This window comes from Enterobacter sp. ECC-175 (assembly GCF_043968675.1).
Taxonomy (GTDB): domain Bacteria; phylum Pseudomonadota; class Gammaproteobacteria; order Enterobacterales; family Enterobacteriaceae; genus Enterobacter.
Window position 1 is genome coordinate 3,841,058 of the sequence record NZ_CP143776.1, and the last position, 57,161, is coordinate 3,898,218.

General features: G+C 58.5%; 52 protein-coding genes (2 of these 52 running past the window's edge). 24 read left to right on the forward strand and 28 right to left on the reverse strand.

The features are described from left to right. A protein-coding gene (gene zipA, locus V1599_RS18270; protein WP_395300591.1) for a cell division protein ZipA crosses the window boundary here: on the reverse strand, positions 1-713 show its 5' portion. It extends 280 nt beyond the left edge of the window; only the first 713 of its 993 coding nucleotides appear in the window; it begins with the start codon at positions 711-713; its stop codon lies beyond the left edge, outside the window. Positions 714-943: 230 nt separating this feature from the next. Between zipA and cysZ the strand changes: the two genes are divergently transcribed. The 5 genes from cysZ to crr all read left to right on the forward strand — a co-directional run bounded on the left by cysZ (position 944) and on the right by crr (position 5,737). Beyond that, the gene (gene cysZ / locus V1599_RS18275) at positions 944-1,705 is read left to right on the forward strand and encodes a sulfate transporter CysZ (RefSeq protein WP_112010291.1); all 762 of its coding nucleotides are present in this window, start codon (positions 944-946) and stop codon (positions 1,703-1,705) included. A gap of 163 nt (positions 1,706-1,868) precedes the next feature. Next, a complete protein-coding gene (gene cysK, locus V1599_RS18280; RefSeq protein ID WP_112010290.1) occupies positions 1,869-2,840 on the forward strand; it encodes a cysteine synthase A in 972 nt (323 codons plus the stop codon). Positions 2,841-3,157: 317 nt separating this feature from the next. Beyond that, positions 3,158-3,415: a phosphocarrier protein Hpr gene (gene ptsH / locus V1599_RS18285; RefSeq protein ID WP_000487600.1), complete on the forward strand. Its 258-nt coding sequence runs from the start codon at positions 3,158-3,160 to the stop codon at positions 3,413-3,415. A gap of 44 nt (positions 3,416-3,459) precedes the next feature. Then, positions 3,460-5,187, forward strand: a complete 1,728-nt coding sequence (gene ptsI, locus V1599_RS18290; RefSeq protein WP_395300592.1) for a phosphoenolpyruvate-protein phosphotransferase PtsI — start codon at positions 3,460-3,462, stop codon at positions 5,185-5,187. A 40-nt stretch (positions 5,188-5,227) separates the two neighbouring features. Next, the gene (gene crr, locus V1599_RS18295; RefSeq protein WP_003861316.1) at positions 5,228-5,737 is read left to right on the forward strand and encodes a PTS glucose transporter subunit IIA; all 510 of its coding nucleotides are present in this window, start codon (positions 5,228-5,230) and stop codon (positions 5,735-5,737) included. A gap of 44 nt (positions 5,738-5,781) precedes the next feature. On the opposite strand, the gene pdxK is transcribed toward crr, so the two are convergent. From pdxK to V1599_RS18345, 10 genes are all read right to left on the reverse strand, one after another. Beyond that, complete coding sequence (pdxK, locus tag V1599_RS18300; protein WP_297122305.1) at positions 5,782-6,618, reverse strand: pyridoxine/pyridoxal/pyridoxamine kinase; 837 nt, start codon at positions 6,616-6,618, stop codon at positions 5,782-5,784. Positions 6,619-6,623: 5 nt separating this feature from the next. Then, complete coding sequence (cysM, locus tag V1599_RS18305) at positions 6,624-7,535, reverse strand: cysteine synthase CysM (protein ID WP_395300593.1); 912 nt, start codon at positions 7,533-7,535, stop codon at positions 6,624-6,626. 116 nt (positions 7,536-7,651) lie between these two features. Continuing rightward, on the reverse strand, positions 7,652-8,746 hold the full coding sequence (gene cysA, locus V1599_RS18310) for a sulfate/thiosulfate ABC transporter ATP-binding protein CysA (RefSeq protein ID WP_395300594.1): 1,095 nt from the start codon (positions 8,744-8,746) through the stop codon (positions 7,652-7,654). Next, entirely contained in the window at positions 8,736-9,611 is an 876-nt protein-coding gene (gene cysW / locus V1599_RS18315) for a sulfate/thiosulfate ABC transporter permease CysW (RefSeq protein WP_112010284.1), read from the reverse strand. Before cysW ends, cysA begins: the two co-directional genes overlap by 11 nt. Next, complete coding sequence (gene cysT / locus V1599_RS18320; protein WP_112010283.1) at positions 9,611-10,444, reverse strand: sulfate/thiosulfate ABC transporter permease CysT; 834 nt, start codon at positions 10,442-10,444, stop codon at positions 9,611-9,613. The genes cysW and cysT overlap by 1 nt, the downstream gene beginning before the upstream one ends. Beyond that, on the reverse strand, positions 10,444-11,457 hold the full coding sequence (locus V1599_RS18325; protein ID WP_395300595.1) for a sulfate ABC transporter substrate-binding protein: 1,014 nt from the start codon (positions 11,455-11,457) through the stop codon (positions 10,444-10,446). Before V1599_RS18325 ends, cysT begins: the two co-directional genes overlap by 1 nt. Positions 11,458-11,618: 161 nt before the next feature. After that, positions 11,619-12,518 (reverse strand): Dyp-type peroxidase, encoded by a 900-nt coding sequence (locus tag V1599_RS18330; RefSeq protein ID WP_395300596.1) that lies wholly within the window; start codon positions 12,516-12,518, stop codon positions 11,619-11,621. A 92-nt stretch (positions 12,519-12,610) separates the two neighbouring features. Beyond that, entirely contained in the window at positions 12,611-13,186 is a 576-nt protein-coding gene (locus tag V1599_RS18335; RefSeq protein WP_395300597.1) for an RpoE-regulated lipoprotein, read from the reverse strand. 63 nt (positions 13,187-13,249) lie between these two features. Beyond that, complete coding sequence (locus V1599_RS18340; protein ID WP_395300598.1) at positions 13,250-13,699, reverse strand: DUF2919 domain-containing protein; 450 nt, start codon at positions 13,697-13,699, stop codon at positions 13,250-13,252. Continuing rightward, positions 13,686-14,111, reverse strand: a complete 426-nt coding sequence (locus V1599_RS18345; protein ID WP_297122319.1) for a GNAT family acetyltransferase — start codon at positions 14,109-14,111, stop codon at positions 13,686-13,688. The genes V1599_RS18340 and V1599_RS18345 overlap by 14 nt, the downstream gene beginning before the upstream one ends. 212 nt (positions 14,112-14,323) lie before the next feature. Here V1599_RS18345 and amiA point away from each other — a divergent pair, with 212 nt between their 5' ends. Continuing rightward, the gene (gene amiA / locus V1599_RS18350; RefSeq protein WP_395300599.1) at positions 14,324-15,199 is read left to right on the forward strand and encodes an N-acetylmuramoyl-L-alanine amidase AmiA; all 876 of its coding nucleotides are present in this window, start codon (positions 14,324-14,326) and stop codon (positions 15,197-15,199) included. Further along, positions 15,199-16,098 (forward strand): oxygen-dependent coproporphyrinogen oxidase, encoded by a 900-nt coding sequence (gene hemF / locus V1599_RS18355; RefSeq protein ID WP_395300600.1) that lies wholly within the window; start codon positions 15,199-15,201, stop codon positions 16,096-16,098. The genes amiA and hemF overlap by 1 nt, the downstream gene beginning before the upstream one ends. Positions 16,099-16,207: 109 nt before the next feature. Here the strand turns inward: hemF and maeB are convergent, their stop codons facing one another. Further along, the gene (gene maeB, locus V1599_RS18360) at positions 16,208-18,487 is read right to left on the reverse strand and encodes an NADP-dependent oxaloacetate-decarboxylating malate dehydrogenase (RefSeq protein ID WP_297122324.1); all 2,280 of its coding nucleotides are present in this window, start codon (positions 18,485-18,487) and stop codon (positions 16,208-16,210) included. Between the two features lie 291 nt (positions 18,488-18,778). Here maeB and tal point away from each other — a divergent pair, with 291 nt between their 5' ends. Together tal and tkt are read left to right on the forward strand one after the other, a co-directional pair. After that, positions 18,779-19,729 carry a transaldolase gene (gene tal, locus V1599_RS18365; protein WP_112010273.1) on the forward strand — a complete coding sequence of 317 codons (951 nt, stop codon included), beginning with the start codon at positions 18,779-18,781 and terminating at the stop codon, positions 19,727-19,729. 19 nt (positions 19,730-19,748) lie between these two features. Further along, positions 19,749-21,737, forward strand: a complete 1,989-nt coding sequence (tkt, locus tag V1599_RS18370; RefSeq protein WP_395300601.1) for a transketolase — start codon at positions 19,749-19,751, stop codon at positions 21,735-21,737. Positions 21,738-21,784: 47 nt separating this feature from the next. Here the strand turns inward: tkt and V1599_RS18375 are convergent, their stop codons facing one another. The 3 genes from V1599_RS18375 to aegA form a co-directional block, all read right to left on the reverse strand. Beyond that, entirely contained in the window at positions 21,785-22,828 is a 1,044-nt protein-coding gene (locus V1599_RS18375; RefSeq protein ID WP_112010417.1) for a DUF1176 domain-containing protein, read from the reverse strand. Between the two features lie 109 nt (positions 22,829-22,937). Further along, positions 22,938-23,528 (reverse strand): GDP-mannose pyrophosphatase NudK, encoded by a 591-nt coding sequence (gene nudK / locus V1599_RS18380; RefSeq protein WP_112010271.1) that lies wholly within the window; start codon positions 23,526-23,528, stop codon positions 22,938-22,940. Between the two features lie 69 nt (positions 23,529-23,597). After that, positions 23,598-25,574 (reverse strand): formate-dependent uric acid utilization protein AegA, encoded by a 1,977-nt coding sequence (gene aegA / locus V1599_RS18385; RefSeq protein WP_395300602.1) that lies wholly within the window; start codon positions 25,572-25,574, stop codon positions 23,598-23,600. A 151-nt stretch (positions 25,575-25,725) separates the two neighbouring features. Between aegA and narQ the strand changes: the two genes are divergently transcribed. Continuing rightward, positions 25,726-27,423, forward strand: coding sequence for a nitrate/nitrite two-component system sensor histidine kinase NarQ (narQ, locus tag V1599_RS18390; protein WP_395300603.1), 1,698 nt, complete (start codon positions 25,726-25,728; stop codon positions 27,421-27,423). 108 nt (positions 27,424-27,531) lie between these two features. Next, positions 27,532-30,645 carry a multidrug efflux RND transporter permease AcrD gene (gene acrD, locus V1599_RS18395; protein ID WP_395300604.1) on the forward strand — a complete coding sequence of 1,038 codons (3,114 nt, stop codon included), beginning with the start codon at positions 27,532-27,534 and terminating at the stop codon, positions 30,643-30,645. Positions 30,646-30,753: 108 nt separating this feature from the next. On the opposite strand, the gene ypfM is transcribed toward acrD, so the two are convergent. Further along, a complete protein-coding gene (gene ypfM / locus V1599_RS18400; RefSeq protein WP_100780840.1) occupies positions 30,754-30,813 on the reverse strand; it encodes a protein YpfM in 60 nt (19 codons plus the stop codon). Positions 30,814-31,200: 387 nt separating this feature from the next. Here ypfM and V1599_RS18405 point away from each other — a divergent pair, with 387 nt between their 5' ends. Genes V1599_RS18405 through V1599_RS18415 form a run of 3 tightly spaced genes read left to right on the forward strand, consistent with a single transcriptional unit; the run spans position 31,201 to position 32,911 of the window. Next, positions 31,201-31,557 carry an ArsC family reductase gene (locus tag V1599_RS18405; RefSeq protein ID WP_297122337.1) on the forward strand — a complete coding sequence of 119 codons (357 nt, stop codon included), beginning with the start codon at positions 31,201-31,203 and terminating at the stop codon, positions 31,555-31,557. 3 nt (positions 31,558-31,560) lie between these two features. Next, entirely contained in the window at positions 31,561-32,688 is a 1,128-nt protein-coding gene (gene dapE / locus V1599_RS18410) for a succinyl-diaminopimelate desuccinylase (protein ID WP_395300605.1), read from the forward strand. A gap of 25 nt (positions 32,689-32,713) precedes the next feature. Beyond that, on the forward strand, positions 32,714-32,911 hold the full coding sequence (locus V1599_RS18415; protein ID WP_112010265.1) for a hypothetical protein: 198 nt from the start codon (positions 32,714-32,716) through the stop codon (positions 32,909-32,911). A gap of 101 nt (positions 32,912-33,012) precedes the next feature. Here V1599_RS18415 and ypfH read toward each other — a convergent pair whose 3' ends face one another. The 6 genes from ypfH to dapA form a co-directional block, all read right to left on the reverse strand. Beyond that, positions 33,013-33,708: an esterase gene (ypfH, locus tag V1599_RS18420; protein WP_112010264.1), complete on the reverse strand. Its 696-nt coding sequence runs from the start codon at positions 33,706-33,708 to the stop codon at positions 33,013-33,015. A gap of 73 nt (positions 33,709-33,781) precedes the next feature. Beyond that, positions 33,782-35,755: a tRNA(Met) cytidine acetyltransferase TmcA gene (locus V1599_RS18425; RefSeq protein ID WP_395300606.1), complete on the reverse strand. Its 1,974-nt coding sequence runs from the start codon at positions 35,753-35,755 to the stop codon at positions 33,782-33,784. After that, positions 35,755-36,624 (reverse strand): neutral zinc metallopeptidase, encoded by an 870-nt coding sequence (locus V1599_RS18430; protein ID WP_112010262.1) that lies wholly within the window; start codon positions 36,622-36,624, stop codon positions 35,755-35,757. The genes V1599_RS18425 and V1599_RS18430 overlap by 1 nt, the downstream gene beginning before the upstream one ends. Positions 36,625-36,745: 121 nt before the next feature. Continuing rightward, positions 36,746-37,459 (reverse strand): phosphoribosylaminoimidazolesuccinocarboxamide synthase, encoded by a 714-nt coding sequence (gene purC / locus V1599_RS18435; protein WP_395300607.1) that lies wholly within the window; start codon positions 37,457-37,459, stop codon positions 36,746-36,748. A 109-nt stretch (positions 37,460-37,568) separates the two neighbouring features. Further along, positions 37,569-38,603 carry an outer membrane protein assembly factor BamC gene (gene bamC, locus V1599_RS18440; RefSeq protein WP_297122347.1) on the reverse strand — a complete coding sequence of 345 codons (1,035 nt, stop codon included), beginning with the start codon at positions 38,601-38,603 and terminating at the stop codon, positions 37,569-37,571. 16 nt (positions 38,604-38,619) lie between these two features. Beyond that, entirely contained in the window at positions 38,620-39,498 is an 879-nt protein-coding gene (dapA, locus tag V1599_RS18445; RefSeq protein WP_112010259.1) for a 4-hydroxy-tetrahydrodipicolinate synthase, read from the reverse strand. A 145-nt stretch (positions 39,499-39,643) separates the two neighbouring features. Here dapA and V1599_RS18450 point away from each other — a divergent pair, with 145 nt between their 5' ends. Together V1599_RS18450 and bcp are read left to right on the forward strand one after the other, a co-directional pair. Next, positions 39,644-40,213, forward strand: a complete 570-nt coding sequence (locus V1599_RS18450) for a glycine cleavage system transcriptional repressor (protein WP_112010258.1) — start codon at positions 39,644-39,646, stop codon at positions 40,211-40,213. Continuing rightward, positions 40,213-40,683 carry a thioredoxin-dependent thiol peroxidase gene (bcp, locus tag V1599_RS18455; protein WP_014171119.1) on the forward strand — a complete coding sequence of 157 codons (471 nt, stop codon included), beginning with the start codon at positions 40,213-40,215 and terminating at the stop codon, positions 40,681-40,683. Before V1599_RS18450 ends, bcp begins: the two co-directional genes overlap by 1 nt. Positions 40,684-40,780: 97 nt before the next feature. Here bcp and V1599_RS18460 read toward each other — a convergent pair whose 3' ends face one another. After that, on the reverse strand, positions 40,781-41,845 hold the full coding sequence (locus V1599_RS18460) for an AI-2E family transporter (protein WP_112010257.1): 1,065 nt from the start codon (positions 41,843-41,845) through the stop codon (positions 40,781-40,783). Between the two features lie 219 nt (positions 41,846-42,064). Here V1599_RS18460 and bepA point away from each other — a divergent pair, with 219 nt between their 5' ends. Both bepA and arsC read left to right on the forward strand, forming a co-directional pair. Then, a complete protein-coding gene (gene bepA, locus V1599_RS18465; protein WP_112010256.1) occupies positions 42,065-43,528 on the forward strand; it encodes a beta-barrel assembly-enhancing protease in 1,464 nt (487 codons plus the stop codon). An 18-nt stretch (positions 43,529-43,546) separates the two neighbouring features. After that, complete coding sequence (gene arsC / locus V1599_RS18470) at positions 43,547-43,903, forward strand: arsenate reductase (glutaredoxin) (RefSeq protein ID WP_112010255.1); 357 nt, start codon at positions 43,547-43,549, stop codon at positions 43,901-43,903. Here the strand turns inward: arsC and V1599_RS18475 are convergent, their stop codons facing one another. Beyond that, positions 43,904-44,728, reverse strand: a complete 825-nt coding sequence (locus tag V1599_RS18475; RefSeq protein WP_395300608.1) for an XRE family transcriptional regulator — start codon at positions 44,726-44,728, stop codon at positions 43,904-43,906. Between the two features lie 146 nt (positions 44,729-44,874). On the opposite strand from V1599_RS18475, the gene celB reads away from it, so the two are divergent. The 3 genes from celB to V1599_RS18490 are packed head-to-tail and all read left to right on the forward strand — an operon-like array spanning position 44,875 to position 48,575. Continuing rightward, positions 44,875-46,194 (forward strand): PTS cellobiose transporter subunit IIC, encoded by a 1,320-nt coding sequence (celB, locus tag V1599_RS18480; RefSeq protein ID WP_395300609.1) that lies wholly within the window; start codon positions 44,875-44,877, stop codon positions 46,192-46,194. Positions 46,195-46,197: 3 nt separating this feature from the next. Further along, a complete protein-coding gene (locus V1599_RS18485) occupies positions 46,198-47,154 on the forward strand; it encodes a N(4)-(beta-N-acetylglucosaminyl)-L-asparaginase (protein ID WP_395300610.1) in 957 nt (318 codons plus the stop codon). Further along, positions 47,154-48,575 carry a leucyl aminopeptidase family protein gene (locus V1599_RS18490; protein ID WP_395300611.1) on the forward strand — a complete coding sequence of 474 codons (1,422 nt, stop codon included), beginning with the start codon at positions 47,154-47,156 and terminating at the stop codon, positions 48,573-48,575. Before V1599_RS18485 ends, V1599_RS18490 begins: the two co-directional genes overlap by 1 nt. Before the next feature lie 80 nt (positions 48,576-48,655). Here V1599_RS18490 and V1599_RS18495 read toward each other — a convergent pair whose 3' ends face one another. The 4 genes from V1599_RS18495 to V1599_RS18510 all read right to left on the reverse strand — a co-directional run bounded on the left by V1599_RS18495 (position 48,656) and on the right by V1599_RS18510 (position 53,236). Beyond that, a complete protein-coding gene (locus V1599_RS18495; RefSeq protein ID WP_220092922.1) occupies positions 48,656-49,357 on the reverse strand; it encodes a DnaA inactivator Hda in 702 nt (233 codons plus the stop codon). Between the two features lie 220 nt (positions 49,358-49,577). Next, complete coding sequence (gene uraA, locus V1599_RS18500; RefSeq protein WP_112010249.1) at positions 49,578-50,867, reverse strand: uracil permease; 1,290 nt, start codon at positions 50,865-50,867, stop codon at positions 49,578-49,580. A gap of 86 nt (positions 50,868-50,953) precedes the next feature. After that, the gene (upp, locus tag V1599_RS18505; protein ID WP_040074548.1) at positions 50,954-51,580 is read right to left on the reverse strand and encodes a uracil phosphoribosyltransferase; all 627 of its coding nucleotides are present in this window, start codon (positions 51,578-51,580) and stop codon (positions 50,954-50,956) included. A 225-nt stretch (positions 51,581-51,805) separates the two neighbouring features. Beyond that, complete coding sequence (locus V1599_RS18510) at positions 51,806-53,236, reverse strand: 6-phospho-beta-glucosidase (protein ID WP_112010248.1); 1,431 nt, start codon at positions 53,234-53,236, stop codon at positions 51,806-51,808. Positions 53,237-53,502: 266 nt separating this feature from the next. Between V1599_RS18510 and purM the strand changes: the two genes are divergently transcribed. From purM to ppk1, 3 genes are all read left to right on the forward strand, one after another. Continuing rightward, positions 53,503-54,540 carry a phosphoribosylformylglycinamidine cyclo-ligase gene (purM, locus tag V1599_RS18515; RefSeq protein WP_112010247.1) on the forward strand — a complete coding sequence of 346 codons (1,038 nt, stop codon included), beginning with the start codon at positions 53,503-53,505 and terminating at the stop codon, positions 54,538-54,540. After that, positions 54,537-55,178 (forward strand): phosphoribosylglycinamide formyltransferase, encoded by a 642-nt coding sequence (purN, locus tag V1599_RS18520; RefSeq protein WP_395300612.1) that lies wholly within the window; start codon positions 54,537-54,539, stop codon positions 55,176-55,178. Before purM ends, purN begins: the two co-directional genes overlap by 4 nt. Positions 55,179-55,382: 204 nt before the next feature. Beyond that, positions 55,383-57,161 carry the 5' portion of a polyphosphate kinase 1 gene (gene ppk1, locus V1599_RS18525; RefSeq protein WP_112010245.1) on the forward strand. It continues 282 nt past the right edge of the window, so only the first 1,779 of its 2,061 coding nucleotides appear in the window; its start codon is at positions 55,383-55,385; its stop codon lies off the right edge, out of view.

Consider the following 57,161-nt stretch of genomic DNA (forward strand, 5'->3'; position numbering starts at 1 on the left):
CCGTCCGGGCTAAGATGGCGATGGAAAATGTTCATATCGCCAAACTTAAAGCCGGCCTGCTGGATACTGTTAAGCAGCACGTCGCCGTTCAGATGCGTGCCATGATGCGCGGCCACGTTCATGATAATCACCGCTTCTTTGCGCTGCGGTTTTTCGACTACCGGCTCTGGCTCAGCAACGGGCTCTGGCTCAACGCACGGGGCTGGAGCAGGCTCAGGCGCAGGCTGTGCCTGAACGGGCTGTGGCTGCGGCTGATTTACTGTCTGTTCTGGCTGCTGCACAGGCTGGTGTGCCGGCTGCTGAACAGGCTGTTGAACGGGCTGTGGCGCAGCAGGCTGCTGATGCACAGGCTGCTGAGGCGGCTGGCGCACCGGTTCTTCCACTGGCTGAGGCGCTGGCTGGCGCGGCTGGGCGGAAGCATACGGCGGCTGATACTGGTGCTGCGGAGGACGGGGGGCTTCATGCTCCCCATGGCCTGCGACGGGCGCAGTATTGACCCGATGAACACGAACTTCACCCACGCCTTCGTCGTCGTACCCTTCGATGTCATCTTCGCCGTCATCGTCGTCTCGACTGGACTTCATGCGCTTCAGTGGGCGATCGCGAAACATAGAAGAGCGCTCTTTACGGCTGGTCCAGAAACCATGTACCAGTAAAGCGATTATGGCGATCGCGCCAACAATGATTAATATCAGACGCAAATCCTGCATCATTATATTCTCTGTTGTTCTAACACCTTGCCACCACGGCAAACATTTACTCACTAAGAGTATTTGCCGTTGACGTCAAGTGCAAGTGCGTGCAGAGCATTCACAGCATAAAGATGAACGAAATCGTGCTTTTTGCTGTTTTTTCGAACATTTCCTAACTGGTCATTCGCCCGCAACTGGATAATATAGGCGAGCAAATCCACTGGTTGTGTAAAAAGGAGTACAGCCTGGTTATGGTTTCATCCTCTTCATCGGCCCCGCGCAGCGGCGTCTGGTATTTTTCTCAGGGCTGGAAGCTTGTTTCCCTGCCGGGCATCCGTCGCTTTGTCATTCTGCCTCTGCTCATCAATATTCTCCTGATGGGCGGCGCCTTCTGGTGGCTCTTCACCAGGCTGGAAAGCTGGGTTCCTTCCTTAATGAGCCACGTGCCTGACTGGCTGCAGTGGCTAAGCTACCTGCTGTGGCCGATTGCGGTCATTTCTTTGCTGCTGGTCTTTGGCTATTTCTTCTCGACGATCGCCAACTGGATCGCCGCACCGTTTAACGGGCTACTGGCGGAGCAGCTGGAGGCGCGCCTTACCGGGGCGACGCCTCCCGATACCGGTGTGCTGGGCATAATGAAAGATCTCCCTCGCATTATGAAGCGCGAATGGCAGAAGTTTGCCTGGTATTTGCCGCGCGCGATTGTGCTGCTGGTGCTCTACTTTATCCCCGGTATTGGACAAACGGTAGCGCCGGTGCTGTGGTTCCTGTTCAGCGCCTGGATGCTGGCGATTCAGTATTGCGACTACCCTTTCGACAACCATAAGGTGCCGTTTAAAGAGATGCGCACGGCGCTTCGTACGCAGAAGATGGCCAATATGCAGTTCGGTGCGCTGACCAGCCTGTTCACGATGATCCCTTTCCTTAATTTATTCATCATGCCGGTGGCCGTCTGCGGCGCGACGGCAATGTGGGTCGACTGCTACCGTGCTAAGCACGCGTTATGGAAATAATGCAAAAATGTGTAAAGAGGGAGTAGCTTATGCTCTCCCTTATTCCATACTGATCCCCATTATTTCCTTGCAGTATATAGATATGCGAATTCCTTACTTCCCCCTCCCTGCTTAGCAGGTATGCTGGGGCGGTATCCCAATTTCATACAGTTAAGGACAGGCCATGAGTAAGATTTATGAAGACAACTCGCTGACTATCGGTCATACGCCCCTGGTTCGACTGAACCGTATCGGTAATGGACGCATTCTGGCGAAGGTCGAATCCCGTAACCCTAGCTTCAGCGTGAAATGCCGCATCGGTGCAAATATGATTTGGGATGCTGAAAAACGCGGCGTTCTGAAGCCGGGCGTTGAGCTGGTTGAACCTACCAGCGGTAACACCGGTATCGCACTGGCCTATGTGGCCGCCGCACGTGGCTATAAATTGACGCTGACCATGCCTGAAACCATGAGCATCGAACGCCGTAAGCTGCTCAAGGCGCTGGGTGCGAACCTGGTGCTGACCGAAGGTGCGAAGGGCATGAAGGGTGCGATCCAGAAAGCAGAGGAAATTGTCGCCAGCGATCCGGCGAAATACCTGCTCCTTCAGCAATTTAGCAACCCGGCCAACCCGGAAATTCACGAAAAAACCACTGGTCCTGAGATCTGGGAAGATACCGACGGACAGGTTGACGTGTTCATCTCCGGCGTGGGTACCGGCGGTACGCTGACCGGCGTGAGCCGCTACATTAAAGGCACAAAAGGTAAAAAAGACCTGATCACCGTTGCCGTTGAGCCGACCGATTCCCCTGTCATTGCTCAGGCGCTGGCAGGCGAAGAACTTAAGCCTGGCCCGCACAAAATTCAGGGCATCGGCGCAGGCTTCATCCCGGGTAACCTGGATCTGAAGCTGATCGACAAGGTCGTGGCCATTACCAACGAAGAAGCAATTTCCACCGCGCGTCGCCTGATGGACGAAGAGGGTATTTTGGCGGGCATTTCCTCCGGTGCCGCCGTTGCTGCGGCGCTTAAACTGCAGGAAGAAGAGACCTTTACCAATAAGAATATTGTGGTTATCCTACCGTCCTCAGGTGAGCGTTACTTAAGCACTGCGCTGTTTGCCGATCTCTTCACTGAGAAAGAACTGCAACAGTGATGCCAGCATGTTAAAAACGCGTAAAAAAGCACCTTTTCAGGTGCTTTTTTGTGGCCTGCTTCAAAGTTTTACTCCACCTGGCATTGATTCACCCCGTTGGGTCTGGTATTTAAACCAGCAATTATTTTGAAGCGCGAAATTAATCAGATCACGAAATAGCCATGCTGAATCGATTTTATGATTTGGTTCAAGTCTTGCTTTCGCTGCATAATGTTTAATGACGATCGAAACGTCAGCGCTAACAATACAGGCTAAAGTTCAGTCGCCAGGCTAGACTTTAGTTCCACAACACTAAACCTATAAGTTGGGGAAATACAATGTTCCAGCAAGAAGTTACCATTACCGCTCCGAACGGTCTGCACACCCGCCCTGCTGCTCAGTTTGTTAAAGAAGCGAAAGGCTTCACTTCTGAAATCACTGTGACTTCCAACGGCAAAAGCGCGAGCGCGAAAAGCCTGTTCAAACTGCAAACTCTGGGTCTGACTCAGGGTACCGTTGTTACCATCTCTGCAGAAGGTGAAGACGAGCAGAAAGCAGTTGAGCATCTGGTAAAACTGATGGCTGAGCTCGAGTAAGTATCCGGGTTCTTTTCAATATCAGTCACAAGTAAGGTAGGGTTATGATTTCAGGCATTTTAGCATCCCCGGGTATCGCTTTCGGCAAAGCACTTCTGCTGAAGGAAGACGAAATCGTCATTGACCGGAAAAAAATTTCTGCCGACAAGGTTGATCAGGAAGTTGAACGTTTTCTGAGCGGTCGTGCCAAGGCATCTGCGCAACTGGAAGCGATCAAAACTAAAGCTGGCGAAACTTTCGGTGAAGAAAAAGAAGCCATCTTCGAAGGGCACATCATGTTGCTCGAAGATGAGGAGCTGGAGCAGGAAATCATAGCCCTGATTAAAGATAAAGGCATGACGGCCGACGCGGCTGCGCATGAAGTTATCGAAGGTCAGGCAACTGCCCTGGAAGAACTGGATGATGAATACCTGAAGGAACGTGCGGCGGACGTACGCGACATCGGTAAGCGCCTGCTGCGCAACATCCTGGGTCTGGCCATTATTGACCTGAGCGCCATTCAGGACGAAGTTATCCTGGTTGCTGCTGACCTGACCCCATCCGAAACCGCACAGCTGAACCTCAACAAGGTGCTGGGTTTCATCACTGACGCGGGTGGCCGTACCTCCCACACCTCAATCATGGCGCGTTCTCTGGAGCTGCCAGCCATCGTGGGTACCGGTAGCGTTACCTCTCAGGTGAAAAACGACGATTATCTGATTCTGGATGCCGTAAACAACTTGGTTTACGTCAACCCAACTAACGAAGATATCGATCAGCTGCGCGCCGTTCAGGAGCAGGTTGCTTCTGAAAAAGCGGAACTCGCTAAGCTGAAAGACCTGCCGGCCATCACGCTGGACGGTCACCAGGTTGAAGTGTGCGCAAACATCGGTACCGTTCGTGACGTTGAAGGCGCTGAGCGCAACGGCGCGGAAGGTGTAGGTCTGTATCGTACTGAATTCCTGTTCATGGACCGCGACGCGCTGCCAACTGAAGAAGAACAGTTTGCTGCGTACAAAGCCGTTGCTGAGGCCTGCGGCTCTCAGGCGGTTATCGTCCGTACCATGGACATCGGTGGCGACAAAGAGCTGCCTTACATGAACTTCCCGAAAGAAGAGAACCCGTTCCTGGGCTGGCGTGCGGTGCGTATCGCGATGGATCGTAAAGAGATCCTGCGCGACCAGGTACGCGCTATCCTGCGCGCGTCTGCTTTCGGTAAACTGCGCATCATGTTCCCGATGATCATCTCTGTTGAAGAAGTGCGTGCACTGAAGAAAGAGATCGAAATCTACAAACAGGAACTGCGCGACGAAGGGAAAGCGTTTGACGAGTCAATCGAGATCGGCGTGATGGTGGAAACCCCTGCGGCGGCGACAATTGCGCGTCATTTAGCCAAAGAAGTTGATTTCTTTAGTATCGGCACCAATGATTTAACGCAGTACACCCTGGCAGTTGACCGTGGTAATGATATGATTTCACATCTCTACCAGCCAATGTCACCGTCCGTACTGAACTTGATCAAGCAAGTTATTGATGCTTCTCATGCAGAAGGTAAATGGACTGGCATGTGTGGTGAGCTTGCAGGCGACGAACGTGCTACACTTCTGTTGCTGGGTATGGGTCTGGACGAATTCTCTATGAGCGCCATTTCCATCCCTCGCATTAAGAAGATTATCCGTAACACGAACTTCGAAGATGCGAAGGTATTAGCAGAGCAGGCTCTTGCTCAACCGACAACGGACGAGTTAATGACGCTGGTTAACAAGTTCATTGAAGAAAAAACAATCTGCTAATCCACGAGATGCGGCCCAATTTACTGCTTAGGAGAAGATCATGGGTTTGTTCGATAAACTGAAATCTCTGGTTTCTGATGACAAGAAAGACTCCGGAACTATTGAGATTGTTGCTCCGCTCTCCGGCGAGATCGTCAACATCGAAGACGTGCCGGATGTAGTGTTTGCTGAGAAAATCGTTGGTGATGGCATTGCTATCAAACCAACTGGCAACAAAATGGTTGCTCCAGTTGACGGCACCATCGGTAAAATTTTTGAAACCAACCATGCGTTCTCTATCGAATCTGATAGCGGTATCGAGCTGTTCGTTCACTTCGGTATCGATACCGTTGAGCTGAAAGGCGAAGGCTTCAAGCGTATCGCCGAAGAAGGCCAGCGTGTAAAAGTTGGCGACCCGGTGATTGAATTCGATCTGCCACTGCTGGAAGAAAAAGCGAAGTCTACCCTGACTCCGGTTGTTATCTCCAACATGGACGAAATCAAAGAGCTGATCAAACTGTCCGGCAGCGTGACCGTGGGTGAAACTCCGGTTATCCGCATCAAGAAGTAATTCTTGCCGCACGGAAAAATGGCGCCTTCGGGCGCCATTTTTGTTTATGCCGGCAGGATAAGCTCGTCGTAGCCTTTAGACTGGGTATAAAGCATCACGTCAGTCACCCGGTCGCCAGCCATGCGGATCGCATCGGCAACGGTTTTCCCCTCTACAATGCCGCTCACCAGCTCTGAACAGAACAGGTCGCCCGTCCCTTTCAGGTCGGTTTCTACGCGCGGATGCGCGCTGACGGTCACGCCCTCATGCGTCACGAGCACCACGTGGATGTTTTGCGGGTCGTCAGCCACCGGGGCGCTGGTGATCGCCACCCATTTCAGGCTGTCAGAAAGCAATCCCTGTGCCGCCGCGATGGCGCTTTCCGGCGTGCGGCACGGCTTGCCGCTTAACACCTCCAGCTCATAGACGTTCGGCGTAATCCCCTGCGCCAGCGGCAGCAGGTGCTCCCGATACGCTTCGGGGATCTCGGGCTTCACGTACGTTCCGCTGTCGATATCGCCGATAACCGGGTCGACCAGCACCAGCAGATCGGGATGCTGCGCTTTAACCGCCTTCAGCCACTGCGCCAGCAAAGCAATCTGGCTGGCGCTGCCCATATAGCCGGTAGTCACCGCCTTCAGCTCGCGTAAGATCTCGCGCTCTTCCAGCGCCTTCAGGTAGCCGCTAAACCACTCGTCGGGTATAACGCCGCCGTAAAAGGTGTCGTAGTGCGGCGTGTTGCTAAACAGCACCGTCGGCACCGCCGTCACGTTCAGACGGTGCGTTCTGATGTTGGGCACCGCAATGCTGTTTCCCACGCTGCCGTACACCACCTGCGACTGCACCGCGACAATATCGGTTTGCTGCGCTCGGGTTTTATCCCGAAATAAAATCATCTCCATGACGCTTAAATCCCCGCCCCCTGCGAATAGCTCTCTTCACCAAACACGCCGGTAGACAGATAACGATCGCCGCGATCGCAAATTATAGCGACCACTACCGCGCCCGGCGTGGACTGCGCCACCCGAATCGCACCCGCTACGGCACCGCCCGAGCTGACGCCGCAGAAGATGCCTTCGCGTACGGCCAGCTCGCGCATAGTATTCTCCGCCTCGCGCTGATGAATATCCAGCACCTGGTCCACAAGCTGCGCATTAAAGATGCCCGGCATGTATTCAGCAGGCCAGCGGCGAATGCCGGGAATGCTGCTGCCCTCTTCCGGCTGCAGGCCGACAATGGTTACTTTCTTATCCTGCTCGCGCAGAAAACGCGACACGCCGGTAATGGTGCCGGTCGTGCCCATGCTGGAGACAAAATGAGTGATGCGCCCGTTGGTCTGCTGCCAGATTTCCGGGCCGGTGGTGGTGTAGTGTGCGTACGGATTATCCGGATTGTTGAACTGGTCGAGCAGCTTGCCTTCACCGCGTTCGGCCATCTCAAGCGCCAGGTCGCGTGCGCCTTCCATTCCCTGTTCTTTGGTCACCAGAATCAGCTCTGCGCCGTAGGCGCGCATGGCCGCGCGGCGCTCCTGACTCATGTTGTCCGGCATCAGCAGCTTCATGCGGTAGCCCTTCAGGGCGGCAATCATCGCCAGCGCAATGCCCGTGTTGCCGCTGGTCGCTTCAATCAGCACGTCACCGGGCTTAATCTCACCGCGCTTTTCGGCCTCAACAATCATCGACAGCGCCGCCCGATCCTTTACCGAGCCTGCCGGGTTATTGCCCTCAAGCTTGACCCAGATTTCGCTGCCGTTGTCCGGCCCCATGCGCTGCAGTTTGACCAGAGGGGTATTGCCGATGGTGTGTTCGAGTGTATTCACGATTTTTACTCAATAAAAAGCCGGGGGCGCGCAGCGATCCCGGCCTACAAGACGCAGTGATAACTGTAGTCCCGGCAAGCGCTGAGCCGCCGGGCGATAGACATTCTAATAACCTATCAGGCCGACTCCGCCAGAGCAATATCCTCGCGCGTCTCGATGCGCTCGTTGCCATGATAAATACGGGCATGCTGCAGGCCCACAAACAGGCGTTCACCCCGGTGCGGCGGCACGTCATCGCGCATCACCACCGTCAGCGGCTCGGTGTACCAGCCCAGCGGCTGTACCACCATTTGGGTGTAGTGACCTTTAGGGCTAGCCTCAAGAACCTGCACCGGCAGCGGTGAATCCAGGCTGGTACGACGGCTGACGTCCACTTCCCACGGGCGCAGGAACAGATCGACAGGCCCCTGGTGCGCGGAGGTATAGCCCAGCGGCCAGCGGTGCGCGCCGACGTGGAACTGCCCACCGCGAATAGTGCCCTGCAGACGGTTCACCTCGCCCATAAACTCCAGCACGAAGCGGGTCGCCGGTTCGCGCCAAAGCTGCTCCGGCTCGTCAACCTGCTCGATATTCCCCTGGCTCATCACCACCACGCGGTCGGCCACTTCCATTGCCTCTTCCTGGTCGTGAGTCACGAAGACGCTGGTAAACTTCAGCTCTTCGTGCAGCTGGCGCAGCCAGCGGCGAAGCTCTTTACGCACCTGTGCGTCCAGCGCGCCGAACGGTTCGTCCAGCAGCAGAATTTGCGGCTCTACGGCCAGGGCGCGCGCCAGCGCCACGCGCTGCTTCTGACCGCCGGAGAGCTGCGCCGGGAAACGATCCGCCAGATGCGCCAGCTGCACCATCTCCAGCAGTTTCGTCACTTTCGCTTTGATCGCGGCCGCGTTCGGGCGCTCGCGACGCGGCAGCACGGTCAGGCCAAAGGCGATGTTGTCGAATACGGTCATGTGGCGGAACAGCGCGTAGTGCTGGAACACAAAGCCCACCTTGCGGTCGCGGGCGTGCAGGCGGCTGACGTCGGTGCCGTGAAAGCGGATGTGCCCGCTGGTCTGATGCTCAAGCCCGGCGATAATGCGCAGCAGCGTCGTTTTACCGGAGCCAGACGGCCCCAGCAGCGCGACCATCTGCCCGGAAGGGATATCCAGCGAGATATCGTTCAGCACCTGGGTGCGACCAAAAGACTTCTTAATATTGGCAATCTCAATGCTCATGATTTCCCTCCTGATGCTGACGTTTTTCCTGATTCTCTAAACGCCACTGCACCACACTCTTCAAAAACAGGGTCAGAATCGCCATCAGCGTCAGCAGCGCTGCGGCAGTAAAGGAACCGACGGTGTTGTAATCCTGTTCCAGTAATTCAATCTGTAGCGGCAGCGACAGGGTTTCGCCGCGGATCGAGCCGGATACCACCGACACCGCACCGAACTCGCCGATCGCGCGGGCGTTGGTCAGCACCACGCCGTAGAGCAGCGCCCAGCGGATGTTCGGCAGCGTGACGCGGCGGAACATCTGCCAGCCGGAGGCGCCCAGCAGCACCGCCGCTTCGTCCTCGTGGCTGCCCTGGCTTAGCATCACCGGCACCAGTTCACGCACCACGAACGGACACGTTACGAAGACGGTCACCAGCACCATGCCCGGCCAGGCGAACATGATCTGCAGGTTATGCTCGTCCAGCCAGCCGCCGAGCGGGCCGTTGGAGCCGTAAAACAGCAGGTAAACCAGGCCCGCCACCACCGGCGAAACCGCAAAGGGGATATCCAGCAGGGTCAGCAGCAGCTGGCGCCCCGGGAAGTTAAAGCGCGTCACCAGCCAGGCCAGCAGCGTGCCGAACACCAGGTTTACCGGAACGGTAATCAGCGCGATCAGCACGGTCAGCCAGATGGCGTGCAGCATATCCGGGTTCGCCAGGTTTTCCAGCGCCGGCATCAGCCCCTTGCTGAACGCCTGGACGAAAATATAAATCATCGGCACAACGAGAATGAACGCCGAGACCAGCACGCCCGTTCCGATCAGAAACCATTTTCCCCAGTTAATGCGGGGAGCGTCATAGCGTTTCAATTGCGTAATTTCCGCCATCAGTGACCTACCACGCGTCGACCAAAGCGACTTTGCAGGGTGTTAATTGAGAACAGCAGCAGCAGGGACGCCGCCAGGATCACCGACGCAATCGCGCTCGCGGCCGGATAGTCGAACTCCTGCAGACGTACAAAAATCATCAGCGAGGTCACTTCCGTTTTCCACGCAATGTTCCCGGCGATGAAGATCACCGCGCCGAACTCGCCGAGGCTGCGGGTAAACGACAGCGCTACGCCCGCCAGCAGCGCGGGAGACAGCTCCGGCAGCACCACCTTGCGGAAGCTCTGCCAGCGCGTGGCCCCAAGCGTTTCCGCCGCCTCTTCATATTCAGGACCTAGCTCTTCCAGCACCGGCTGCACGGTACGCACCACGAACGGGATGCTGGTAAAGGCCATTGCCACCGCGATCCCGAGCCAGGTATAGGTCACTTTGATATCAAACTTCGCCAGCCATTCGCCGTAAAACCCGTTGACCGAGAAAAGCGACGCCAGCGTCAGGCCGGCAACGGCGGTCGGCAGCGCAAACGGCAGGTCCATCAGCGCGTCGAGCAGCGTGCGGCCTGGGAAACGGTAGCGGGTTAAAATCCACGCCATCAGCAGGCCGAATACGCCGTTAAAAATGGAGGCCACGAACGCCGACAGCAGCGTAACCTTATAGGCCGCCACCACCTGCGGGTTGGTAATCACTTCCCAGTACTGGGACCAGCTCATCTCGGAAAGCTGCATCACCAGCGCGCTGAGCGGCAGCAGTAAAATCAGGCAGACAAACAGCAGGCTGGTGCCGAGGCTCAGGGTAAAGCCCGGCAGCACGCGTCTGGAAGAAACAGCAAACATTACTTACGCCCCGCCGCCAGCAGTTTGTCTAGCTCACCGCCGCTGGCAAAATGGGTTTTCATCACCTCATGCCACGCGCCGAAATGGTCTTCCACGCGGAACAGGTCGGTCTGTGGGAATTTGTCCTTCAGCGCGTTCATCACGTCCGGATTATTCACGCGGTAGTAGTAATCCGTGATGATGGTTTGCGCCTGCGGGCTGTACAGATAGTTGAGGTAGGCTTTCGCCGCCTTCTCGGTACCGTTGGCCTGCACGTTTTTATCGACCCACGCCACCGGGAACTCCGCCAGAATATTGGTTTTCGGGATGACCACCTCAAAGCCCTGCGCGTCGTACTGCTTGCGGATGTTGTTCACTTCCGATTCAAAGCTGATCAGCACATCGCCCAGCCCGCGCTCGGCGAAGGTGGTGGTCGCGCCGCGCCCGCCGGTATCAAACACTTCGACGTTTTTCAGGAACTGGGTCATGAACTGCTCGGTTTTCGCTTTGTCGTTACCGTCAGCTTTATCCGCCGCGCCCCACGCCGCCAGATAGGTATAGCGGGCGTTGCCGGAGGTTTTTGGATTCGGGAAAATCAGCTTTACGTCAGAACGCACGAGGTCGTTCCAGTCGTGGATATTCTTCGGGTTGCCCTTGCGCACCAGGAAGCCCATGGTGGAGTAGAACGGCGAGCTGTTGTTCGGCAGGCGGCTTTGCCAGTCCGCCGGGATCAGCTTGCCCTTGTCGTGCAGTATCTGCACGTCAGTCACCTGGTTGTAGGTCACCACATCCGCCTTCAGCCCCTGCAGGATCGCCAGCGCCTGCTTCGAGGAGCCCGCGTGAGATTGCTTAATGGTCAGCTTGTCGCCGTTATTGTCTTTCGCCCACTGCTGTTCAAACGCCGGGTTAAGCGCGGAAAAAAGCTCGCGGGAAACGTCATAGGAGCTGTTCAGCAGCTCGGTTGCCTGCGCCTGCGCCACCAGCAGTAAGCCTGCCAGCGCCAGCGATCCTTTTTTCAGTACAGTAACGGCCATTGCGCACCCTTATAAATATGATGACTATCTTATGGTCATAATATTTATAACGAGCGTGAAAGGAGTAACGGTTTTATATACCGTTTGGTGATTTAGAAGCAGAAAAGAGAATAAGGCATTAATCCCCTCTCCCCGGTGGGGAGAGGGCCAGGGTGAGGGGGTTACAGCGCCAGCAGGCGCTCCACTGACGGCGCGAAGTAGTAACCGCCGGTCACCGGTTTGGTGAAGCGCAGCATAGCGTCGCGCTTGCCGTCGGTATCGCCAAACATGCTCAGCAGCTGCTGTTCGATGTTGTACAGGCGCGCGCAGTAGGCGCAGAAGTAGAGGCCATGCGTGCCGCTCGCGGTGCCGTACGGCAGGCTCTGACGAACGATTTTCAGCCCCTTGCCGTCCTCTTTAAGGTCAACGCGGCTCAGGTGAGACGTGACCGGACGATCGTCGCCGTCGATCTCTTCGTTAGCCTCTTTGGTACGGCCAATCATCATCTCCTGGTCATGCACGCTCATGCGGTTAAGCTGCTTGAGGTTATGCTCCCAGCGCTGCACGAACACGTAGCTGCCGCCCGCGTCCACGCCGTCTTTGATCACCGCCACGTCGCGACGGATTGCTTCGCCCGCCGGGTTTTCAGTCCCGTCAACAAAGCCGCTCAGATCGCGCTCTTCCACCCAGCGGAAGCCGTGAACCTCTTCCTGCACGTCGATGCTGTCGCCAAACGCCTCAACCGCCGCCTGGGCCACGGAAAAGTTCACGTCATGGCGCAGGGAGAGAATGTGGATCAGCACGTCGTACTGCGTTGCAGGCGCCAGGCCTTTGCCGTAAGGGATAAAGTCCTTCAGCTCTTCAGCGCCTTCGCCGCCGCTCAGCTGGCGCCAGACGGTGTTGCCGAAAGCGACAACCGCGCCGAGGTGCGCGTCCGGGAATTTGTGCTCGAAGGTGGCAAGCTTATCGATAAAAACCTTACTGGCCGCACGCAGGGCATCCACATCCCCTTTAAGATTGGCTTCAATCCAAATCGCCGCGCGGCAATGTTCTGGCAAAATGCCGCTCTGAACCTGAGACATCGCTCCTCCTGAAATAAAGATGCCACGTCAGCGTGGCATTGATGGCGGCTATTATACCCGGATTTCAGCAGGGCAGTTTGTTCAGGCGCAAATTACTGCTGCCAGATAATCTTGCTCACTTTCCAGCTCTTTAACGTGTCGTCAGACGGCATTAGACCTTCCGGCCCGCTCCACTCGCCGGTGAAGAGATAGCGAATATGCTGGCTCCCTTGCGCCTTACACTCCACCGCCACGCTCTCGGCGGAAGGGACGCTGGTGCAGTTCCCGAAGGCCTTTTGATAAAGCTCGCTAAACGGCGTACCGACCTTCACGCCGCTCGCCGTCGGGATCTCTTCATCCATCACCGCCACGCGGTTTACCGTGCCCTTATCGCCGTTAATCACCAGCGCCAGCTTGTCGCCTTTCAGCGCTTCAAAATAGCGCACAATGTTGCCGTTCTCGGTTTTCATGCCGCTGCGCAGGCGGTAGTCGCTGCCCAGAGCTTCCTGAATAGCGTCCTGATCCAGCGCGGTGGCGGCGGTGATGTTGCCCACGCCCTGCTCGGTGACTTCCGTTGAGGAACCAAACCAGTTCCACGGATACGCGGCAGACCAGTTGATAGAGGAAAGAGTGGAACAGCCGGTTAGCGCCAGCGGAAGCGCGCATAAAACTAAACGCAGCGATTTCATTGAAACGTCCTTTCTTGTTAATTCAACGCTTGTTGGAGTGCGGCATCGGCAAAAAGTGCCGGATTAATCATCCTGATGCCTAAAACAGGCGCGGAGACGATGATTCGTCAGCAGCCACAGCAGCGCAACGATATCCGCCACCACCAGCGCGATACCGATGCCCGTAAGCGGTTCACCGTACCACCAAAGCACCGGCTGCCAGATGAGTAGCGCAATCTGGGCAAGGATCAGCAGCCAGCGCAGCGCGGCCCACAGCCGTGGAATGACCTGCCGCCGACCGCTGCAAAGAAATGCCAGCACCGCCGGGACGCCCGGCAGCAGGCCCAGCCAAAACGCGTCATGATCGGGGTAAAACAGATTGAGCAGGGTATCGCCCTGCCCGCGCGACGCGCCGGCCATCACGAACAGCACCCAGGTTCGCGCCTGCAGCAGGAGGACGCACCAGAATAAAAGCGGCAGGCGAAGACGGCCGTGGCCGTCATAATCGCCGGGGTGAAACTCAGTACTCTTCATCTTCGATCAGGCGCTTTCCTAAACTCAGCACGTCAGAATGCTCGTAGCCCAGGCGTTCATACATGCCCAGCACTACGTCGTTATCTTCGCGCACCATGATCTGAATTTTCGGGCAGCCGCGGGCAATCAGCTTCTTCTCCAGACGGTTAAGCAGCGCGTTGGCAATGCCACGCCCGCGAAATTCCGGATGCACGCCCAGATAATAGGCCGATCCGCGATGGCCGTCGTAGCCCCCCATCACCGTCCCCACCACTTCGCCGTTGACCTCGGCGACCAGGAACAGGCTGACGTCGTGGTTCAGCTTGCGCTCAATATCCATCTCCGGATCGTTCCACGGACGCAGCAGATCGCAGCGCTCCCAAAGGGTGATTACCTCTTCGAAATCTTCCTGGCGAAAAACGCGTATCTCCATGGTCTTAACCGCCTTTTCGGGTTTAAAAACAGTGATTATGGCGTGAACGGCGCGTTTCGCCAATATCCGGGGAAAAACTCGCCAAAATTTGGCATAATGTCACTTTGTCACGTATTGAAATGAAAAGTAAAACAATTCTCAATAAGGACTGTCGTAACGCCAAACGCGATACGATATAACACCAGGACCCCAATTTTTACAATTCAGGCCGCATGAGCACATTCAAACCATTAAAAGCACTCACATCGCGTCGTCAGGTTCTCAAAGCGGGGCTGGCGGCCTTAACGTTAACGGGCATCGCACAGCAGGCGCAGGCTAAGGAAGAGGCGACGCTAAAAACCAGCAACGGACACAGCAAGCCCAAAGCCAAAAAAGCGGGCGCAAAGCGGATTGTGATGCTCGATCCGGGCCACGGCGGGATCGATACGGGTGCTATCGGGCGCAACGGCTCAAAAGAAAAACACGTCGTGCTGGCGATTGCAAAAAATGTCCGGTCGATTTTACGCAGCAACGGCATTGACGCGCGCCTGACGCGCTCCGGCGATACGTTCATTCCCCTGTACGACCGCGTAGAAATCGCCCACCAGCACGGCGCGGATATGTTTATGTCGATCCATGCCGACGGCTTTACCAACCCTTCCGCAGCGGGCGCATCGGTGTTTGCGCTCTCCAACCGCGGGGCCAGTAGCGCCATGGCGAAATATCTCTCCGACCGTGAAAACCGCGCGGATGAGGTGGCCGGGAAAAAGACCACCGACAAAGATCATCTGCTGCAGCAGGTGCTGTTCGACCTCGTTCAGACCGACACCATCAAGAATAGCCTCACGCTCGGCTCGCATATCCTGAAGCGCATCAAGCCCGTTCACCGTCTGCACAGTAAAAGCACCGAGCAGGCCGCGTTTGTGGTGCTGAAATCGCCGTCGATTCCGTCGGTACTGGTGGAAACGTCGTTTATCACCAATCCTGAAGAAGAGCGTCTGCTCGGCACGACCGCCTTCCGCCAGAAGATTGCCAACGCGATTGCCTCCGGGGTAATCAGCTATTTCAACTGGTTCGATAACCAAAAAGCGCACTCCAGGAAACGTTAATGAAACCGAATGCACAGCGGGTAAAAGCGTTCTTGCTTCAGCTGCAGGATGAGATTTGCCAAAAGCTGACCGCGCTGGACGGCGGTGAGTTTCAGGAGGACAGCTGGCAGCGCGAAGCGGGCGGCGGCGGGCGCAGCCGCGTGCTGCGCAACGGCGGCGTCTTTGAGCAGGCCGGCGTTAACTTCTCTCACGTTCACGGCGACGCCATGCCCGCGTCGGCGACCGCCCATCGGCCCGAACTTGCGGGCCGCAGCTTCGAGGCGATGGGCGTTTCGCTGGTGGTGCATCCGCACAACCCGTTCGTGCCCACCAGCCACGCCAACGTGCGCTTCTTTATTGCCGAAAAACCAGGGGCCGATCCGGTCTGGTGGTTTGGCGGCGGTTTCGACCTCACGCCCTACTACGGCTTTGAAGAGGACGCGGTGCACTGGCACACCACCGCGCGCGACCTCTGCCTGCCGTTCGGTGAAGACGTTTACCCGAAATACAAAAAGTGGTGCGACGACTATTTCTACCTTAAGCACCGCGACGAGCAGCGCGGCATCGGCGGGCTGTTCTTCGACGATCTGAATACCCCGGATTTTGATACCGCGTTCCGCTTTATGCGGGCGGTAGGTGAAGGTTTTACCGACGCCTACCTGCCAATTGTCGAGCGTCGTAAAAATACCGACTACGGCGTGCGCGAGCGCGAGTTTCAGCTCTATCGCCGCGGGCGCTACGTGGAATTCAACCTGGTGTGGGATCGCGGCACGCTGTTCGGCCTGCAGACAGGCGGGCGCACGGAGTCGATTTTAATGTCGATGCCGCCGCTGGTGCGCTGGGAGTACTGCTACGAGCCAAAAGAAGGCAGCCCGGAGGCTGCCCTGAGTGAGTTTATTAAGGTTCGGGACTGGGTGTAACCCCACCCCTCACCCTAACCCTCTCCCCTGAGGGGAGAGGGGACAGCTCCGAGCCGTCTTTTCACCCTCGCCCCTTTGGGGAGAGGGCCGGGGTGAGGGGTGGGTTTAATTACAGCGGCTGCGTCTGCGCCTCCACCACCGCCAGCGCCACCATGTTCACAATGCGGCGCACGGAGGCAATCGGCGTTAACACATGCACCGGTTTCGCCACGCCCATCAGCACCGGCCCCACGGTCACCCCTTCAGAGCTGGAGACGCGCAGCAGGTTGTAGCTGATACGCGCCGCTTCCACGTTTGGCATAATCAGTATGTTGGCCGACCCCTTCAGCGGGCTGTCCGGCATACGCTCGCTGCGGATGCTCTCCACCAGCGCGGCATCTCCGTGCATCTCGCCGTCAATCATCAGTTCCGGCGCGCGCTCGCGCACCAGCTCCAGCGTCTGGCGCATTTTGCAGGCCGCAGGTGATTTAGACGATCCGAAGTTAGAATGCGACAGCAGCGCCACCTTCGGCTCGATGCCAAAGCGGCGCACGGTTTCCGCCGCCATTACGGTAATCTCCGCCAGCTGTTCCGGCGTCGGGTCGTCGTTAACGTAGGTATCGGCGATAAAGGTGTTGCCGCTCGGTAGCAGCAGGGCATTCATCGCCCCGGCGGTATGCACGCCGTCGCGATAGCCGAAAATCTCCTGCACCACGCTGAAGTGCTCGTGATAGTCACCGATGGTGCCGCAGATCAGCGCATCCGCCTCGCCGCGATGAACCATGATCGCGCCGATCACCGTGGTGTTGCTGATAACCGCCTTCTGCGCCTGCTCCTGGGTGATCCCGCGACGCTTCATGATCGCGTAGTATTCGTTCCAGTACTCTTTGAAGCGCGGATCGGATTCGTTATTCACGATCTCAAAATCAACGCCCGGCTTAATCTGCAGGCCCAGCTTCTGAATACGCATCTCGATCACGCTCGGACGACCGATCAGGATCGGCTTCGCCAGCCCCAGGCTCACCAGCTCCTGGGTCGCATGCAGCACGCGCGCCTCTTCCCCTTCCGCCAGCACCACGCGCTTCGCGTCGGCACGCGCCTGGGAGAAGATCGGCTTCATAAACAGGTTGGTTTTGTAGACGAACTCGGTGAGCTTATCGACGTAGGCGTCGAAATCCTCAATCGGCCTCGTCGCCACGCCGGAGTCCATCGCCGCTTTCGCCACCGCTGGCGCGATCTTCACAATCAGGCGCGGGTCGAACGGTTTTGGAATGATGTAGTCCGGGCCGAAGCTCAGATCCTGATCGCCATACGCGGACGCCACCACTTCGCTCTGCTCGGCGTGGGCCAGTTCCGCAATCGCGTGCACCGCCGCCAGCTTCATCTCTTCGTTGATTGCCGTTGCGCCCACGTCCAGCGCGCCGCGGAAGATGAACGGGAAGCAGAGCACGTTGTTCACCTGGTTCGGGTAGTCCGAACGCCCGGTACAGATGATCGCGTCTTCACGCACCGCTTTCGCCAGCGGCGGCAGAATCTCCGGCTCGGGGTTGGCCAGCGCCAGGATCATCGGCGCGCGCGCCATCTTTTTCACCATCTCCTGGGTCAGCACTTTCGGGCCAGAGCAGCCGAGGAAAATATCCGCACCGTCGATGACGTCCTCAAGCGTGCGTTTGCCATCGTCCTCCACCGCATAGGCCGCTTTGGTTTCCGCCATATTTGGCTCGCGGTCTTTGTAAATAACGCCCTTGGAGTCGCAGACCACAATGTTGTGTTTCTGCATACCGAGCGCCACCAGCAGGTTCATACAGGCGATGGCCGCCGCGCCCGCGCCGGAGACCACCATCCGCACGTCGGAGAGGTTTTTCTCTACCACGCGCAGGCCGTTCAGAATGGCCGCCGTGCTGATGATCGCCGTACCGTGCTGGTCGTCATGGAACACGGGAATGTTCATACGCTCGCGCAGCTTCTGCTCGATGTAGAAACATTCCGGCGCTTTGATGTCTTCCAGGTTGATGCCGCCGAACGTCGGCTCCAGCGCGGCCACCACGTTAATGAATTTATCGGGATCAAGCTCGTCGACTTCGATATCGAACACGTCGATACCGGCGAATTTCTTGAACAGAACGCCCTTTCCTTCCATCACCGGCTTGCCGGCAAGCGCGCCGATGTTGCCCAGGCCCAGCACCGCCGTGCCGTTGGAAATCACGGCCACCAGGTTGCCGCGCGCGGTGTATTTATAGGCCGCCAGCGGATCTTTTTCGATCTCAAGACACGGAGCCGCGACGCCCGGCGAATAGGCCAGCGCCAGGTCGCGCTGGGTTGCCAGCGGTTTGGTCGGGGATACCTGAATTTTGCCCGGGACAGGAAACTCGTGAAAATCGAGGGCACTTTGCTTCAACTGCTCATCCATCTTGTTATTCCTTTCTCGTATCGGTCAAAAAGGGTGAGGTTTGCGATCCTGATGCACACCCTGGAGTGCCGCCTAGTATCGCCGCAGGCGGCCTCCTAAACTTTGAAGGCTGCCAAACTCTCACCATTGCGAAACAAAAATTGTTATCAATTTATAACAAGCATGTTACCCGTCTCAGAAAGCAATGCCTCCCCCGTCTGCTATGCTTTTTTGTTAAGTCCATCATGATTTTTCCAGAAGTGTGAACTAACGCACTCGGCTAACTCTTTTATTTCCAAGGAGTAATGACGTATGAACCAACTTGACGGCATCAAACAATTCACCACCGTGGTCGCAGACAGCGGCGATATCGAGTCGATTCGCCACTATCAGCCTGAAGACGCGACCACCAACCCTTCGCTGCTGCTGAAGGCGGCAGGGCTTTCCCATTTCAGCCACCTGATTGACGACGCCATCGCGTACGGCAAGCAGCGCGGGAAGACGCAGGAGCAGCAGGTCGCCGAGGCGAGCGACAAGCTGGCGGTCAACTTCGGTGCGGAAATTCTGAAAAGCATACCGGGACGCGTCTCAACCGAGGTTGATGCTCGCCTCTCGTTCGACAAGGAAAAAAGCATCGCCAAGGCGCGCCGCCTGGTTGAGCTTTACCAGGAGCAGGGAATCGACAAAGCGCGCATCCTGATCAAGCTCGCCTCCACCTGGGAAGGGATACGCGCCGCCGAGGTGCTGGAGAAAGAGGGCATCAAGTGCAATCTGACCCTGCTGTTCTCCTTTGCTCAGGCGCGCGCCTGCGCCGAAGCGGGCGTGTTCCTCATCTCACCGTTCGTCGGGCGCATCTACGACTGGTATCAGGCGAAGCAGCCGATGGACCCGTACGTGGTGGAGGAAGATCCGGGCGTGAAGTCGGTGCGCAACATCTACGATTATTTCAAACAGCACCGCTACGAAACCATCGTGATGGGCGCCAGCTTCCGCCGCACCGAGCAGATCCTCGCCCTGGCGGGCTGCGACCGACTGACCATCTCACCTGACCTGCTGAAAAAACTGCAGGAGAGCGAAGAAACGGTGATCCGCAAGCTGGTCCCGACCTCAACCGTGTTACCGAAACCCAAAGCCATGACGGAAGCGGAGTTCCGCTGGGAGCACAACCAGGACGCAATGGCCGTCGAGAAGCTGGCGGACGGCATCCGCCAGTTCGCCGTTGACCAGCGCAAACTCGAAGATCTCCTTGCCGCCAAACTTTAACCTTGCCACGGAGTGAACTATGTCCCGTAAAGAGCTCGCCAACGCCATCCGCGCCCTGAGCATGGATGCTGTACAAAAAGCCAATTCCGGCCATCCCGGCGCACCGATGGGCATGGCCGATATTGCCGAAGTGCTGTGGAACGACTTTCTGAAGCACAACCCAAACGACCCGACGTGGTACGACCGCGACCGCTTTATTCTCTCGAACGGCCACGCCTCAATGCTGCTCTACAGCCTGCTGCACCTCTCCGGCTACGACCTGCCGCTTGAGGAGATCAAAAACTTCCGCCAGCTGCACTCAAAAACGCCAGGCCACCCGGAGATTGGCTACACGCCGGGCGTGGAAACCACCACCGGGCCGCTGGGCCAGGGGCTGGCCAACGCCGTCGGCCTGGCGATTGCCGAGCGCACGCTGGGCGCGCAGTTCAACCAGCCGGACCACGATATCGTCGATCACTACACGTACGTGTTTATGGGCGACGGCTGCCTGATGGAGGGGATCTCCCACGAGGTCTGCTCGCTGGCGGGCACGCTGGGGCTCGGCAAGCTGATTGGTTTTTACGATCACAACGGCATTTCCATCGACGGGGAGACCAAGGGCTGGTTTACCGACGACACGGCGAAGCGCTTCGAGGCCTACCGCTGGCACGTGGTTCACGAAATTGACGGCCACGATCCGGAGGCGGTGAAAAAAGCGATTCAGGAAGCGCAGAGCGTGAAGGATAAGCCGTCGCTGATCATCTGCCGCACCACCATCGGCTTTGGCTCGCCGAACAAGGCGGGCAAAGAAGAGGCGCACGGCGCGGCGCTGGGCGAAGAAGAGGTGGCGCTGACCCGCCAGAAGCTGGGCTGGAAATACCCGGCGTTCGAGATCCCGAAAGAGATTTACCGGGCGTGGGACGCGCGCGAAGCGGGTGAAGAAGCCCAGCACGCCTGGAACGAGAAGTTTGCCGCGTATAAAAAAGCGTATCCCGAACTCGCCGCCGAGTTTACCCGCCGCATGAGCGGCGGCCTGCCGGAGGACTGGGAGACGAAAACCCAGGCGCTGATTGAAGAGCTGCAGTCTAACCCGGCGAAGATCGCCACCCGTAAGGCGTCGCAAAATACCCTGAACGCCATCGGGCCGCTCCTGCCCGAGCTGCTGGGCGGCTCGGCGGACCTGGCGCCAAGCAACCTGACCATCTGGTCCGGCTCTAAGTCCCTGAAGGAGGACGTGGCCGGAAACTACATTCACTACGGCGTGCGCGAGTTCGGGATGACCGCCATTGCTAACGGCATCGCCCACCACGGCGGCTTTGTGCCCTATACCGCCACCTTCCTGATGTTTGTGGAATACGCCCGCAACGCGGCGCGCATGGCGGCGCTGATGAAGGCGCGGCAGATTATGGTCTACACCCATGATTCGATTGGCCTTGGCGAAGATGGGCCCACGCACCAGGCGGTCGAGCAGCTGGCGAGCCTGCGCCTGACGCCAAACTTTAGCACCTGGCGTCCGTGCGATCAGGTAGAGGCCGCCGTCGGCTGGAAGCTGGCGGTTGAACGGCATAACGGGCCAACGGCGCTGATCCTGTCGCGTCAGAACCTGGCGCAGATTGAGCGCACGCCGGAGCAGGTGAAAAACATCGCCCGCGGCGGGTACGTTCTGAAGGACAGCGGCGGCAAGCCGGACGTGATCCTGATTGCCACCGGTTCAGAAATCGAGATTACGGTGAAGGCCGCCGAGAAGCTGACCGCCGAAGGCCACGCCGTGCGCGTGGTCTCCCTGCCCTCTACGGATATCTTTGACGCGCAGGACGAGGCCTACCGCGAGTCGGTTCTGCCATCCAACGTCGCGGCGCGCGTGGCGGTTGAGGCGGGCATTGCCGACTACTGGTACAAATACGTTGGCCTGAAAGGGGCGATTGTCGGGATGCGCGGTTACGGTGAGTCGGCCCCTGCCGATAAGCTGTTCCCCTATTTCGGCTTTACGGTTGAGAACGTGGTAGAGAAGGCGTTGAGCGTGCTTTAGTGCGGTCTTCGTTGCCGGGTGGGGCTGCCGCTTCCCCGGCAAAAAAACTACCGCGTGATCCACAGCGTGGGCCACGCGTCTGGCCCGTTCCAGCTATCGCAGCTTGGCTCTTCCGCATAGCGCACCAGGCGAAAGCGCTGGCCGTCAAAACGCCAGCGCGTCTGGATGCCGCAGTCACCAATGCCGCGCCCGAGCGCAAGCGTGGTTAACTCACGCGTTTTCTCATCAAAGCTGGCGTTCATCAGCTCCATCTCACTCTCCCCGCTGGCGGGCGTAAAGGGTAGGCGCAGCCTGACGCTGCGTGCCGAGAAGGGCTTTTTACGCGACACCACCCAGCCCAGATCGACGGTGTTATAGGCTCCCGCCTCGCAGCTGACGATCAGCAGCGCCTTGTCGTCCGTTAGCGCGGTCACGCGCACTTCCCGACGGTTCGGATCGAGCGAGCACTGGCTGCTGTTCATCCGCCCGGTGCCGTAATCCAGCAGCGCGTTAAGCTCCTCGTGGGTGAGCGGCGTGGGCGTCGGGTTAACAACCGCGACCTTTTTCAGCGCCGGGGCCGGCGGCACGCTCAGGGGCGGCTCATCGCCTTTTTTAATCCACGCCGTTTCGCTGCCGACGCGCTTTTGCTGCGCGTCGATAAACAGCAGCGCGGCCTTCAGGCCGTTCAGCGAAACGATTTGCCTGCCGCCGCGCAGGGTCAGCGCCTGCCCTTCCTGAATCGTTTTCAGAAACGCGCCGATGGTCACCGCGTCATCCGTTTTTACATGCCACGGGGTGATTTGCCAGCGCTTCGGATCGAGCTTTAAGGGAGTGTTATCCAGCAGAAGGCGCGGCGCGATAGCGGGCTCTTTGACAAGCGGCGCGGAAAGCCCGTCCAGGTCGATACGCAGCGTGGCGTCCGTTTTCGCCCCGGCGCTTCGGCTGAGCGACATCACCAGACCGTGATGCTCGCCGGTGTTGCGGGCAACGCAAAAATTCTGGTTATTGCAGGTGACCTGCCAGTCGGTGAACGCCTGCTGGGCAGGCGCGGCCTGCGCCCACGGGGCGGGGAACAGGCAGGAAAGCAGGAGAAAAAAGAGGCTGTAGCGCATGGATGGCACGATCCCGGAAACGAAAATGCAAATCTGGGCGGTATCTTCATGGACCATCCCGGCCCGCTCAATCGGATTTATCGGATAGATTTATCTGAAATATATTCTCTTATCGTTCGAAAGCGCCGTTCATCAGCCCGATGGTCTGGAGATACTGCAGTAAGATCACCGCCTTACCGTCCCTGATTTCACCGTTTTTCACCATCTCCAGCGCGCGGGCGAAGGGAAGCTCCAGCACCTCGATATCTTCATCCTCTACGCCACCGCCGCGATGAATACGCTGGGCGTCGTGATACTCGGCAATAAAGAAGTGCACAATCTCCGTCACGCCGCCGGGGGACATAAACAGCTCGAAGACTTTTTTAACCTCGCCCACTTCAAAGCCGGTCTCTTCGACGGCCTCTTTGCGGATACACACTTCCGGCTCATCGTCGTCGAGCAGGCCCGCGCAGGTTTCAATCAGCCGGCCGTCGGGATTGCCGTTCACCCACGTCGCAATGCGAAACTGACGAATCAGCACCACGCTCTGCTTTTCGCGATTGTAGAGCAGGATGGTGGCCCCGTTTCCGCGGTCGTAAACCTCACGCCTGTGGCGAATGACCTCGCCGTTCTGACGCGTTAAATCATAGGTAATGTTGCGCAGGACAAAGTAGTTTTCGGAGAGGATTTTGTCTTTGATTACGTCAATTTTCAGGGTCATACGGGCTCCACGGCAAAATGAGTGCCTGTAGTCTACGCCGTGAAGCCCGCCTTGTCGCCCGTCGAGGCGCTAGTGCCCTTTCGGCTGCCCTACTCCGAGCCAGTCCATCATGCCCCGCGCGGCGTGGCGACCTTCCGCCATCGCGGTCACCACCAGATCCGCGCCTCGCACCGCGTCGCCGCCCGCGAAAATTTGCGGGTTGGTCGTCTGGTAGCGATAGCGGCTTTCCACGGAGGCAATAATCCGCCCCCACGCGTCGGTATCCACGCCCTCGGCCTGAAGCCAGGGCATCGCGTGCGGGTTAAAGCCAAACGCCATAATCACCGCATCCGCAGGCATCACAAACTCGCTGCCCGCCACCGGAACGGGACGCCGCCGCCCCTGCGCATCCGGTTCGCCCAGCTCGGTGCGCAGCATCCGAATGCCGCTCACCCGCCCGTCCGGGGCAAGGACGATCTCAACCGGCTGAACGTTAAACTCAAAGCTCGCACCCTCCTCTTTCGCATTTTTCACCTCTTTCTTCGAGCCGGGCATGTTGGCCTCGTCCCGGCGGTAGGCGCAGGTCACGTTCGCCGCGCCGTGGCGCAGCGCGGTGCGTACGCAGTCCATGGCGGTATCCCCTCCGCCCAGCACCACCACGTTCAGCCCTTCGGTATTGATAAACGGCTCTCCGTCAGCGGGCGCAAGCCCCATAACGTTGCGGGTGTTCGCCGCCAGGAACGGCAGCGCGTCGTACACGCCCGGCGCGTCCTCGTTTGGAATGCCGGCCTTCATGGAGCGGTAGGTGCCCACGCCGATAAACAGGGCGTCGTAGTCGCGCCGCAGCTGAGAGAGCGACACGTCTTTGCCGACCTCGCAGCTCAGCGCAAAGTTGATGCCCATGGCGGTAAAGATTTCCCTGCGCCGCGCCAGCAGGGATTTGTCCAGCTTGAAGGCCGGAATGCCGAACGTCAGCAGGCCGCCAATCTCCGGATGGCGATCGTAAACCGTCACGCTCACGCCGTGGCGCACCAGCAGGTCGGCGCACGCCAGCCCGGCGGGGCCCGCCCCGACGATGGCCACCTTTTTATCCACCGGCCGGACGCCGCTCATGTCCGGCATCCAGCCGCTCGCCAGCGCTCTATCCGAGATATAGCGCTCAATATTGCCGATGGTCACCGAGCCGGAGGCATCGCGAAGCGTGCAGGCCCCTTCGCATAATCGGTCCTGCGGGCAGACGCGCCCGGTAATTTCAGGCAAACAGTTGGTCTGGTGAGACAGCTCGACCGCGCCCGCGATGTCGCCCGCCTTCACGCGCGCGATCCACTGCGGAATGTGGTTATGCAGCGGACAGGTCCACTCGCAGATGCTGTGCTCGCCGCACGTCAGGCAGCGCGACGCTTCGCGCTGGGCCCGATCGGCGCGAAACGGCAGGTAAATTTCGTTGAAATGGCAGGCGCGCTCTGCGGCCGTCAGCTTGTCCGGCTCGCCGCGCGGCGGAGTTAAGCGCATCTGCTGCCGCCTGGTTTGCGGTTCGTCATGCTTCACCACCGAAGCGTGCCAGGGCTGCGCTTCTGAACAGGCCGTGCGCTGGCGGCGGGATTTTGCCAGCGCGTCCAGCGCCGCGGGAGTGGCCAGCGTAAGGACGTCCGCCGGGCAATTTTCGATGCAGGCGGGCCCCTGCGGGCGCGTCAGGCACAGATCGCACTTGTGCGCCGTGGCCTTCACGCTGCCGTTTTCCACCGGCGTGACGATAATCTCCAGAGTGCCGAACGGGCACGCCACCGCGCAGGCCTTGCAGCCAATGCACTTCTGCTGGTTTACCTGTACGCTGTCATCGCGCCTGGCGATGGCGCCGTTAGGGCAGCTTTGTACGCAGGGGGCATTTTCGCAGTGGTGGCAGGTGACGGGATGATTTTTCGCGCCCGAACGCAGGACCGTAATCCGCGGATGGAAATGGTCCTCGCTCAGAACGTGCGCTTCGCCGTTGTGCGCCATTACGCAGGCGACTTCGCAGGCGCGGCATCCGATGCATTGCTCACTATCAGCCATAATAAAACGATTCATAATGACACCTGTTTTTGGTTCAATAACCTTATTCTTTGTATGAATACCGTATTAAACCGGGGTGACCTCCTCTGGCAATGTTCACATGCCCAGAATGGCCCACTTTTCGCAGTGAACCTGTGGCAGATCAATTTTATTCAGGAAGCCGTTTGTGACCGTTAAACGACCCGTATCGGGAAGCCTGGCTCGGGCTTTCTTTTCGATTATTGTGTTGTCGATTCTGACCAGCGCCGTTGCGCTGCTCACGCTTGCCAGCAGCCAGCGCGATGCGGAAGCGATTAACATTGCGGGCTCGCTGCGCATGCAAAGCTACCGCCTGGGATATGAAATGCAGCGCGCCAGCCCGGCCATTGCATCGCACCGGGAAAGCTGGCAGCAGGCCCTGAGCGCCCCGGCGCTGCGGGGGCTGAACCGCTGGTACGTGCCGGAGGACGTCAAGCAGCGCTACCAGCAGCTGCATCTGGCCTGGCAGGAGATGGACGCGCATATCGCCCGCGGGGATATCGGCTGGTATCAGAACCACATTGAGGATTTTGTGGGCCGCATTGACGCCTTCGTTCTGGCGCTGCAGCACTACTCCGAGCATAAAATGCAGCGCGTGCTCCTGATCTCCCTGGCGGGAGGCGCGGGCATTTTACTGCTTACGCTTCTCACGCTGCGGGCGATACGCCGCACGGTGGTGGCGCCGCTCAATCACCTGGTCGCGGCCAGCGAGCGTATTGAGCAGGGGCAGTTCGACACGCCCGCGCCGGACACCGCGCTCCCCAACGAGCTGGGCCAGCTTTCCCGCGCGTTCAACCATATGTCCTCCGAGCTCCACACGCTCTACCGCTCGCTAGAGCAGTCGGTTGCTGAAAAAACGCAGCACCTGCATGAGGCGCACCAGCAGCTGGAAATGCTTTTTACCTGTTCGCAGGCGCTCAATACCGGCCAGATAGACGGCCACTGCTTCCGGCATATCCTGCAGATTGTCCATGAATACACCCGGATGAACTATCTGGAGCTGCGCACCCGCGACGACTGGCGGATTGCGGAAGGCACCGCGCAGCCCGGCGCGCCGATGCACAGCCTGCCGGTGCTGATGCAGGATACTCTGTACGGCGAGCTGCGCTGGCAGAGCGAAACGGGCGAAGCCCTGCAGCCGCTGATGAAAAGCGTGGCGACCATGCTCGGGCGCGGGCTCTATTTCAACGAAGGACAGAAGCACTTCCAGCAGCTGCTGCTGATGGAGGAGCGCGCCACGATTGCCCGCGAGCTGCACGATTCCCTGGCGCAGGTGCTGTCGTATCTGCGCATTCAGCTTACGCTGCTCAAGCGCGCCGTGCCGGAGGATAACGCCCCGGCGCAGGCCATCATCACCGACTTTTCCCGCGAGCTGAACAACGCCTGGCGTCAGCTTCGCGAGCTGCTGACCACCTTCCGCCTGACGCTCAACCACGCCAACCTTCCGGCCGCGCTGCAGGAGTCGCTCGATAATCTGCAAAGCCAGACGCAGGCGATCCTTCGCCTCGACTGCCGCCTGTCGTCGCTGGCGCTGGATGCGCAAAAGCAGGTGCATCTGTTACAGATTGTGCGGGAGGCGGTGCTTAATGCCATCAAGCACGCCGGTGCGAGCGAAATCACCGTCAGCGGGATCACCTCTGCCGACGGCACGCATACGGTGTCCATCCGCGATGACGGCATTGGCATCGGCGAGGCCAGCGAGCCGCCGGGGCACTACGGGCTGAACATCATGCGCGAGCGCGCGGAACGGCTTGGCGGCACCCTGCGCTTTTCGCAGCCGAAAGCGGGCGGAACGGAAGTCAGCGTAACGTTCCGCACGCCAGTGCCGGAGGGGGGAATAGTGTGATAATTTACATTATCTCCTTTATTTCTCCACGTTTGGCCTTGGTCTTGCCGCTAAAGTTAGGCGAGCAATAGACAACAACGATATGCAGCAAAACGAGGTCACTTTTACATGGCGAATTTCTTCATCGATCGCCCCATTTTTGCCTGGGTGCTGGCCATCCTGTTGTGCCTGACGGGCGTCCTGGCAATTACGTCTCTTCCCGTTGAGCAATATCCCGATCTGGCACCGCCAAACGTGCGGATCACGGCAAACTACCCCGGCGCCTCGGCGCAGACGCTGGAAAACACCGTTACGCAGGTCATCGAGCAGAACATGACCGGGCTCGATAACCTGATGTATATGTCCTCGCAGAGCAGCGCGACCGGCCAGGCGACGGTCACGCTGAGCTTCTCTGCGGGTACGGATCCTGACGAGGCCGTCCAGCAGGTGCAAAACCAGCTTCAGTCCGCGCTGCGCAAGCTGCCGCAGGCGGTGCAAAACCAGGGCGTGACGGTGCGCAAAACCGGTGATACCAACATTCTCACCATCGCGTTTGTCTCCACCGACGGTTCAATGGATAAGCAGGACATTTCGGACTACGTCGCCAGTAACATTCAGGACCCGCTCAGCCGCATTAACGGCGTAGGGGATATCGACGCCTACGGCTCGCAGTACTCCATGCGCATCTGGCTTGATCCCAACAAGCTGAACAGCGTGCAGATGACGGCCAAAGACGTCACCGATGCCATAGAATCCCAGAACGCGCAGATCGCCGTGGGCCAGCTGGGCGGCACGCCGTCAGTGGATAACCAGGCGCTGAACGCCACCATTAACTCGCAGTCACTGCTCCAGACGCCGGAACAATTCCGCAATATCACCCTGCGCGTGAATCAGGACGGTTCGGAAGTGCGTCTGGGCGATGTCGCCACCGTGGAAATGGGGGCGGAAAAATATGACTACCTGAGCCGCTTTAACGGCAATGCCGCGTCCGGGCTGGGGGTCAAACTGGCCTCCGGCGCCAACGAAATGGCCACCGCCGAGCGCGTGCTGAGCCGGCTGGACGAGCTGTCGCACTTCTTCCCGCACGGGCTGGAGTACAAAGTCGCCTACGAAACCACCTCCTTCGTCAAAGCCTCCATTGAGGACGTGGTGAAAACCCTGCTTGAAGCGATTGCGCTGGTGTTCCTGGTGATGTACCTGTTCCTGCAAAACTTCCGCGCAACGCTTATCCCCACCATCGCCGTTCCGGTTGTGCTGCTCGGCACCTTCGCCGTGCTGTATGCCTTTGGCTACAGCATTAACACCCTGACCATGTTCGCCATGGTGCTGGCCATCGGCCTGCTGGTGGATGATGCGATCGTAGTGGTGGAAAACGTCGAGCGCATCATGAGCGAAGAAGGGCTTTCGCCGCGCGAGGCGACGCGAAAATCGATGGGGCAGATACAGGGCGCGCTGGTCGGCATCGCGATGGTGCTCTCCGCCGTGTTTATCCCGATGGCGTTCTTTGGCGGCACCACCGGCGCGATTTACCGCCAGTTTTCTATCACCATCGTCTCCGCAATGGTGCTCTCCGTGCTGGTGGCGATGATCCTCACCCCCGCCCTGTGCTCAACCCTTCTTAAACCGCTGCACAAGGGCGAGCACCACGGCCAGAAGGGGTTCTTCGGCTGGTTCAACCGCATGTTTAACCGCAACGCCGCGCGCTACGAAGCGGGCGTGGGCAAAGTGCTCCACCGCAGCGTGCGCTGGATGGTGGTTTACGTGCTGCTGCTGGGCGGCATGGTCTTCCTGTTCCTGCGCCTGCCCACGTCGTTCCTGCCGCTGGAGGACCGCGGCATGTTTATCACCTCCGTCCAGCTGCCGAGCGGCTCAACCCAGCAGCAGACGCTGAAGGTGGTGCAGAAGGTCGAAAACTACTTCCATACCCAGGAAAAGGATAACGTGGTCTCCGTGTTCTCAACCGTCGGCTCCGGCCCCGGGGGCAACGGACAAAACGTGGCGCGCATGTTCGTGCGCCTGAAGGATTGGGATCAGCGCGACAGCGATACGGGCTCTTCATTTGCCATTATCGAGCGCGCCACCAAAGCCTTCAGCCAGATTAAGGAAGCGCGCGTCTTTGCCAGCAGCCCTCCGGCGATCAGCGGCATGGGCAGCTCGGCCGGGTTCGACATGGAGCTACAGGATCACGCGGGAGCCGGGCATGATGCGCTCATGGCCGCGCGCGACAAGCTGCTCGACCTGGCGGGGAAAGAACCGCAGTTGACCCGCGTGCGCCACAACGGCCTGGACGATAGCCCGCAGCTGCAGGTAGATATCGACCAGCGAAAGGCCCAGGCGCTGGGCGTGTCCATCGACGATATTAACGACACGCTGCAAACGGCCTGGGGCTCAAGCTACGTGAATGACTTTATGGATCGCGGCCGCGTGAAGAAGGTGTACGTGCAGTCCGCGGCGAAGTACCGCATGCTGCCGGACGATATCAACCGCTGGTACGTGCGAAATAACGCCGGCGGCATGGTGCCGTTCTCCGCGTTTGCCACGTCCCGCTGGGAAACCGGCTCGCCGCGCCTGGAGCGCTACAACGGCTACTCGGCGCTAGAAATCGTGGGTGAGGCCGCGCCCGGCGTGAGTACCGGTACGGCGATGGACATTATGGAAAAGCTGGTCCAGCAGCTGCCGACAGGGTTCGGCCTGGAGTGGACGGCAATGTCCTATCAGGAGCGGCTCTCCGGCGCTCAGGCACCGGCGCTGTACGCGCTATCGCTGCTGGTGGTGTTCCTCTGCCTGGCCGCGCTGTATGAGAGCTGGTCCGTGCCGTTCTCGGTCATGTTGGTAGTGCCGCTTGGCGTCATCGGGGCGCTGCTTGCCACCTGGATGCGCGGCCTGGAAAACGACGTTTACTTCCAGGTGGGGCTGCTTACCGTTATTGGCCTGTCGGCGAAGAACGCGATTTTGATCGTCGAATTTGCCAACGAGATGAACGCCAAAGGACACGATCTGATGGCCGCCACGCTGCACGCCTGCCGTCAGCGCCTGCGCCCGATTCTGATGACCTCGCTGGCGTTTGTCTTCGGCGTATTGCCGATGGCGACCAGCACCGGGGCGGGCTCCAGCAGCCAGCATGCCGTCGGGACGGGCGTAATGGGGGGCATGATCTCCGCAACGATCCTCGCCATCTATTTCGTTCCGCTGTTCTTTGTGCTGGTGCGCCGCCGCTTCCCGCTGAAGCCAAAACCGGAATAATCGCGTGAAATAAAAAAGGCGGCTTTGATGGCCGCCTTTTTACTGTGTGATGGTTTCACACTATGGTTATTTTACTTATTTAAGTGCTTTTGCAATTCTTGCTGAATGTCATTTACGAAGCATGTCTTCGATAAAATCTTTCCAGTTCCCCAGTTCACGTTCAATCATAACAACCTCTCTTATTATTATGCGCATTCTACAAAACCCCATCATCATTGTGAAGACAATTTGACCAATCGCTGTGATTCCTCCCGGCTGCAACGCGCCTGTTTCGCTAAATATGCGCGTAAGCCTTTAAACTTTATGTGACGCATAGCAATATTTTGAAATAGCCACGCGGGGAGGCGAGTTTTTATTTTTCCGCAAACTTTACGCACCCTTTAAACATTTTGGACATCTATGCTTAAATAGTGACAGCTTATTCGGCGTACATATGTATGCTGAATTAATGTACGGAATAAATTAAGCACAATCCTGAGTGTGTTATATTTCACTTAAGGATATATCCTCGAAATTATTGAACATTCGGGCCCCACAGGAACAAAAGGATTCATCATGGTTGTGATGTACGGCATAAAAAATTGCGACACCATCAAAAAAGCCCGCCGCTGGCTTGAAGCCCACAACGTTGAGTATCGTTTTCATGATTATCGCGCCGACGGTCTGGATGCAGAATTTCTGCATAACGCGATCGGCGAGCTGGGCTGGGAAGCGCTGCTGAACACCCGCGGCACCACCTGGCGCAAGCTGGACGAATCCCTGCGTTCTGGCATTAATGATGCGGACAGCGCGGCAAACCTCATGCTTGAAATGCCGGCAATCATCAAACGCCCATTGCTCTGCGCGCCGGGGCGTCCTATGCTGCTGGGTTTTAGTGAAACCCTTTATTCAGACTATTTTGTTGAGGTGTAGTGTATGTCATGCCCGGTCATTGAGCTGACTCAGCAGCTTATTCGCCGCCCTTCCCTTAGCCCGGACGACGCGGGTTGTCAGGCACTCATGATTGAGCGCCTGCGCGCCATCGGCTTTACCGTAGAGCGCATGGATTTTGGCGACACGCAGAACTTCTGGGCATGGCGCGGCCAGGGCGAAACGCTCGCGTTTGCCGGGCACACCGACGTGGTTCCGGCTGGCGACGCGGACCGCTGGATTAACCCGCCTTTCGAACCTACCATCCGCGACGGCATGCTGTTTGGCCGCGGCGCGGCCGACATGAAAGGCTCGCTGGCGGCGATGGTCGTGGCGGCCGAGCGTTTTGTGGCCCAGCATCCCAACCATAAGAACCGCCTCGCGTTTCTGATCACCTCCGATGAAGAGGCCAGCGCGCAAAACGGCACGGTGAAGGTTGTGGAAGCCCTGATGGCGCGTAACGAACGCCTGGACTACTGCCTGGTAGGCGAGCCGTCCAGCACCGAAGTGGTGGGTGACGTGGTGAAAAACGGTCGTCGCGGCTCGCTGACCTGTAATCTCACCGTTCACGGCGTGCAGGGGCACGTTGCTTATCCCCATCTGGCGGATAACCCGGTTCACCGCGCGGCGCCGATGCTCAGCGAGCTGGTGGGCATCGAGTGGGACAAAGGCAATGAATTCTTCCCGCCAACCAGCATGCAAATCGCCAACGTGAAGGCCGGGACCGGCAGCAACAACGTGATCCCAGGCGATTTGTTCGTTCAGTTCAACTTCCGCTTCAGCACCGAGCTGACCGACGAAACGATCAAAGCGCGCGTCGTTGCGCTGCTGGAAAAATACCAGCTGCGCTACACCGTGGACTGGTGGCTTTCCGGCCAGCCGTTTCTGACGCAGCGCGGCAAGCTGGTTGATGCGGTGGTGAACGCTATCGCGCACTATAATGAAATTAAGCCACAGCTGCTGACAACCGGCGGCACCTCAGACGGACGCTTTATCGCCCGCATGGGCGCACAGGTTGTCGAACTGGGTCCGGTAAACGCCACCATTCATAAAATCAATGAGTGCGTCAACGCGGCGGATTTACAACTCCTGGCCCGCATGTATCAACGTATAATGGAGCAGCTCGTCGCCTGACGACTGCTCTGAGAAGGAATAGCGAATGGATTGGCTGACAAAATACTGGTGGATTCTGGTGTTGGTATTTCTGGTAGGCGTACTGCTTAACGTGATTAAAGACCTTAAGCGCGTTGACCACAAAAAGTTTCTCGCCAACAAGCCGGATCTGCCTCCGCACCGTGATTTTAACGACAAGTGGGACGATGACGACGACTGGCCGAATAAGGACCAGAAGAAGTAATTTCCATCCCCTCACCCCCAGCCCCTCTCCCCAAAGGGGCGAGGGGAGCTTTGTTCCCTCTCCCCTTTGGGGAGAGGGTCAGGGTGAGGGGCATATTTTCCTCACATAAACTCAACGATATCATCATCATTCGGCTTTCCGCCGCTGAGCGCCTCGTCAAAGTAATGCTTCGGCACGGTATAGCGCAGATGGTCGAGCGCAAACTGCATGCTGCGATCGTCAATCGCGTGGCCCAGATCCTCAACGATATCCAGCGTCACGTCTCCTCCGGCGCGTAACAGCGCCTCCTGAGCGGCAACCGCATGCGACAGCTCAATCACCCGGTCCTCGCCCCCGTGGATCAGGTGGATCGTGGTCTGAGTGGTGGCGCTCGTCGGTAGCGTCCCAAAGCGGCCGTTAAAGGCAATCACGCGGGAGACCAGGCCTGGCTGCGCTTTCACGCTCTCAAGAGACATGATTGATCCCTGCGAAAAGCCAATCAGCGCGGTGGCATCAGCGCCTACGCCGCTCTGCTGCTGCCAGTAGCGAACCGTGTCGATAAACGCGGGCATAACGGCATCGATGCGCGCCTGACGGGTCTCTTCCGTCACGCCCTGCACGGAAAACCACTGCCGCCCGTTTGGGCCGCATGGCTCTACGCCGCCGATGCTGACGATCAGCGCGTCCGGAAAGATGGGCGCAAACCAGCTGCCAATCTGGCCCATGTTCACGGCATTATCGCCAACGCCATGAAACAGCAGCAGAAGCTGTTTTGCCGGTTTGTCGGGGCTTTGAACAACAAAATGGTCGTGTTTCATGGCGGTCTCCTTAATTGATGACCTGGATTCTACGCCTCTGGAGGGTAATGACCATGCCACTTTACTGAAGAAGTCATTGAAAAAATTGCCATTGCAAAATGTCGGCGCTGAGCCGACGGCTGCGCTTCGCGTCCAGCGTTTCCAGCGCGTCACCCGCCTCCCGGCGAAGCGCGGCAAGCAGGGCCTTTCGCCCCGAGAGCCCAAGCTCCGCGCAGAGCTGAACATCGTCCTTTCGCGCTTCGGCTTTACCCCGCAGCGCGGGCAGCGGCAGGCTAACCGCAAGCAGCAGGCGCGTCAGCGCCGCGACGGACGTTGAAAACGGCCGATGCGCCCAGGCGAACCCGGCAAGCTCCAGCCAGTCATCATCATTAAGGGTAGCTTCCCAGGCGTCGTCAACGGGGATCTTTTCGTCGTTCCACGCAGACAGTACGCGCGCATCCCGGCACAGGCGGCGATGCGCCTGCTCGCACAGCGCCTGCCCCGCCTCGCTGAGCGGCAGCAGCGCCATCGCCGTGAAGCAGCCGCTGCTGGCCTCGCGGTGGCTGCCCATGCGCACCATCACAAAACCGCACCGCCGCCAGAAATGCCACAGCGCGTCGGTGTAGCCAAAGCTGACCGAGAGGTAATCCTCGCCGCGGGCGTTGCCTATCAGCGCCTGACCGATCCCCTCCCGCTGGCGGTGAGGATGAACGGCAATACGCGTCACCCTGCGCCCCCGGAGCGTCGCCGCCAGGGGAGACCCGCCGTGCGCCGCCAGGGACTGTGCCACCAGGTTGCCGCGCGGGCGCCGGAAACCTGCCCACACCGCGCGGCTAAGCCCTGCGCTTAAGCCGCCCTCATCCACCAGCCACAGCGCGCCCGCAAGCGACGTTTGCGCCTGTGCGATGGAAAAGTGCTGGCCCGGCGCGTCCATCATCCGGCGTAAATCCAGCGGCGACGTTCGGTAATGCGCCGCGCAAAGCAGTTCATACACGCTGGCGATACGCACGGGGTCGCTTTGCCACGCCTGCTGCTCCAGCGCGGTGAACTGCACCTCGCCCTCAGGCCGATGGTCAATCAGCGTATCGTCGAAGAGCAGCGCATTGCTCACTACCCGCTCAAGCGGACAGCCTGCCGCCCAGCGCACGGGCGCGGACAAGCTATAGCGCCGCAGGCCCTCGAAGCGGGCGCAGAACTTCAGCAGGAATCCCCTGCCCGTCCCTTCATAGCCCTGAACGGTCGTGGTGAGCAGCACGCGCGGAAAGCGCTGGACCAGCTGCTCAAGCAGCGGTCCGGGGATCGCTGCCGCTTCATCGACAATCAGCCAGTCGGCCGTCTGCGAAGAAGCCAGCAGCGCGTCCGGGGCCATAAAGCGGTATTTATCGCCGGCAAAATGGGCAATCACGTCCGTCGCCCCCTTTGCCGGACCGGTGACGATAGCGCTGTGCCGCGTGCGGTTCAGCAACATGCCGGCAAGCGCCGACTTCCCGCGCCCGCGCGGTGCCGTCACGGCAGCAATACCGGGCGGCATGCTCAACAGCGCATCCAGAATGGCAGCCTGTTCGCGCAGGGGCTCGCCCGTCGCCGGATGCCAGTCGGGCGCGTCAGAGGAGGAAAAAGAAGGCCGATCCTGATGCTGTTGCCACACGATCGCATCCGGATCGGCAGCGATCGTCCGACAAAAGTGGTGAACAAAATGGGGTGTGGCGATCGGTTCCGCGCTGTCGCTCCAGCGCACGGAGTCCGCGTCTGACCGCTGCGCCCATTCTGAGAGCGGCGGGACCAGCAGCACCAGCAGGCTTCCGGCGCGCAGCGTGCCGCTCAGCGCGGCGAAGGCAGCGACGTCAAACCCGATGCGCGCGTCGAAAACGGCGTGGGTAAATTCGCGCCCCAGCAGACCGCTGAGGTTTTTTGGCGCGTTGCCATCCAGCCAGTGCCAGTCCCCCGGCACGCTATCGCGCAGCGCCTGCGCCTGTGAATCCCCCCACGCGCCATCGCCGCAGAGAACAATCAGCCTGCGATGGCCTTTGCGCAGCAGACAATCCGCCAGGCGTTCAAACGACGCCATCACATGGCTTTGCCGAAGGTATTACACTGCGCCGGGTCTCCGCTGTCGAAGCCGCGCTTGAACCACGTGTAGCGCTGTTCGGACGTCCCGTGCGTGAAGCTGTCCGGCACCACGCGCCCCTGGCTCTGCTGCTGAAGCCGATCGTCACCAATTGCTTCTGCGGCGTTTAGCGCCTCTTCCAGATCGCCGGCCTCCAGCACGCCCTGCTTCTGCATGCTGTTACCCCAGACGCCCGCGAAGCAGTCTGCCTGGAGCTCCATGCGCACGGAGAGGCGGTTGACCTCCGCCTGAGAGGCGTTCTGCTGCATCTGGCGCACTTTTGGCTCGATGCCCAGCAGCTTTTGCACGTGGTGGCCCACTTCATGAGCGATGACGTAGCCCTGGGCAAAATCGCCGTCGGCGCCCAGCTTGTGCTTCATGTCATCATAGAAAGAGAGATCGATATAAACGGTGCCGTCAGCCGGGCAGTAAAATGGCCCCATTACCGACTGCCCGGTGCCGCACCCCGTGCGCGTCGCGCCGCGGTACATTACAAGCTTAGGCTGCTGATAGGTACGCCCCATTTTCTCGAACTGCTGGCCCCAGGTATCTTCTGTGGTCGCGAGAATGACGGAGGTGAATTTGGCCGCTTCGTCTTCATTCGGGCTGATGGAGCGCGGGGATTGCTGCTGCTGTTGCAGCGGTTGACCTGTCATCAGGCCGGTTAAATCGACGCCGTAGTAGCCCGCCACCAGCACCACGATCAGCAGAATGATACCGCCCTTTCCGCTCGGTAACCGAAAGCCCGGGCCGCCCATTGACGGGCCGCCGCCGCTACTGCTGCGTCTGTCTTCTACATTGTCACTTTCACGACGCCCTTGCCAGCGCATAACCACCTCGAAACGATTACATTATTAATAGCTATGATCGTAGGCGGTTAACGACAAGATTACCATAGTAAACAACGGTAAAACGCCCGAGGATTCGATTGTCCTCAGGCGCCGGAGTGCGTTAGTCGAGCTTAACGCCTAAACGGTGAGCAACGGCTTCATAGGCTTCAATCAGCCCGCCCAGGCTCTGGCGGAAACGGTCTTTGTCCATTTTATCCAGCGTTTCTTTATCCCACAGGCGGCTGCCGTCCGGAGAGAATTCGTCGCCCAGCACCACTTCGCCTTTGTACAGGCCGAACTCCAGCTTGAAGTCCACCAGGATCAGGCCCGCATCATCAAACAGCTTTTTCAGCACGTCGTTTGCCCTGTAGGTCAGCTCCTGCATGCGCGCCAGGTTCTCTTTGCTCACCCAGCCGAAGGTTTCGCAGTAGGATTCGTTGACCATCGGGTCATGCATGGCGTCGTTTTTCAGGAACAGATCGAACAGCGGCGGGTTGAGCTCGATCCCTTCTTCGATACCCAGACGCTTCACCAGGGAGCCCGCGGCGCGGTTACGAATGACGCATTCCACCGGCACCATATCCAGCTTTTTCACCAGACATTCCGTATCGGACAGCAATGCTTCCATCTGGGTTGGGATACCCGCTTCGGCCAGCTTCGTCATAATGAAGTGGTTGAACTTATTGTTCACCATCCCTTTACGATCGAACTGTTCAATGCGCGCGCCGTCCCCTGCTGACGTATCATTGCGGAACTCGAGCACCAACAGATCCGGGTTCTCCGTGCTGTAAACGGTTTTCGCTTTGCCACGATACAACTCAGCTTGCTTCTGCATCTTCATTACTCCTGGTGTGATGATTTGTGTTCAAAACTGGACATATTATGCCACGCACACGTTTGCGTGGCACGAAAATAAAAAGGGCTGGATTAACCAGCCCTCACATTTATTTGTTGAACGCAGCCTGGAAGACCGCCACCAGCGCATCGTTCTGCGACTGGGTCAACGTGTGACCTTTCGGATCGATGAACTGCAGGCTACTGCGGTTATCAAGGTCGCCGACCTGAATTTTGTAGTCGCCAGCGGCCAGTTTTGGATCGCTTGCGCCCAGCTCCTGCCACGCGCTGTCGGACAGCGGCTTGTAGGTGGCCGTCATACTCCCCGTAGAACGGGTGCTGTCGGATACCTTCATGCCCACTTTTTCCAGCGTCGCAGGCAGCTTCTGCCAGGTCTGGTTAAACGGTGCGCGCACTACCAGCATTGGCAGACCGGTATCGTCGGCCGCGCTCTGGACATCAAACGTTGTCCCGCTGCGGTTCTGGGCCGCGTTCGCGGCGTCGGTTGCGTTTTTATCGAGACCGGCGGCAATGACGTTCAGCATTTCAGTGCTGTAACGCTGCATAGCGGACGCGTCGGCAACCGGTTTACCCGCCTGCTCAAGGTTCAACAGCTTGACGGTTACCGCCTGCTGGTAGCCCTGTGGCTTAACGGAGACCTGATAGCGACCGCGGTACTGCTGGTCTTCATCCAGACGGTTCCAGTCGATCCAGTCCGTGGTTAACGTCTGGCTGGCGTCGTCACGTTTATCAATCGCGTAATTTTTCGATTGAATCACGCTGACAACCTGCGGCCACAGCGAGGTGCCGCGCGCGCTTTCGACCATCAGAGACGCCGTGTCACCGGTGAACTGGGTACGTGCGCCGCTCACCAGCGCCAGAGGCTGTGCCGGTGGACGAATATCAAGCGCTTTTCCGACCGGACCGCTGCCGTTGGTCACGGGGATGTTGTAGTCGCCGTTCTGAATCGGCAGGATCATGCCAGCAGGGGCGTGAAGTTCAGCAAGCGGCGTCGCATCCAGATAGGATTCGTCACCGCTCACCTGGCGCTTGTAGCGCGAGTCTGAACTACAGGCAGCGAGCAGCATAATAAGCGAAACACCCGCAACCTTCGCCAGGCGCGACTTCTGTACTGAATAAGCCATCAAATCTCCCTAAACTTTACAGCAAACCGGCATGTTTCAGCGCGCCAGTGACGATGTCGCGACCGTGGTCGGTAATCGGCGTCATTGGCAGGCGCAGCGTATCGGTTGCTACAAGTCCCAACTCCTTACATGCCCATTTCACTGGGATCGGATTGGGTTCGACAAATAATTTATTGTGCAGCGGCATCAGACGCTGATTAATCACGCGAGCGTCATCAAAGTGACCGGCCGCCGCGAGCTTGCACATCTCGGCCATATCACGCGCTGCAACGTTGGCAGTGACGGAGATTACGCCGTGACCGCCTAACTGCATGAAGTCCAGCGCAGTCGCATCGTCGCCGCTCAGCAGGATAAAGTCGTCTGAAACCAGCTCTTTGATCTGATGAACGCGGCTTAAGTTCCCTGTCGCCTCTTTAATCCCGATAATATTTTTTACTTTCGAGAGACGGCCAACGGTTTCCGGCAGCATATCGCAGCCGGTGCGGGACGGCACATTATACAGGATTTGTGGCAAGTCAGTATGTTCAGCGATGGCTTTGAAATGCTGGAACAGACCTTCCTGAGTAGGACGGTTGTAATAAGGGGTTACCGTCAGGCAGCCAACAATGCCGCTGTCGTTAAAACGTTGAGTCAGGCTAATGGCTTCTGCGGTGGCGTTAGCGCCCGTTCCTGCGATGACAGGAATACGTCCGTCAGCCAGTTCCAGGGTCAGCATCACCACGTCACCGTGTTCTTCGTGGCTCAGCGTTGCAGATTCACCGGTAGTCCCTACCGAAACGATCGCCGAGGTTCCGTTGGCGACATGGTAATCAATGAGCTTCTTCATGCTTGACCGGCAGACATTACCTTTTTCATCCATCGGTGTAACAAGCGCGACAATACTTCCCGTGAACATGGGCCATCCTCTGTGCGAACAAGAGCCTCAATGTTACGTTTGTCACTGTAATAAAAGCAAGCGACCTGAGGCCCTCAGGCGGTTGTATGCATGTTTTTTTTATGCTTTCCTTAGGAAGACTTAACCAAGCAAAGGAAGAACGGGTTTGACAACCTCATCACAACATTACCTGGTTATCACCGCGCTGGGTGCCGACAGGCCGGGTATCGTGAACACCATTACCCGCCACGTAAGCAGCTGCGGCTGCAACATTGAAGACAGCCGTCTGGCTATGCTTGGCGAAGAGTTCACCTTTATCATGCTGCTTTCCGGAACCTGGAACGCCATCACGCTGATTGAATCGACCCTGCCCCTGAAAGGCGCAGAGCTGGATTTGCTGATCGTAATGAAGCGCACCACCGCGCGACCGCGTCCGGCGATGCCTTCTACCGTCTGGGTGCAGGTTGAAGTGCCTGACTCCCCGCATCTCATTGAACGCTTTACCGCACTGTTTGATGGCCACGAGATGAATATCGCCGAGCTGGTTTCCCGAACGCAGCCGGGTGATGAAAACGCGATTCCCACGCTGTTTATTCAAATTACCGCTCACAGTCCTGCCTCACAGGATGCATCAAATATCGAACAAGCGTTCAAAGCCCTCTGTACAGAATTAAACGCGCAGGGCAGTATAAACGTCGTAAATTATTCGCAGCATGAACAGGATGGAGTTGAGTAATGAACCCACTGAAAGCCGGTGACATCGCACCGAAATTTAGCCTGCCGGACCAAGACGGCGAGCAAGTAAATTTGACCGACTTCCAGGGACAGCGTGTTCTGGTCTATTTCTACCCGAAAGCCATGACCCCAGGCTGCACCGTGCAGGCCTGCGGCTTACGCGACAACATGGATGAGTTGAAAAAAGTGGGTGTGGAAGTGCTGGGCATCAGCACCGACAAACCTGAAAAGCTGTCCCGCTTTGCTGAAAAGGAGCTGCTTAACTTCACGCTTCTCTCTGACGAAGATCATCAGGTCTGCGAGCAGTTTGGCGTCTGGGGCGAAAAGACCTTCATGGGCAAAACCTACGACGGCATTCACCGCATCAGCTTCCTGATTGACGCTGACGGCAAGGTTGAACACGTGTTTGACGACTTCAAAACCAGCAACCACCACGACGTGGTGTTGAACTGGCTGAAACAAAGCGCCTGATAAACAGCAAAACGGCAACCCAGGTTGCCGTTTTTCATGTTTTCGCCCTCAGCCCTGTGGGAGAGGGCCGGGGTGAGGGCATCAGGCCACACACGCTCTACTTCTCTTCCACCGCAGGAACATCCGGCCACGCGTGCACCACGGCTTTGATAAGCGTTGCCAGCGGAATGGCGAAGAACACGCCCCAGAATCCCCACAGCCCGCCAAAAATCACCACGGATAAAATAATCACCAGCGGATGCAGGTTCACCGCCTCGGAAAACAGCACCGGCACCAGCAGGTTGCCGTCCAGCCCCTGAATAATCAGGTACACCGCAAAGCAGCTCCAGAACTCGGTGCCAAGACCGAACTGGAACAGCGCGACGCCCACCACCGGAATGGTCACCACAAAGGCGCCGATGTACGGAATCAGGACCGACAGCCCCACCAGCACCGCCAGCAGCAGCGAATAGTTAAGCCCGAAGATCAGGAAGCCAATCCACGTCGCCACGCCGACCACAATCATCTCCAGCACCTTACCGCGAATGTAGTTGGTGATCTGCTGGTTCATCTCTTCCCACACCTGCCCCGCCAGGCCTCGGTTGCGCGGCAAAACGCGGCGCACGGCGTTAAGCATCTGCTCTTTATCCTTGACGAGGAAAAAGACCATCAGCGGCACCAGCACCAGATAAACCGCCAGCGTCAGCAGCCCCACCAGCGAGGCCAGAGAGTATTTCACGACCGAGTCGCCCATCGTCATAATGCGGGCGCGCATGTTTTCCGCCATCGCGTCGATAATCCCGGCGTCCATCAGCGCGGGATAGCGGCGCGGCAGCGTGGCGGCAAAGTCAGAGAGCTTGTTCAGCATGCCTGGCATGTCGCGGATCAGGTAAATCCCCTGCTGCCAGGCAACGGGCATCACGACGAATGACATCAGCAGTAAAATCCCGACGAACAGCACCAGCACGATGCTGGTCGCCCAGCGGCGGGAGCAGCCGACACGCTCAAGCCTCGCCGTTGGCCACTCCAGCAGATACGCCAGCACAATCGCCACCAGCAGCGGAGCCAGCAGGCCGCTAAAGAAGAAGAGAATGCCGAAACCGGCAACCAGAATAACCAGCAGAGCAATGGCTTCCGGGTCGCTAAACCGGCGGCGATACCACTGCATTAACATTTCGAGCATGCAACCCTTCCCTGAACTGACGGCGGAATGGAAAGAAGGAATTGTATCTAACTGTCACAGAAATGCCTTTCCTTTTTAACGATGCGTCACGAATTGCAAAACCCCGATCATCGGGATTTTCTTCACGCCCCAACACGGCTACACTCGCAGGGCAGTGGAGATGAACGTTCGACGGGTTCGTCGGTCAAATTAGCACATCCAAAATACAGGACAGTGGTTATGTTCAGGCAGTTGAAAAAAACGCTGGTTGCAACACTTATCGCCGCACTGACGGTGGGTCAGGCGATGCCCGCCTTTGCGGACTCGGCCGATTCATTGCCGGATATGGGCACCACGGCAGGAAGCACGCTCTCCATTGGCCAGGAGATGCAGATGGGTGATTACTACGTTCGCCAGCTGCGCGGCAGCGCGCCGCTGATCAACGATCCGCTGCTGGTACAGTACATTAACGGCCTCGGCATGCGCCTTGTCGCCCACGCCGACTCGGTGAAAACCCCCTTCCACTTCTACTTAATCAATAACGACGAAATCAACGCCTTTGCCTTCTTTGGCGGCAACGTGGTGCTGCATTCGGCGCTATTCCGCTATTCCGATAACGAAAGCCAGCTGGCGTCGGTAATGGCGCACGAAATTTCGCACGTGACGCAGCGCCACCTGGCGCGCGCCATGGAAGACCAGAAGCGCAACGCTCCCCTGACCTGGGTCGGCGCGCTGGGATCGATTTTGCTGGCGATGGCCAGCCCGCAGGCGGGAATGGCGGCGCTGACCGGCACCCTGGCAGGTACGCGCCAGGGCATGATCAGCTTTACCCAGCAAAACGAACAGGAAGCGGACCGCATCGGCATTCAGGTCTTACAGCGTTCGGGCTTCGACCCGCAGGCGATGCCGAGCTTCCTTGAAAAGCTGCTCGACCAGGCGCGGTACTCCACGCGTCCCCCGGAGATTTTGCTGACGCACCCGCTGCCGGAAAGCCGCCTGTCGGACGCGCGCAACCGCGCCAACCAGATGCGCCCGGTTGTCGTGCAATCCTCGCAGGATTTCTTCCTCGCCAAGGTCCGCACCCTCGGCATGTATAACTCCGGGCGTAACCAGCTCACCAGCGACCTGCTGGACGCGCTGGCCAAGGGTAACGTGCGCGAGAAGAACGCCGCGCAGTACGGCCAGGCGCTTCAGGCAATGGAGGCCAGCAGGTACGACGAAGCGCGCAAAGCGCTACAGCCGCTGCTCTCCGCCGAGCCAAACAACCCGTGGTATCTCGATCTTTCCACCGATATCGATCTGGGGCAGAAAAAAGCCGCCGACGCGATTAATCGTCTGAAAGGGGCGAAAGATCTTCGCAATAATCCGGTGCTTCAGCTCAACCTGGCGAATGCTTACCTACAGGGCGGGCAGCCCAACGAGGCGGTCACCATCCTGAACCGCTACACCTTTAACAATAAAGACGATCAGAACGGTTGGGATCTGCTGGCGCAGGCCGAGGGGCAGCTGGGCAATCGCGATCAGGAGCTGGCCGCGCGCGCAGAAGGGTTAGCCCTGGCCGGACGGCTGGATCAGGCCATTTCCCTGCTGAGCAGCGCCAGCTCGCAGGTCAAGCTCGGCAGCCTGCAGCAGGCGCGCTACGACGCGCGAATCGATCAGCTGCGCGGCTTGCAGCAGCGCTTCAAGCCGTACGAAAAGATGTAATAAAGGAGACGTTTAGTCATGACAGACGCGGTAAAAATCTACCACAATCCACGCTGCTCAAAGAGCCGCGACACGCTCAGCCTGCTGAAGTCTAACGGCGTTGATCCTGACGTGGTGCTGTACCTTGAGACACCGCCGGACGCGCAGACAATTCAGCAGCTCCTGCACATGCTGGGCATGGGCAGCGCGCGCGAGCTGATGCGCCAGAAAGAGGACCTGTACAAGGAGCTTAACCTGAGCGATGCCCATCTGACCGAAGCGCAGCTGGTTCAGGCGATGATTGATAATCCAAAGCTGATCGAGCGCCCTATCGTGGTGGCAAACGGCCAGGCGCGCATTGGTCGCCCGCCGGAAAGCGTGCTTGAGATCCTCTGATTAATCCCCGCGCCGCAGCGCCTCCAGAAAGGCCTGCGGCGTTCTCTCTCCCAGCTTTTTCTGCGCTTTTCCCCGGTTGTAGCATTCGCACAGGTTTATCAGCAGCGATCCGAGCGCCTGCGCATTCACGCGCGGAACAATCTCGGCTAACGGCAGCGCCACCTGAACGGTTCTCCGCTTTTCCGGATGCGCGTTCACGGCGACGCTTCGCTCCGCCAGAGTGACTTCAAAACCGAAAGTCTCAAGAGATTGTATATCAGCCGGACAGGCCTCCAGCAGCGCCTTCGTCCAGCTAGCCAGCAGCGGCTGCGATACGCCCGCATACAATCGGGCATAGCACCAGCCGCTGATCGGCTCGCGCGCCCACAGCAGATGCTGCTCACCACCGTCATCCATGTGCAGCGACAGCGGCACGTGGTGCAACGCCAGCGCATGCGGCCTGACGCCGGCCTTTAACGCCTTCACGCCCTGCAGCGGCGCCCCCTTCTGTTTCACCGCTGCGGGCTTCAGGTAGCGGTTAAGCGTCGCCCGCGAAACGGCTATCCCTAGCCCGTCGTTGACCAGATGCAGCAGCTCGTCCAGCGGCGCGCCGGTCGCGTCGCGCAGGGCATTGATCAGCACCACCTGTTCTTGTCTCAGCGCTTTGTGTATCACCCTCGGCGTAGTCTGATTATCAGAAACCTGCCTGCGGTTGCGCCAGCGCCGCACCGTCGTTACGGAGATCCCCAGCTCGGCGGCAAGCTCTCTGTCGCTTTTATCCGACTGCTGAAGGTAGCGCCGGACCCGAGGCGTGGTGGTGGCATTGGCGTGCAGTTTAATTTCCATCGGTAAATTCCGTTAACTAATCTTGTGAGATTTACAGTGTTAAGGCGAATGCTTTGTGACCGATTTCACCTTTCGCCCGCCGCGCTTCACTGATAATCCACAGACATAACACAAACAACGCCACTCAATCTTGTACGGAGTTCACAATGAACAATGTTCTGGGATTTCTAGAAGCAAAACTGATGCCCCTGGCGGCCAAAACGGCCCAGCAGCGTCATCTGGGGGCCATTCGCGGCGCCTACGTTTCATTCATGCCGTTTATCATCGTCGGCTCGATACTGCTGGTGATCTCCTCGTTTCCAAATCAGGCCTACCAGCAGTTTATGTCTCAGGCCTTTGGCGCGAGCTGGAGCGCCATCATCGAAATTCCGTTTAACGCGGTATTCTCCACCATGTCGCTGTTCATCAGCTTCCTGGTGGCGTTTCGCCTGGCGGAACACTACGGCGAGGACCGCATCTCCTGCGGCATTCTGTCGCTGGTCGCTTTCCTGATCCTGACGCCGTTCATCAAGGTGGCGGAGAACGGCGGCATCACCGTGATCCCCGTTGAATGGATTGGCAGCAAAGGGCTATTCGTCGCGATGATCGGGTCGCTGCTGTGGACGGAGCTGTTCTGCTGGCTGAAGCGCAAAAAGCTGGTGATCAGCATGCCGGACGGCGTGCCGCCTGCGGTGCAGGAGTCTTTCGCCGCGCTGATCCCGGCGCTGCTGGTGATGATTCTGGTGCTGTTAATCCGCATCGTCTTTGAAAATACCCATTACCACACCATCCATCAGTTTATTTATGAAGTGGTCGCTACGCCGGTCCGCCACTATGGCACCTCCTATTTCGGCGCGCTGATGACGGTGTTCAGCATCACGATCCTGTGGTCAGTGGGCATTAACTCCGGGTCGATGATCAACGGCATTATCCGTCCGCTGTGGATGGAAAATCAGACCGACAACATCGCCGCTATTCAGGCGGGCGTCACGCCGCCGCACATTATCACCGAGCAGTTTTTTGACATGATCTGGATGGGCGGCGCGGGCGCAACGCTGTCGCTGGTGATTGCGATGCTGATTTTCGCCCGCAGTAAGAACATGCGCGAAGTGGCTCGCCTCGGCGCGGGCGCGTCGGTGTTCAACATCAACGAGCCAATTCTCTTCGGCCTGCCGGTGATCATGAACCCGATCATGCTCATCCCGTTCAACCTGGTGCCGCTGGTGCTGGTCAGCGTGCAGTACGCCGCGATGAAAATTGGCGCGGTCGCCGTCACCACCGGGGTCTTTATCCCGTGGACGCTGCCGCCCGTCATCAGCGGCTTTATCGTTACCGGCCATCTGAGCGGCAGCGTTATGCAGCTCATCAACCTGCTGATTGGCGCCATGCTGTACCTGCCTTTCATGCGCATTCTGGATAAACAGTACCGCGCCGCGGAGATTGCCACCGTGACGCAGCCCGATACCACCCTTGCAAAACAGGAGTAAAGCATGTGGGGAATTATCGCCACCTGGCGAATGGCGCTGGAAGGCGTCACGGAATCCGCGTCAGCCCTTTCAGCAGGGAAGCCGGTCGCCGACGCGGTGGTTGACGCCGTCGCGGCGGTAGAAGACTTTCCGTTTTATAAATCCGTCGGCTACGGCGGCCTGCCCACCGAGAACGGCGAGGTGGAGCTGGACGCGGCCTATATGGACGGCGACACCCTAGCATTTGGCGCCGTGGGGGATCTAGTGGATATCGCCAACCCGGTGCGCGTGGCGCACGCGCTGAGCCGCCAGCGCTACAACAGCCTGCTGGTCGGCCAGGGTGCGCGCGAATGGGCGCTGAGCCAGGGCTTTGCCGATAAAACCATGCTTACCGACCGCGCCATGCAGCACTACCGCAAGCGCTGCAGGGAAACGCTCGATAAGGGCTTGAGCCCGTACGACGGCCACGACACGGTCGGGATTATCGGCCTTGATAAGCGGGGGTCGATGAGCGTCGCCACCTCCACCAGCGGCCTGTTTATGAAAAAGCGTGGCCGCATTGGCGATTCGCCGATTATCGGATCGGGCTTTTACTGCGACAGCGAAACCGGGGCCGCCACCGCCACGGGCGTCGGCGAAGACCTGATGAAAGGCTGCACCAGCTATGAGATCGTCCGCCGAATGGCGGGAGGCATGTCCCCTCAGCAGGCGGCAGACTCGGTGGTGTTTGAGCTGGAAGATAAGCTGATGTCGCGCTTCGGCCGCGCGGGGGATCTCTCCGTCGTCTGCATGAACAGGCAGGGCGAGTTCGGCGCGGCGACTAACATCAAAACCTTTTCGTTCGTCGTCGCCAGCGCGCGCCAGCCGCTGACCGTGTTTCGCGCCGAACGCCAGCGAGAAAAAACGCACTATCAGCCCGTGGATGATGTGTGGATGCAGGCCTACGCCGAGCGCATCCGCACGCCCATCGAGGAGCAATAATGATGAACTGGCAACTTATTACCGAACTTTCAGACGCCGAAGCACACAGCCATCTGATTGCCCGTGCGGACTCGGCGCTGCTGCCGGAGACACCGCTCGTCGCCGAAATGCGCCAGCAGGGAAGCGTCGCCGACGCCCGGTTTGGCTGCGCGCCTTTTGCCCGCATCACGCTGCTGCCGGACGCGCTCTGGCACGATAGCCTGACCGAGGGATTACTCACCGCGCTGCGCCCGCTGCTGGCCTCCCCCGCCAGCGAGAGCGTGGTGATTGACGTGACGAACGTTGACGACACCGTGCTGGCGCAGCTGCTGCGCTTTCTCTTCAATCAGGCGCATCGCCTTGCGGACCTTCAGCTGAAAAAAGCAGATGCCTCCACCGTGCGCCTTCGCCATATCTCGGCGCTTTGCCTGCCCGAGCAGCGGGAGAGGCTGACGGACGTTTTCAGGCATCAGCACGCCATCGCCGAAGGCATGATTGCCGCCAGGCAGCTGGCGGATCTGCCGTCCGACCGCTGCACGCCCCAGTTTGTTGTCGAAGAAGCACAGCGGCTGTGCGCGGCATTCCCTACCCTGCGCTGCGAGGTGCTGGATGAAAAGCAGATCGTCGATGGAAGCCTTGGGCTGCTGCACGCCGTGGGTAAAGGGGCGACCTGCCCGCCCCGGCTGCTCGCTATTCATTATGACGGAGCGACTGAGGGTCAGGTGCGCTGCTACGTGGGCAAAGGCATTACCTTCGACACCGGCGGACTGTGGCTGAAGGAAGGCGCGGGCATGTACACCATGAAGTACGACATGTGCGGCGCGGCGAACGTTCTGGGATTGATGCTCACCGTCGCCGGGCTGGGCCTGCCGGTGCGCATCATGGGCGTGCTGGCGCTGGCGGAAAATGCCATCGGCCCGGACGCCATGCAGCCGGGCACGGTTGCGCGCGCCTGCAACGGCCTGACCGTTGAAATCAATAACACCGATGCCGAAGGGCGGCTGGTGCTGGCCGACGCCATCGCCTGGGCCAGCCAGCGCCATCCGCAGGCGCGCTATATTATTGATATGGCAACCTTAACGGGCGCGGTGGTGAAAGCGCTGGGGTATGAGCTGAGCGGCCTGATGACCCAGGACGAGCCGCTGCGACAGGCGCTCGTCGAGGCTGGGAAGCGCTGCGGCGACGAGGTGTGGTCCCTGCCGCTGGACGCGAGGCTAAAAAAGCAGACCGAGAGCGCAATTGCCGATCTGTGCAATACGCCGACCAATAACGCGGCGATCAGCGCCTCGGCGGCCTGGCTGCTGCACCATTTCTGCCCGCCGACGATCCCGTGGGCGCATCTGGACATCAGCGGCACGGCGCTGTGGCGGGAAGGCGGCAGAAGCGTGGCGTCGGGACGGCCGATTCCGCTGCTGGTAGAGCACCTGATGGGGGATCTTTAAGCCCGGTGGCGCTGCGCTTAGCGGGGCTACGGGTGCTCTGTGCAGGCCGGGTAAGGCGCAGCCGCTACCCGGCAAAAAACTTAAAGCTTAAGGATATCTTTCACAAACGGAATGGTCAGCTTGCGCTGTGCGGTTATCGAGGCGCGATCGAGCTGATCGAGCGTATCAAACAGCGTGCGCATCTCGCGATCCAGGCGCTTCAGCAGGAAGCGCCCCACGTCCTCGGGCAGCTCAAATCCGCGCTGCTTTGCGCGCAGCTGCAGCGCCTGGAGCTTATCTTCGTCGGAGAGCGGCTGTAGCTTGTAGATTTGCCCCCAGTCCAGGCGAGAGGCCAGATCCGGTAGCCCAAGATTAAGCTGGCGCGGCGGACGATCGCCGGTGATCAGCAGCCGGGTTTTGCCCGACTCCAGGATGCGGTTGTACAGGTTGAAGATCGCCATTTCCCACGGCTCATCCCCCGCCACGCACTCGATATTATCGATGCAGACCAGTGAGAGATGTTCCATTCCCTCAAGCACCTCCGGCACGAACCAGGTGCGCTTGTCCAGCGGCACATAGCCCACCGCGTCACCGCGAGCGGAAAGCTCCGCGCAGGCGGCATGCAGCAGGTGGCTGCGCCCCGCGCCTTCGCGTGACCAGATGTAGATGTATCCGCTGTGATCCTGGCGCAGCACGTTTTGCAGTGCAGCCAGTAAAGAGGGGTTATCGCCCGGCCAGAAACTTGAGAAAGTTTCATCGTCAGGGAGATAAAGTGGCAGAGAGAGCTGTGCCGGTCCGTTCAGAAATACCTCAACCAGATCTGACTAAAAATCGGCAACGAGTTTAACACGGAACCCGCAAGGAGAGAACCGGGCGGATCGTCCACCCGGTTTACACGTCATCCTTCAAGCTGTCTCTGCGTTGGCTGCGTCCGCTCACCCCAGTCACTTACTTGAGTAAGCTCCCGGGGATTTCTCAGACTTGCCGCCTTGATGCAGCTTGAATGATTTAGTGTATATCCGATCAATGTGGCGCTTTTTCGCTTTCGTCAGCGTCCAGTACCACCTCTTCCGGGCGGATCACCGAGATCAGCTTGAAAATCAGGCTCAGGCCCACGCCGACGATGGTCGCCAGCGCCATGCCTTTCAGCTCCGCCGCACCGATGTGCACCTTCGCGCCGCTCACGCCGATAATCAGAATGACCGAGGTGAGGATCAGGTTTTGCGCTTTGCTGTAATCCACTTTCGATTCGATCAGCACGCGGATACCTGAGGCACCGATCACCCCGTACAGCAGCAGGGAGACGCCGCCCATTACCGGGACCGGGATGATCTGAATCGCTGCCGCCAGCTTGCCCACGCAGGAGAGCAGAATGGCAATGATCGCCGCACCGCCAATAACCCAGGTGCTGTAGACGCGGGTAATTGCCATCACGCCGATATTCTCGCCGTAGGTGGTATTGGGGGTTGAGCCAAAGAAGCCGGAGATAATGGTAGAGAGGCCGTTGGCAAACATAGAGCGGTGCAGGCCCGGATCGCGGATCAGATCACGCTTCACGATGTTCGCCGTCACCACCAGGTGGCCGACGTGCTCGGCAATCACCACCAGCGCGGCGGGCAGGATGGTGAAAATAGCGAACCATTCGAAGCGCGGGGTATAGAAGGTTGGCAGCGCAAACCAGTGCGCTTCTGCAATCGGTGTGGTATCAACAACGCCCATGGCGAAGGAGAGCGCATAGCCCGCCAGCACGCCGATCAGGATCGGGATAATCGCCATAAAGCCGCGGAACAGGACCGAGCCGAATACCGTCACGCCCAGCGTCACCAGCGAGATGATGATGGTTTTGGAATCCGGTGATTGTCCGTCTGCGGGCAGCAGTCCGGCCATATTTGCGGCTACGCCTGCAAGCTCGAGGCCGATAACGGCAACGATTGCGCCCATCGCCGCAGGGGGAAACATCACGTCCAGCCAGCCCGTACCGGCTTTCTTCACGATGAAGGAGACCAGGCAGAACAACACGCCACACATAATAAAGCCGCCCAGCGCCACTTCATAACCCAGCGGCAGCAGCAGCAGCACCGGCGAGATAAAGGCGAAGCTTGAGCCGAGATAGGCCGGAATTTTGCCCTTGCAGATAAAGAGGTAAAGCAGCGTGCCGACGCCGTTGAACAGCAGAACGGTGGCCGGGTTGATGTGAAACAGGATTGGCACCAGCACGGTTGCGCCAAACATGGCGAACAGGTGCTGCAAACTAAGCGGGATCGTCTGTAAAAGCGGCGGTCTTTCACTCACCCCGATAGCACGGCGCGTCATAGTGTTTTCCTCTGAGATGGTTAGTTATGTGTGTTTTATTCAAAAAAAAGCCGACTCTCAAAGTCGGCTTATTTATCGTTATTCGATTATTTAGTACCAAAGATCTTATCGCCGGCATCGCCAAGCCCCGGGATAATGTACCCGTGCTCGTTTAGCCCCTGGTCGACGGAGGCGGTATACAGCTCTACGTCCGGGTGCGCTTTTTCCAGCGCCGCGATACCTTCAGGCGCCGCAACCAGCACCAGCACCTTGATGCTGCTGCAGCCCGCTTTTTTCAGCAGGTCGATGGTGGCGATCATTGAGCCACCGGTTGCCAGCATTGGGTCAACCACCAGCGCCATACGCTCGTCGATGTTAGAGACCAGCTTTTGGAAGTACGGGACCGGCTCGAGGGTTTCTTCGTCACGGTAGATCCCGACCACGCTGATGCGCGCGCTCGGCACGTGCTCCAGCACGCCTTCCATCATGCCCAGACCCGCGCGCAGGATTGGCACAACGGTAATTTTCTTACCCTTAATCTGCTCAACCTGTACCGGACCGTTCCAGCCTTCGATGGTCACTTTTTCGGTTTCCAGATCGGAGGTTGCTTCGTAGGTCAGCAGGCTGCCCACTTCAGAAGCCAGTTCGCGAAAACGCTTCGTGCTGATGTCATGCTCACGCATCAGGCCCAACTTGTGTTTAACGAGTGGGTGTTTCACTTCCACAATCTTCATTCTCTTTCTCCTCTGAGGTGGCATCCGCAAAAAAATCGCGGGATTATACCGCTTTTTTCTGATTAGGCCATACCCATGTTGCTTGACGGCGATCAATCAAAATGGTTTAGACGTAAAAAAACCGGAGGGCAAGCTCCGGCCTCGTGTACGTTTTTGTCAGGTGGCGCTGGCGCTTACCCGACCTACAATCTCGACAGGCCCGGTAAGCGCAGCGCCAGCGGGCAATTATAGCTGCTCGCCGTTGCTGGCTATCACCTGCTTATACCAGTCGAACGACTTCTTCTTGCTGCGGTTCAGCGTGCCGTTGCCCTCGTTATCTTTATCGACAAAGATAAAGCCGTAGCGCTTTTTCATTTCGCCCGTGCCGGCAGAAACGAGGTCGATACAGCCCCACGGGGTGTAGCCCATCAGATCAACGCCGTCTTCCACCACCGCTTTTTTCATCTCGCGGATGTGCGCCGCAAGATAATCAATGCGGTACTGGTCGTTCACCGTGCCGTCGCTCTCCTGCACGTCGATGGCGCCAAAGCCGTTTTCAACGATGAACAGCGGCAGCTGGTAGTGATCCCAGAACCAGTTCAGCGAGTAGCGCAGGCCAACCGGGTCAATCTGCCATCCCCAGTCGGATTTCTGCACGTACGGGTTGGAGACCAGGCTTTTGCTCTCGTCGTAGTCGAGCTGCGGGTTGTCCGCCGTCGCTTTTGTGGTGAAGGACATGTAATAGCTAAAGCCGATGTAGTCCACGCAGCCCTGCTTCAGCGCGGCTTTATCCTCTTCGGTGATATCCAGCGCAAAGCCGCGGCGGTCGAAATAGTTGAGCAGGTGCTGCGGATACGCGCCGCGCACGTGAACGTCGGTGAACCAGTAGCGGCGGTGCATGGCGTTCATCGCCATCATCATATCGTCCGGCGCGCAGGTCAGCGGGTAGATGGGGCACATGGCGATCATGCAGCCGATTTGCAGCGAGGGGTTAATCTCGCGCCCTGCCTTCACGGCCAGCGCGCTGGCGACCAGCTCGTAGTGCGCCGCCTGGAACATGACCGGCTCGCGGTCTTCACCCGGCGCGTACTTCAGTCCGGAGTTGGTAAACGGCGCAAAATCTTCGTGGAAGTTGGCCTGGTTATTGATTTCGTTGAAGGTCATCCAGTACTTCACCTTGTGCTGATAGCGCTGGAAAACCACTTTTGCGAAGCGAACGAAGAAGTCGATCAGCTTGCGGTTGCGCCAGCCGCCGTATTCGGTGACCAGATGGAAAGGCATTTCGAAGTGAGACAGGGTAATAACCGGCTCAATGCCGTGCTTCAGGCACTCGTCGAACAGATCGTCGTAGAATTGCAGGCCCGCTTCGTTTGGCTCCTGCTCATCCCCTTTCGGGAAGATGCGCGTCCATGCGATAGAGGTGCGGAAGCATTTGAATCCCATCTCGGCAAAAAGCTGGATATCTTCCTTATAGCGATGGTAGAAGTCGATGGCTTCGTGATTCGGGTAATTTTTCCCTTCCAGCACGCCCGCGGTGATTTCGCGCGGCACGCCGTGTGCGCCCGCCGTCATCACGTCGGCAACGCTGACGCCCTTGCCGCCCTCTTTCCAGCCGCCTTCAAGCTGATGCGCGGCAACGGCGCCGCCCCACAGAAAACCTGCTTTGAATCCTGACATTCTCATTCCCTCATTCTGCGTTATTTTCTGCAAAAACAGTTACAGAAACCGGTTTCAGGATGATGATGTTCAAAGGGATAACAGGTTGCAAGCAGAATACCGAAACCGGTTTCATTTCCGTGAACGGAGTCAACTTTGGCAGCCGTAACAACGCGCTCAGAAAAAAAATAACGCCTTCCCATAATAGGCTCGCAAACGTTTGCCTGGACTGTTAGAATTGCGCCGATTTTTCTTACAAGCTATGCAATCGCGTGGGGACTTTAGCCGTGACCAACAAAACTTCTCTCAGCTACAAAGATGCCGGTGTTGATATTGACGCAGGTAATGCGCTGGTTGACCGAATCAAAGGTGTGGTGAAAAAAACCCGTCGCCCTGAAGTAATGGGTGGCCTGGGTGGATTCGGCGCACTGTGCGCGCTGCCGCAAAAATATCGTGAACCTGTGCTGGTCTCGGGTACTGACGGCGTAGGGACAAAACTGCGCCTGGCGATGGATCTTAAGCGTCACGACACCATCGGCATCGACCTGGTGGCGATGTGCGTAAACGACCTGGTGGTACAGGGCGCGGAGCCGCTGTTCTTCCTCGACTACTACGCGACCGGCAAGCTGGACGTGGATACCGCTGCCAGCGTGATCAACGGCATCGCCGAGGGCTGCCTGCAGTCGGGCTGTGCGCTGGTGGGTGGCGAGACCGCAGAAATGCCGGGCATGTATCACGGTGAAGATTATGACGTCGCGGGCTTTTGCGTCGGCGTAGTAGAAAAATCAGAAATCATCGACGGCAGCAAAGTGGCTGACGGCGACGTGCTGGTTGCCCTGGCGTCCAGCGGACCGCACTCTAACGGCTACTCTCTGGTGCGCAAAATCCTCGACGTCAGCGGCTGCGACCCGCAAACCACCGAGCTCGACGGCAAACCGCTGGCCGACCACCTGCTGGCGCCAACCCGCATCTACGTGAAAAACATCCTTGAGCTTATCGAGAATGTGGACGTGCACGCCATTGCCCACCTGACCGGCGGCGGCTTCTGGGAAAACATTCCGCGCGTGCTGCCGGATAACACTCAGGCCGTTATCGACGAATCCTCCTGGCAGTGGCCGTCCGTCTTTAACTGGCTGCAAACGGCCGGTAACGTGAGCGACCACGAAATGTACCGCACGTTCAACTGCGGCGTGGGCATGGTTATCGCATTGCCAGCGAGCGAAGCGGATAGCGCGGTTAAGCTGCTGAACGAGAAAGGTGAAAACGCGTGGAAAATCGGTACGATTAAAGCTTCCGATTCCGAACAGCGTGTGGTCATTGAATGAAAAACATCGTGGTGCTCATTTCCGGTAACGGAAGCAATTTGCAGGCCATCATAGACGCCTGCAGGCAGAAGAAAATCAATGGCACCATTCGGGCAGTGTTCAGCAATAAGGCCGACGCGTTCGGCCTTGAGCGGGCGCGGGAAGCGAACATTCCCGCCCATGCGCTGGAGGCCAGCCAGTTCGCTGGCCGCGAAGCGTTCGACCGCGAGCTGGTGCAGGAGATTGATGCCTATGCGCCCGACGTCGTGGTACTGGCCGGCTATATGCGCATCCTCAGCCCGGCTTTTGTTGCGCACTACGCGGGTCGTCTGCTGAACATTCACCCTTCTCTCCTGCCGAAATACCCCGGCCTGCACACGCACCGTCAGGTGCTGGAAAATGGCGATGAGGAGCACGGCACCTCCGTGCATTTCGTTACCGACGAGCTGGACGGCGGGCCGGTGATCCTGCAGGCGAAAGTCCCGGTCTTTGACGGCGACAGCGAAGATGACGTGACGGAACGCGTACAGACGCAGGAACACGCTATCTACCCGCTGGTGGTAAGCTGGTTTGTCGACGGGCGTCTGGAGATGCGCGACGGCGCCGCCTGGCTGGACGGCGTGAAGCTGCCCCCGCAGGGTTATGCGGCAGAAGAGTAGTTTGTTATGTCGGGTGGCGCTGCGCTTGCCCGACCTACAGCGTGCATTACCCGATAGTCCCTTCCCCAACCCCCTAAAATCCCCAACAAAAAAAATAACTGTCATACTTTTCTGGCACTGTTGGACATATCGTGGAAATGCTCGCCATAATAAGGACGAGACGGATTTACCACGTCCTGTGATTGAACTGGAGTGTGAGCTGTAATGGGTCAGGAAAAGTTATACATTGAGAAAGAGCTTAGCTGGTTAGCCTTTAACGAGCGCGTACTCCAGGAAGCGGCGGACAAAACCAACCCGCTGATTGAGCGTATGCGCTTCCTGGGCATCTACTCGAATAACCTGGATGAATTTTATAAGGTTCGCTTTGCCGAACTGAAGCGGCGAATCATCATCAGCGAAGAGCAGGGTTTGAACTCGCACTCGCGCCATCTGCTCGGCAAAATTCAGTCCCGCGTCATGAAGGCCGATCAGGAATTTGATGGCCTTTATAACGAGCTATTGCTGGAAATGGCGCGCAACCAAATCTTCCTGATCAACGAGCGACAGCTCTCCGTCAACCAGCAAACCTGGCTGCGTCATTACTTCAAACACTATCTGCGCCAGCACATTACGCCGATTTTAATCAACCGCGAAACCGACCTGGTGCAGTTCCTGAAGGATGATTACACCTATCTGGCGGTGGAGATCATTCGCGGCGAGAGCATCAGCTACGCGCTGCTGGAAATTCCGTCCGATAAGGTTCCGCGCTTTGTGAACCTGCCGCCGGAAACGCCGCGCCGACGCAAGCCGATGATCCTGCTGGACAACATTCTTCGCTACTGCCTGGACGATATCTTCAAGGGCTTCTTCGATTACGACGCGCTTAACGCCTACTCGATGAAGATGACCCGCGACGCCGAATATGACCTCGTGCACGAGATGGAAGCCAGCCTGATGGAGCTGATGTCCTCCAGCCTCAAGCAGCGCCTGACCGCCGAACCGGTGCGTTTCGTCTATCAGCGCGACATGCCCGATGCGATGGTGGAAATGCTGCGCGATAAGCTGACCATCTCCCGCTACGACTCTATTATCCCCGGCGGGCGCTATCACAACTTTAAAGACTTCATTGGCTTCCCGAACGTGGGCAAAGCCAACCTGGTGAACAAGCCGCTGCCGCGCCTGCGCCATATCTGGTTCGATAAGTTCCGTAACGGGTTTGACGCCATCCGCGAGCGCGACGTCCTGCTCTACTATCCATACCACACGTTCGAGCACGTGCTTGAACTGCTCCGCCAGGCGTCGTTCGACCCGAACGTGCTGGCGATCAAAATCAACATCTACCGCGTGGCGAAAGATTCACGCATCATCGACGCGATGATCCACGCGGCGCACAACGGTAAAAAAGTGACCGTGGTGGTGGAGCTGCAGGCGCGCTTCGACGAAGAAGCCAACATCCACTGGGCGCGACGCCTGACGGAAGCGGGCGTACACGTGATCTTCTCCGCGCCGGGGCTGAAAATTCACGCCAAGCTGTTCCTGATCTCCCGTAAAGAGGGCGACGACGTGGTGCGCTACGCCCACATCGGCACCGGCAACTTTAACGAGAAAACCGCGCGTATTTATACCGACTACTCGCTGCTGACCGCCGATGCGCGGATCACCAACGAGGTGCGCCGGGTGTTCAACTTTATTGAGAACCCGTATCGTCCGGTGAGCTTCGACTATCTGCTGGTCTCCCCGCAGAACTCGCGGCGCCTGCTGTACCAGATGATCGACAAGGAGATTGCAAACGCGCAGCAGGGTTTATCGTCCGGGATCACGCTGAAGCTCAACAACCTGGTCGACAAAGGGCTTGTCGATCGCCTGTATGCGGCGTCCAGCTCCGGCGTGCCGGTCAACCTGCTCATTCGCGGCATGTGCTCCCTGATCCCAGAGCTGGAAGGCATTAGCGACAACATTCGCGTCATCAGCATCGTGGACCGTTACCTGGAGCACGACCGGGTC

What these genes read in the sequence shown, in the direction of transcription:
- crr (WP_003861316.1), top strand. Translation starts at nt 5,228, where the DNA reads ATGGGTTTGTTCGATAAACTGAAATCTCTGGTTTCTGATGACAAGAAA.
- maeB (WP_297122324.1), bottom strand. Translation starts at nt 18,487, where the DNA reads ATGGATGAGCAGTTGAAGCAAAGTGCCCTCGATTTTCACGAGTTTCCT.
- V1599_RS18485 (WP_395300610.1), top strand. Translation starts at nt 46,198, where the DNA reads ATGTGGGGAATTATCGCCACCTGGCGAATGGCGCTGGAAGGCGTCACG.
- acrD (WP_395300604.1), top strand. Translation starts at nt 27,532, where the DNA reads ATGGCGAATTTCTTCATCGATCGCCCCATTTTTGCCTGGGTGCTGGCC.
- V1599_RS18490 (WP_395300611.1), top strand. Translation starts at nt 47,154, where the DNA reads ATGATGAACTGGCAACTTATTACCGAACTTTCAGACGCCGAAGCACAC.
- arsC (WP_112010255.1), top strand. Translation starts at nt 43,547, where the DNA reads ATGACAGACGCGGTAAAAATCTACCACAATCCACGCTGCTCAAAGAGC.
- cysT (WP_112010283.1), bottom strand. Translation starts at nt 10,444, where the DNA reads ATGTTTGCTGTTTCTTCCAGACGCGTGCTGCCGGGCTTTACCCTGAGC.
- upp (WP_040074548.1), bottom strand. Translation starts at nt 51,580, where the DNA reads ATGAAGATTGTGGAAGTGAAACACCCACTCGTTAAACACAAGTTGGGC.
- cysW (WP_112010284.1), bottom strand. Translation starts at nt 9,611, where the DNA reads ATGGCGGAAATTACGCAATTGAAACGCTATGACGCTCCCCGCATTAAC.
- V1599_RS18430 (WP_112010262.1), bottom strand. Translation starts at nt 36,624, where the DNA reads ATGCGCTGGCAAGGGCGTCGTGAAAGTGACAATGTAGAAGACAGACGC.
- bcp (WP_014171119.1), top strand. Translation starts at nt 40,213, where the DNA reads ATGAACCCACTGAAAGCCGGTGACATCGCACCGAAATTTAGCCTGCCG.
- purN (WP_395300612.1), top strand. Translation starts at nt 54,537, where the DNA reads ATGAAAAACATCGTGGTGCTCATTTCCGGTAACGGAAGCAATTTGCAG.
- V1599_RS18340 (WP_395300598.1), bottom strand. Translation starts at nt 13,699, where the DNA reads ATGAAGAGTACTGAGTTTCACCCCGGCGATTATGACGGCCACGGCCGT.
- aegA (WP_395300602.1), bottom strand. Translation starts at nt 25,574, where the DNA reads ATGAATCGTTTTATTATGGCTGATAGTGAGCAATGCATCGGATGCCGC.
- V1599_RS18375 (WP_112010417.1), bottom strand. Translation starts at nt 22,828, where the DNA reads ATGCGCTACAGCCTCTTTTTTCTCCTGCTTTCCTGCCTGTTCCCCGCC.
- bepA (WP_112010256.1), top strand. Translation starts at nt 42,065, where the DNA reads ATGTTCAGGCAGTTGAAAAAAACGCTGGTTGCAACACTTATCGCCGCA.
- V1599_RS18415 (WP_112010265.1), top strand. Translation starts at nt 32,714, where the DNA reads ATGGATTGGCTGACAAAATACTGGTGGATTCTGGTGTTGGTATTTCTG.
- purC (WP_395300607.1), bottom strand. Translation starts at nt 37,459, where the DNA reads ATGCAGAAGCAAGCTGAGTTGTATCGTGGCAAAGCGAAAACCGTTTAC.
- V1599_RS18325 (WP_395300595.1), bottom strand. Translation starts at nt 11,457, where the DNA reads ATGGCCGTTACTGTACTGAAAAAAGGATCGCTGGCGCTGGCAGGCTTA.
- tkt (WP_395300601.1), top strand. Translation starts at nt 19,749, where the DNA reads ATGTCCCGTAAAGAGCTCGCCAACGCCATCCGCGCCCTGAGCATGGAT.
- V1599_RS18345 (WP_297122319.1), bottom strand. Translation starts at nt 14,111, where the DNA reads ATGGAGATACGCGTTTTTCGCCAGGAAGATTTCGAAGAGGTAATCACC.
- V1599_RS18330 (WP_395300596.1), bottom strand. Translation starts at nt 12,518, where the DNA reads ATGTCTCAGGTTCAGAGCGGCATTTTGCCAGAACATTGCCGCGCGGCG.
- celB (WP_395300609.1), top strand. Translation starts at nt 44,875, where the DNA reads ATGAACAATGTTCTGGGATTTCTAGAAGCAAAACTGATGCCCCTGGCG.
- V1599_RS18405 (WP_297122337.1), top strand. Translation starts at nt 31,201, where the DNA reads ATGGTTGTGATGTACGGCATAAAAAATTGCGACACCATCAAAAAAGCC.
- dapE (WP_395300605.1), top strand. Translation starts at nt 31,561, where the DNA reads ATGTCATGCCCGGTCATTGAGCTGACTCAGCAGCTTATTCGCCGCCCT.
- cysK (WP_112010290.1), top strand. Translation starts at nt 1,869, where the DNA reads ATGAGTAAGATTTATGAAGACAACTCGCTGACTATCGGTCATACGCCC.
- V1599_RS18425 (WP_395300606.1), bottom strand. Translation starts at nt 35,755, where the DNA reads ATGGCGTCGTTTGAACGCCTGGCGGATTGTCTGCTGCGCAAAGGCCAT.
- cysZ (WP_112010291.1), top strand. Translation starts at nt 944, where the DNA reads ATGGTTTCATCCTCTTCATCGGCCCCGCGCAGCGGCGTCTGGTATTTT.
- V1599_RS18335 (WP_395300597.1), bottom strand. Translation starts at nt 13,186, where the DNA reads ATGAAATCGCTGCGTTTAGTTTTATGCGCGCTTCCGCTGGCGCTAACC.
- hemF (WP_395300600.1), top strand. Translation starts at nt 15,199, where the DNA reads ATGAAACCGAATGCACAGCGGGTAAAAGCGTTCTTGCTTCAGCTGCAG.
- ptsH (WP_000487600.1), top strand. Translation starts at nt 3,158, where the DNA reads ATGTTCCAGCAAGAAGTTACCATTACCGCTCCGAACGGTCTGCACACC.
- nudK (WP_112010271.1), bottom strand. Translation starts at nt 23,528, where the DNA reads ATGACCCTGAAAATTGACGTAATCAAAGACAAAATCCTCTCCGAAAAC.
- V1599_RS18510 (WP_112010248.1), bottom strand. Translation starts at nt 53,236, where the DNA reads ATGTCAGGATTCAAAGCAGGTTTTCTGTGGGGCGGCGCCGTTGCCGCG.
- tal (WP_112010273.1), top strand. Translation starts at nt 18,779, where the DNA reads ATGAACCAACTTGACGGCATCAAACAATTCACCACCGTGGTCGCAGAC.
- amiA (WP_395300599.1), top strand. Translation starts at nt 14,324, where the DNA reads ATGAGCACATTCAAACCATTAAAAGCACTCACATCGCGTCGTCAGGTT.
- pdxK (WP_297122305.1), bottom strand. Translation starts at nt 6,618, where the DNA reads ATGGAGATGATTTTATTTCGGGATAAAACCCGAGCGCAGCAAACCGAT.
- cysA (WP_395300594.1), bottom strand. Translation starts at nt 8,746, where the DNA reads ATGAGCATTGAGATTGCCAATATTAAGAAGTCTTTTGGTCGCACCCAG.
- dapA (WP_112010259.1), bottom strand. Translation starts at nt 39,498, where the DNA reads ATGTTCACGGGAAGTATTGTCGCGCTTGTTACACCGATGGATGAAAAA.
- V1599_RS18475 (WP_395300608.1), bottom strand. Translation starts at nt 44,728, where the DNA reads ATGGAAATTAAACTGCACGCCAATGCCACCACCACGCCTCGGGTCCGG.
- uraA (WP_112010249.1), bottom strand. Translation starts at nt 50,867, where the DNA reads ATGACGCGCCGTGCTATCGGGGTGAGTGAAAGACCGCCGCTTTTACAG.
- bamC (WP_297122347.1), bottom strand. Translation starts at nt 38,603, where the DNA reads ATGGCTTATTCAGTACAGAAGTCGCGCCTGGCGAAGGTTGCGGGTGTT.
- V1599_RS18460 (WP_112010257.1), bottom strand. Translation starts at nt 41,845, where the DNA reads ATGCTCGAAATGTTAATGCAGTGGTATCGCCGCCGGTTTAGCGACCCG.
- ptsI (WP_395300592.1), top strand. Translation starts at nt 3,460, where the DNA reads ATGATTTCAGGCATTTTAGCATCCCCGGGTATCGCTTTCGGCAAAGCA.
- ypfH (WP_112010264.1), bottom strand. Translation starts at nt 33,708, where the DNA reads ATGAAACACGACCATTTTGTTGTTCAAAGCCCCGACAAACCGGCAAAA.